Here is a 57,671-nt window from a genome sequence, read left to right on the forward strand (position 1 = left end):
CCGAGGTGGGCACGCTGTCCGAACTCCTGACCGTCGGCCGCGAGATCCACGAGCGCGAGCGGGCCGGGGGTCATGTCGCCCTGCTCGGCCAGCTGCTGGCCGGCGCCCCGACCCACCCCGGCCTGGGCCCGGCCACCGCCGCCGGGCTCGACCTGTGGATCACCGAGATCGAGCAGGCCCTGCGCCGCGTCCTGGCGGCGACACCGTTCGGCGAGTTCACCGATCCGGCGGGGCTGGCGCGCGCGGTCGCCGCGTCCTTCGTCGGGATCGAGCTGTACGAAGGGGTGGACGAGGCCGGGGCCGGGGCGGCGCTGGACGCGCTGGAGCAGCTGGGGGCCCTGGTCGCCGCGGTGGAGTCCCTGGGCCCGGTCGCCCAGCGCGCCGTACGGCACCGGCTGCGGCGGCGGACCCAGTAGCCGGGGGCGGCGGGTGCCGGTGTGGCATGACGGTTGCCCGCGCCCCTTCCGTCCGGGGGCCGTCACCCTCCCGACGCCAGCGCCACCCCCAGCGGCGTCCGCTCGTACAGCACCTGGTGGCCGTAGCGGCGGGAGGTCGGCAGGCCCGCGTCGCGCAGGATCGTCAGGTGGGACGACACCGAGGACGGCGCGAGGCCCAGCCGGTGGGCGAGGGCACCGGTGGTCGCGGGTTCCGCCAGCGCTACGAGGACGGCGGCGCGGTTGCGGCCCAGCAGCCGTACCAGCGCCTCGGCGTCCCGGGCGCCCGGCTCCGTCCACAGGCCCCCCGGACCGCGGGCCGGATAGACCAGCGTGGGCTGCCACGGGGCCTCGAAATCCGTGACCACGTCCGGCCAGGAGAAGACGCTCGGCATCAGCACCAGACCCCGCCCGCCGAGGTCGCGGGCGTACTCGAGGTGCGGCGCGAGGGCCAGCGTCCGGCCGTTCCAGGACAGCCGGGGGTCCAGCTCCGGCAGCAGCCTGCCGAGCCCCACCTCGGCCGGCCGCCGCGAGTGGAAGACCACGTCCGCCTCCAGCAGGGCCCGCAGCCGCGGCCGGTCCGGCTCCACCAGCACCCGCCACGCCCGCTCCAGGACGTCCGCCAGCTCCCGGACCATCCGCGCCGGATCCGCCAGCCAGGCCCGGCCGTGCCCCGACTCCAGGGCGCCCGGGGTGCAGGCCGGCGACCGGGCGGTGTCCTCGCGGGCCGCCTCGGGATCGGACGCCCGGACGGCCGCGATCTCCTCCTCGAACGTCGCGGCCGGGCCGAGCGGCGGCGGCCCGAGCCGGTCCGGCGCGTGCCCCCACCGGGGCATCGGCAGCCACAGCGGTCTCGCCCTGCGTCCCGGGCTCGCCGGCTCCCTGCTGCTCCTGCTGCTGTCCGGGGCCGGATCGGCGTACACCCTCGGGCTGGACCAGTGGTTCGTGCGGGTGGTGCCCGAGGAACTGCGCGGTCGGGCCATGACCGTGCTGAGCGCCGGGCTGATGACGTTCCAGGGCGCGGGCATGGCGCTGGCCGGGCCGGCCGCGCAGGCGGTGGGGGTGCGGGCCGCCGTCACGGGCGCCGGCGCGCTCGGCACCCTGTGCTGCCGCGTGCTCGCCCTGCGCGCCCGGCGGGAACGGCCGGTGACCGAAAGCCGAGACAGGGCTGACCGGCATATGACCGGCCGGTAGGGTCTGATGACGTGCCCAAGCCTCTCAGCCTTCCGTTCGACCCCATCGCCCGCGCCGACGAGCTGTGGAAGCAGCGATGGGGAAACGTGCCCTCCATGGCCGCGATCACCTCCATCATGCGGGCCCAGCAGATCCTGCTCGCGGAGGTCGACGCGGTGGTCAAGCCGTACGGGCTGACGTTCGCCCGCTACGAGGCGCTCGTCCTGCTCACCTTCTCCAAGGCCGGTGAGCTGCCGATGTCCAAGATCGGTGAGCGGCTGATGGTGCATCCCACGTCCGTGACGAACACCGTGGACCGGCTGGTGAGGTCCGGGCTGGTGGCCAAGCGTCCCAACCCCAACGACGGCCGGGGCACCCTCGCCGTCATCACCGACAAGGGCCGCGAGGTGGTCGACGCGGCCACCCGCGACCTGATGGCCATGGACTTCGGGCTCGGCGTGTACGACGCGGAGGAGTGCCGCGAGATCTTCGCGATGTTCCGCCCGCTGCGGATCGCGGCACACGACTTCACGGAGGAGTGACCCGGGACAAGATCTCCCGGAACGGGTGGTTACGCTCGACTCCATGAAAAAGAGCGTGCTGACCCGCTACCGCGTCCTGGCCTACACCACCGGTGTCCTGCTGGTGCTGCTGTGCCTGAGCATGATCGCGAAGTACGGGCTGGACATGAACGGCGCCGCCGACTTCACGCGGGTCGTCGCCATCGCCCACGGCTGGCTGTACGTGGTCTACCTGATCTTCGCCTTCGACCTGGGTTCCAAGGCGAAGTGGCCGGTCGGCAAGCAGCTGTGGGTGCTGATCGCGGGCACGATCCCCACGGCCGCGTTCTTCGTCGAGCGCAAGATCAGCCGCGAGCTCGAGGCCAAGGCCGCCGGGCAGACCCCGGCCGTCGCCGAGGCGTAGCGACACCGCCGTACGGATACCGTGCGGCGGTCTGCCATCGACATTTACTAGGACGTCCAAGTAAATTCGAGGGTATGGACGCTCACGCCATCGAGGAGGGCCGCCGCCGCTGGCAGGCCCGTTACGACGCCGCGCGCAAGCGGGACGCGGACTTCACCACACTCTCCGGTGACCCCGTGGAACCGGTGTACGGGCCCCGGCCGGGTGACACGTACGAGGGATTCGAGCGGATCGGCTGGCCCGGGGAGTACCCCTTCACGCGCGGGCTCCATCCGACCGGCTACCGGGGGCGCACCTGGACCATCCGCCAGTTCGCCGGCTTCGGCAACGCCGAGCAGACCAACGAGCGGTACAAGATGATCCTCGCGGCGGGCGGCGGAGGGCTGTCCGTCGCCTTCGACATGCCGACGCTCATGGGGCGCGACTCCGACGACCCGCGCTCGCTCGGCGAGGTCGGGCACTGCGGGGTCGCCATCGACTCGGCCGCCGACATGGAGGTGCTGTTCAAGGACATCCCGCTGGGGGATGTGACGACCTCCATGACCATCAGCGGTCCGGCCGTGCCCGTCTTCTGCATGTACCTGGTCGCCGCCGAGCGGCAGGGCGTCGATCCGCGGGTGCTCAACGGGACCCTGCAGACGGACATCTTCAAGGAGTACATCGCGCAGAAGGAGTGGCTGTTCCAGCCGGAGCCCCATCTGCGGCTGATCGGCGACCTGATGGAGTACTGCGCGGCGGGCATCCCCGCGTACAAGCCGCTCTCGGTCTCCGGCTACCACATCCGGGAGGCCGGGGCCACGGCCGCGCAGGAACTGGCGTACACCCTGGCCGACGGGTTCGGGTACGTCGAGCTGGGGCTCAGCCGCGGCCTGGACGTGGACGTCTTCGCGCCGGGGCTGTCCTTCTTCTTCGACGCGCACGTGGACTTCTTCGAGGAGATCGCCAAGTTCCGCGCGGCCCGGCGCATCTGGGCGCGGTGGATGCGGGACGTGTACGGGGCGAAGAGCGACAAGGCGCAGTGGCTCCGGTTCCACACCCAGACGGCCGGTGTGTCGCTGACCGCGCAGCAGCCGTACAACAACGTGGTGCGTACGGCCGTGGAGGCGCTGGCCGCCGTGCTCGGCGGGACGAACTCGCTGCACACCAACGCCCTGGACGAGACCCTCGCGCTGCCCAGTGAGCAGGCGGCGGAGATCGCGCTGCGCACCCAGCAGGTGCTGATGGAGGAGACCGGGGTCGCCAATGTGGCCGACCCGCTGGGCGGTTCCTGGTACGTCGAGCAGCTGACGGACCGGATCGAGGCGGACGCGGAGAAGATATTCGAGCAGATCAAGGAGCGGGGCCTCAGGGCTCACCCGGACGGGCGTCACCCGATCGGGCCCATCACCTCCGGGATTCTGCGCGGTATAGAGGACGGCTGGTTCACCGGCGAGATAGCCGAGTCCGCCTTCCGCTACCAGCAGGCCCTGGAGAAGGGCGACAAGAAGGTGGTGGGCGTCAACGTCCACACCGGGTCGGTGACCGGGGACCTGGAGATCCTGCGGGTCAGCCACGAGGTGGAGCGCGAGCAGGTCCGGGTCCTCGCCGAGCGCAAGGCGGCCCGCGACGAGGCGGCCGTGCGCGCCGCCCTCGACGGCATGCTGGCGGCGGCCCGTTCCGGGGCCAACATGATCGAGCCGATGCTGGACGCCGTACGCGCCGAGGCCACCCTGGGCGAGATCTGCGGGGTGCTGCGGGACGAGTGGGGGGTCTACACCGAGCCGGCCGGCTTCTGACCGGAACCGCCGATGTGCCGCCCGCCGGGAAACGTCCCCGCGGGCGGCACGTCCGTGCGGGCTCCCTAGGGGGTGCGGGCCGCTCCCGCGAGGCCCAGCAGGAGGATCCGGATGAAGCTGTGGACCCATTCCTCGTCGGCCGGTTTGCCGCTGACCAGGGTGCGGTGGACCACCGCGCCCGCGACCATGTCGAAGATCAGGCCGACCGTGCGGGCCGCCTGCTCGGGGTCCGGCTCCGGGGGGAGTTCGCCGCGGTGCTGGGCGCGGGCGCGGCCCTGGAGGACCAGGCGCATCTGCCGGTCCACGATCGAGGCGCGGATGCGTTCGCGCAGCGCGTCGTCGCGGGTGGACTCGGCGACCACCGCCATCAGCCCGCTGCGGGCCTCCGGGCGCGCGAGGATGGCCGCGAACTGCAGGACCACGCCCTCGATGTCGGCGGCGAGGCTGCCGAGGTCGGGGAGTTCCAGCTCGTCGAAGAGTTCCGCGACGGCGTCCACGACCAGTTCGTTCTTGCCTGCCCAGCGGCGGTACAGGGTCGTCTTGGCAACCCCGGCGCGCGTCGCGACGTCCGACAGGGTGAGCTTGGACCAGCCCAGCTCGACCAGAGCCTCCCGGGTCGCGGCCAGGATCGCGGTGTCCGCGGCGGCGCTGCGCGGGCGTCCGGTACGGCTGACGGGGGTGCGGCTCTGCATTCCCCGACCATAACCGGCGGGTCCCGGGGGGCCGTGAGGGAGATCACCGGGGTGCGGTGTCGCGCGATGCCCTCGTGGCATTACGCTACGACTCGTAGCGAAAGCTCGTGAGGGACGTACACGGGCGATGGCCACAAGGCGCGGGTGGGGACCCGGCGCCACACAATGCTTTTTCGTTCAGGCGCCGGCTCGGGGGAGGATAGACGCATGCAGCCACGGAACATGTCCATGAGCGGTGTCGTCGACCTCGCCGCGGTGAAGGCGGCCCAGGAGGCCAAGGCCAAGGCCGAGCAGGCACGCGCCGAAGCCGCCCGCCAGGGCGGGACGGGGGCCGTCTCCCCGGCCGATCTCGTCATCGACGTCGATGAGGCAGGATTCGAGCGGGACGTCCTGCAGCGCTCCGCCGAAGTCCCCGTCGTCATCGACTTCTGGGCCGAGTGGTGTCAGCCCTGCAAGCAGCTGAGCCCGGTCCTGGAGCGGCTGGCCGTCGAGTACAACGGGCGCTTCCTCCTCGCCAAGATCGACGTCGACGCCAACCAGATGCTGATGCAGCAGTTCGGGATCCAGGGCATCCCGGCCGTCTTCGCCGTCGTCGCGGGCCAGGCCCTCCCGCTGTTCCAGGGCGCGGCCGGCGAGGAGCAGATCCGGCAGACCCTGGACCAGCTGGTGGCGGTGGCCGAGCAGCGCTTCGGCCTGACCGGCCTGACCGTCGACCCGGAGGCCGAGCCGGGCGGCGCGCCGGTGGCCGCGCCGGCCGAGGGCCCGTACGACGCGGCGCTGAACGCCGCCGCGCAGGCGCTGGACGCGGGCGACCTGGACGGCGCCGTGCGGGCGTACCAGAACGTGCTGGCCGACGATCCGGCCCACCCGGAGGCCAAGCTGGGCCTGGCGCAGGCCGAGTTGCTCCGGCGCGTGCAGGGCATGGACCCGCAGAAGGTGCGTCAGGAAGCCGCCGACAAGCCCAAGGACGCCGAGGCGCAGATCGCCGCCGCCGACCTGGATCTGGTGGGCGGTCACGTCGAGGACGCGTTCGGCCGGCTGATCGAGACCGTGCAGCGTACGGCGGGTGACGACCGGGACGCCGTACGGCGCCGGCTGCTGGAGCTGTTCGAGGTCGTGGGCCAGGAGGACCCGCGGGTCGTGGCGGCTCGCAGGGCCCTCGCGCGCGCCCTTTTCTGAGGGGCGGTACCCGGCCACGGCTTGTGATGCCGTGGTGAAAGATTCTCCGCCAGGGCGCCACGGCGGTCGCGCTTTACCAAATCTTGGGAAACGCGGCCGCTGTTACTCCGAGTAAATCGAGGCCGTTGGTCTGTCTGGATTCGTCCAGGGATCAACGGCTTTGCTCTGCCCAGCGGTGCGACCGTACGTCGCGCTCCGAGACCGGTAGGTCGTCCTCCGGTTATCTCGCCGTTACTAGCCAGTAACGAACCCCCTTGTGTCCAGGCCGAGAATGCACCACGATCGGCGACGCTCGGTCCATTCCCGTACCCCGGCAGCCGGCCGGGTCACGGGGCAATCTGGGTCCCCACCGAGCGGGGCCGGCGGCAGTGGCGCCGGGTCCAGGGCAGGGGGGTCTTCGCCACCCCGGCGAAGCCTGTCCAGCAAGGTTGTGCGTGATGTGTGTCAGGCGCGACCCAGTGGTTGTCGCTCGGGGGTGATCGCCGGTGATTCGGGCGCGCAGTGCGCCGCCGAGTGCGGGCGCTCTCCTTTCCGAGGACGTAGCACTTCTCCCATCCCTGCCCGGCTGAGCCGCCGAACCGAGGGCGAGCCGGGCCAGGAGATGTACGTCCGAGAAGGAGGAAATATGGAGTCCCAGGTGCGTGGCGGGACCAGATGGAAGCGGTTCGCTGTGGTCATGGTGCCCAGCGTGGCCGCTACAGCCGCGATAGGTGTCGCCCTCGCGCAGGGCGCTCTCGCGGCTTCGTTCAGTGTGTCGGGGCAGGAGTTCAAGGTCCGCGCCGGTCTGCTCGAAGGCACGGGCTTCACCCAGTACGGCGCGATCGACACGGGCAAGTCCCTCGACGGCAAAGAGGACCAGGCGCATCCGGTGGCGATCTCGGCGTTCAAATCGGCCGAGATCACCGACATGTGCCAGTCCGTGGTCACTCCCATTCCGTTGCTGGGCAAGAAGGTCACCCTCAAGCTGACCGCGGGTGACCAGGGCAAGAAGGTCCATGCGGAGCAGCTCTACATCGACGTCGCCAACCTCAAGGCCGAAGAGGCTCTGTTCGGGGAGATGGACATCGGTGTCGCGGCCGGCAGCGCCACCAAGGGCCCCAAGCCCAACCCCGAGGAGTACGCCCAGCAGAAGGCCAGCCCCTTCGGGTTCGCGCAGCAGGCCAAGACGGCCACGCTGACCAACGTGGAGCAGACGGCGTGGGCGACGACCGCCGGCTCGTTCAAGCTGTCCAACCTGCACATGGGTCTGAGCTGGGGCAGCGGCAAGGGAATCGAGTGCTACTAGGCACACGATGACGGGCGGGGGAGCCACCGGTTTCCCCGCCCTCCCCTCACCCCTTGGCCTTCCCAGCCAGTACCACATCACCAGAGCAACGCCGCACCAGGGAGCTGTTGTCCATGAGCGCCGAGACTTCTGCCGCCGCACCCGGTCAGTTCACCCGCCGGAGGCTGCAGTTCCGCGCCTGGCGGGGCCGCCGCCCGTTCTGGGCGGGACTGTACGTCATGCTCGGCGGCTTTCCGATCATGTACTTCCCGTACGCGCACATCAAGTTCGGTCAGCTCACGGTGGCGATGGCGACCACCGCGGGAGCGGGGTCCCTGATCATCGGTGTGCTCCTCGTCGTCCTGGGCCTGACCCTGTGGTTCCAGCAGCACGTGCGGGTCTTCGCCGGCGTCGCCGCGATCCTGCTGGCGCTGGTGTCCCTCCCGGTCTCCAACTTCGGTGGCTTCATCGTCGGGTTCCTGCTCTCGCTGTTCGGCGGTGCCATGGCGGTGGCCTGGGCGCCGGACAAGTCGGCGGGGCGGGCAGCGGCGGCCCCGGCCGGCGACGACGGTGCTCCCGGGGACGCGGGGTCCGGGACGGCCCACGGGGTGCAGGGATCCAACGACCTGTCAGGAACGATCCCGGCCAACGGGGCGAACGGGAGGCACAGTGCCGGCTGACGAGGTGACCCGCGGGAGTGACGTGGACGGGTCCCGCGGGAGAACCGGGCCCCGCCACGCGGCCCCCAGGAAGTCACTGTTCACCAGGTTCCACATGCCGGCCGGCAAGGCCATAGCCTCCGTGGCGATGCCCACGGCCGTGCTCATGGGCATGGGCCTCACGTCCACGCTGGCCCTCGCCGACAACAACGGCAACTCCTCTTCCCCGTCCCCGCACCCGTCCGCGTCCACCTCCGCGTCGGCCAAGGACCTGACGCGTGAGGAGTACGAGGCCTGCGTCAAGGCGCTGGACGAGGAGAAAGGCAAGGACAAGGACCCTTCCCGGTCACCGTCGCCGTCCGCCTCCGAGAACCCGTCGGACGCGCCGTCGAAGGAGACCACTGCGAGCGGCAAGGAGAGCGCGAGCGAGAAGACGCGGGAGAAGGGTGGTGCCTCTTCGCCGGATTCAGGTTCCGACGACAAGGCCACGCCCGCCCCGACCGCGACTTCGGACTCCGCTTCCGCCGGGCCGGACGCGGGCAACTCCGGCTCGTCCGGCACGAGTTCGGACCGCTCCGGACCGGACTCCGGTGCGGCCGACCCGGGTTCGGGCTCCGGCGGTGACACGGACGCGCCGACGCAGACCCGGGACGGGAACCTCCTGGACACCATCGGCGACGCGGTCGGTGACCTCCTCACCGGCGGCCGGGACGACGACACCGGTACCTCCACGGAGGCTTCGGACCCGGCCCCTACGGCGTCCCGGTCGCCGAAGACCGAGGACACCACCGAGCCGGCCGGGGACACGGTCAAGGCGGCCGACGACACCACCGGCACCGGCACGAAGTCCGGCGGGAAGGACACCACCGAGCCGGCCGGGGACGCGACCCCGACCCCGACCCCGACCCCGTCGACCAGTCCTCCGTCCACCCCGTCGTCCACCCCTTCGGACGCCCCGTCGTCCAGCCCTTCGGGCACGCCGAGCCCGTCCGGGAGCGAGTCCGCCGCCCCGGAGGACTGCCCGGTGGCCACGGACGAAGAGGGCGGCGTCGACAACACCGTGGCGGTGGCGGACGACCCCTGGTACCTGGACGCCAGCTCCCTGTACCTCAAGGGCGCCGACTACCAGGGCATCGTGGAGGTGAGGAGGGCGAACGGCACCACGAAGAAGGTGCTGAAGTACGTCATCTCGGGCGGCACCGAGATCGGTGACCTGCACCAGACGGTCAAGGACAAGCAGGCGAACAAGACCTACCACGTCCAGGCCGCCAAGGACTCGACGTCCACCATCACCGGCGGCGACACGGTGATGTACACCGAGAGCATCTCCGGGAACCTCTTCGGGCTGCTCCCGGTGACCTTCAGCCCCGACAGCCCGCCCCCGCTGAACATCCCGCTGATCTACTTCACCCACGTCAAGGTGGTCCAGGCGGCCCAGTTCGGCGGCAACCTGCACATTCCGGGTATGCACATGTACACGACCGACTGAGCGGTCGCACAAGCCGGTCCGGGAGCCGCACAAGGCCGAGGGCGCCCCCTGTCGCAGGGGGCGCCCTCGGTGTGTCACGGGACCGGCCGGGTCAGCTGCTCTGGTTGCCCAGGTGGTGGACGCGGAGCATGTTGGTGGTGCCGGGGACGCCGGGGGGCGAGCCGGCGGTGATGATCACGGTGTCGCCCGCGTCGAACCGGCTCAGCTTGGCGACCTCCTGGTCCACCAGGTCGACCATCTCGTCCGTGGTGTTCACGAACGGCACGACGTAGGACTCGACGCCCCAGCTCAGGGTGAGCTGGTTGCGGGTCGACTCGTCCGTGGTGAAGGCGATGATCGGCTGGGTGGCCCGGTAGCGGGACAGCCGGCGCGCGGTGTCACCGGACTTGGTGAACGCGATCAGGCCCTTGCCGCCGAGGAAGTCGGCGATCTCGCAGGCCGCGCGGGCCACCGAACCGCCCTGGGTGCGCGGCTTCTTGCCCGGCACCAGCGGCTGCAGACCCTTGGACAGCAGCTCCTGCTCGGCCGCGGTGACGATCTTCGACATGGTCTTGACCGTCTCGACCGGGTACGCGCCCACCGAGGACTCGGCCGACAGCATGACCGCGTCGGCGCCGTCCAGGATCGCGTTGGCCACGTCCGAGGCCTCGGCGCGGGTCGGCCGGGAGTTGGTGATCATCGACTCCATCATCTGGGTCGCGACGATCACGGGCTTGGCGTTGCGCCGGCACAGCTCGATCAGGCGCTTCTGCACCATGGGGACCTTTTCGAGCGGGTACTCGACGGCGAGGTCACCACGGGCGACCATCACCGCGTCGAACGCCGCGACGACGTCCTCCATGTTCTCCACCGCCTGCGGCTTCTCCACCTTGGCGATGACGGGGACGCGGCGGCCCTCCTCGTCCATGACGCGGTGCACGTCCTGGATGTCCTTGGCGTCCCGGACGAAGGACAGCGCGACCATGTCGCAGCCCATGCGGAGGGCGAAGCGCAGGTCCTCGACGTCCTTCTCGCTCAGCGCGGGCACGTTCACGGCCGCGCCGGGCAGGTTGATGCCCTTGTGGTCGGAGACGACACCGCCCTCGATGACGATCGTCCGCACCCGCGGGCCCTCGACGTCCAGGACCTTCAGCTCGACGTTGCCGTCGTTGATCAGGACCTGGTCGCCGCGCGAGACATCGCCCGGCAGCCCCTTGTACGTCGTACCGCAGATGTGCTTGTCGCCCGGCACGTCCTCGGTCGTGATGACGAACTCGTCACCGCGCTCCAGCTCGACCGGACCCTCGGCGAAGGTCTCCAGACGGATCTTCGGGCCCTGGAGGTCGGCGAGGACGCCGATGGGGCGGCCGGTCTCCTTGGACGCGGCCCGGACGCGGTCGTACCGCGCCTGGTGCTCGGCGTGGGTGCCGTGGCTGAAGTTGAAGCGGGCTACGTTCATGCCCGCCTCGATCATGGCGACGAGCATCTCGTGGGAGTCGACCGCGGGGCCGAGAGTACAGACGATTTTCGAACGGCGCATGGGGCGATCCTATCGGTTTGTTTCGCTACGGAATATTCCGTCTGGCGGAAGATACAAATGAGTGCCACACCGCTCAGGTGCTATTCAGTTGTTCTTTCCGACCAGTGCGTAGGTCTGCGTCGCGATCTCCAGTTCTTCATCCGTCGGCACCACGGCGACCGCCACCCGGGCGGTGTCCGGCGAAATCAGCCGCGCCCCGCCGCCGCGCACGGCGTTGCGCTCGGGGTCGACGGCCAGGCCCAGGCTCTCCAGGCCCGCGATCGCCGCCTCCCGCACCGGTGCCGCGTTCTCCCCGACCCCGGCCGTGAAGGCCACCGCGTCCACGGTGCCGAGCACCGCGTAATAGGCGCCGATGTACTTCCTGATCCGGTGAATGTAAATGTCGAAGGCGAGCGCGGCCTCTTCGTCGCCCTCGTCGATCCGGCGGCGGATCTCCCGCATGTCGTTGTCCCCGCACAGACCGAACAGGCCGCTCCTCTTGTTGAGAAGAGTGTCGATCTCGTCCATGGACATATCGCCAACCCGGGCCAAATGGAAGATGACGGCCGGATCCAGATCACCGGACCGCGTACCCATCACCAGCCCCTCCAAGGGGGTCAGTCCCATGGAGGTGTCCACACAGCGGCCCTTTTCCACCGCGGAGGCGGAGGCGCCGTTGCCCAGGTGCAGCACGATCACGTTGACCTCGGACGGGTCCTTGCCCAGCAGCCGCGCGGTCTCGCGGGAGACGTAGGCGTGCGAGGTGCCGTGGAAGCCGTAGCGGCGGATCCGGTGGCGGTCGGCGATCTTCGGGTCGATGGCGTAGCGCGCCGCGGACTCCGGCATCGTCGTGTGGAACGCGGTGTCGAAGACGGCGACCTGGGGCAGGTCCGGGCGCAGCGCCTGGGCGGTGCGGATGCCGGTGAGGTTGGCCGGGTTGTGCAGCGGGGCGACCGGGATCAGCCGCTCGATCTCGGTGAGCACCTCGTCGTCGATGACGGTGGGCTCGGTGAAGAACATCCCGCCGTGCACCACCCGGTGCCCGATGGCGGCCAGTTCGGGGGAGTCAAGGCCGAGGCCGTCGCGGCTCAGCTCCTCCCCGACCGCCTTGAGGGCGGCCTCGTGGTCGGCGATGGGGCCGGTGTGCTCGCGGGTGCCGCCGCCGGTGAGGCAGGTGTGCTCGATCCGGGAGGTCTGCTCGCCGATCCGCTCGACCAGGCCCACCGCGAGGCGGCTGCTGTCCCGCATGTCCAGCAGCTGGTACTTCAGCGACGAGGAGCCGGAGTTGAGGACGAGGACACGGGTGGGGGAGGTCACTGCTGGGACGCCTTCTCGGTGGGGGTGGGGGTCTGGGCCTGGATCGCCGTGATGGCGACCGTGTTGACGATGTCCTGGACGAGGGCGCCGCGGGACAGGTCGTTGACCGGCTTGCGCAGGCCCTGCAGGACCGGGCCGACGGCGATCGCGCCGGCCGAGCGCTGCACGGCCTTGTAGGTGTTGTTGCCCGTATTGAGGTCCGGGAAGATCAGAACCGTCGCCTGCCCGGCCACATCCGAGTCGGGCAGCTTGGTCGCCGCGACGGACGGCTCCACGGCCGCGTCGTACTGGATCGGGCCCTCGATCTTCAGGTCCGGCCGGCGCGAGCGGGCCAGCTCGGTGGCCTCGCGCACCTTGTCCACGTCGGCGCCCGAGCCGGAGGTGCCGGTGGAGTACGACAGCATCGCGATCCGCGGCTCCACACCGAACCGGGCCGCGGTGGCCGCCGACTGGATGGCGATGTCCGCGAGCTGCTCGGCGTTCGGGTCCGGGTTGACCGCGCAGTCACCGTAGACCAGCACCTTGTCGGCCAGGCACATGAAGAACACCGACGAGACGATGGAGGCGTCCGGCCGGGTCTTGATGATCTCGAAGGCGGGCCGGATGGTGGCGGCCGTGGAGTGCACCGAGCCGGAGACCATGCCGTCGGCCAGGCCCTCCTGGACCATCAGGGTGCCGAAGTAGTTCACGTCGGAGACGACGTCGTAGGCCAGCTCCACCGTGACGCCCTTGTGGGCGCGCAGGGCCGCGTACTTCTCGGCGAAGGCGTCGCGCAGCCCGGAGGTGGCCGGGTCGATCAGCTGGGTGTCGCCGAGGTCGATGCCGAGGTCCGCGGCCTTCTTGCGGATCCGGTCCTCGGGGCCGAGCAGGGTCAGGTCGCACACGCCCCGGCGCAGCAGCACCTCGGCCGCGTGCAGCACCCGCTCCTCGGTGCCCTCCGGGAGCACCACGCGGCGCTTGTCGGAGCGGGCCTGCTCCAGCAGCTTGTGCTCGAACATCATCGGGGTGACCCGGTCGCTGCTCGGCGCCGAGACCCGGCGGGCCAGCTCGGCGGTGTCGACGTGGCGCTCGAACAGGCCGAGCGCGGTCTCCGCCTTGCGCGGGGTGGCCGCGTTCAGCTTGCCCTCCAGGGAGAACAGCTGCTCGGCGGTGGGGAAGCTGTTGCCGGACACCGACAGCACCGGGGTGCCCGGGGCGAGCCGGGCGGCCAGGGTGAGGATCTCGTCGCGCGGCACCTCGTTGAGCGTCAGCAGCACACCGGCGATCGGCGGGGTGCCGGCGCTGTGCGCGGCCAGCGAGCCCACGACCAGGTCGGCCCGGTCGCCCGGGGTGACCACCAGGCAGCCCGGGGTCAGGGCGCCCAGCAGGTTGGGCAACATGGCGCCGCCGAAGACGAAGTTCATCGCGTCCCGGGCGAGGCCGGAGTCGTCGCCGAGCAGCACCCTGGCGTCCAGGGTCTGGGCGATCTGGGCGACCGTCGGCGCGGAGAGGGCGGGCTCGTCCGGGACCACGTAGCAGGGCACCGGCAGCCGGTCGGCCAGCCGCTCGGCGATCTTGTCGCGGTCCTCTCGGGCCACCCGGTTGGTGACCATGGCCAGCACGTCGCAGCCGAGCCCGTCGTAGGCGCGGTAGGCGTTGCGGGTCTCGGCCAGCACCGCCTCGGCGGTCTGCTTGCGGCCGCCCACCACGGGGATGACCGAGGCGCCGAACTCGTTGGCGAGCCGGGCGTTCAGGGACAGCTCGTCCGGCAGCTGGGTGTCGGCGAAGTCGGTGCCGAGGACCAGGACCACGTCGTAGTCCCGGGCCACCAGGTGGAAGCGGTCGACGAGGGCGGAGACCAGCTCGTCCGTGCCCTGCTCGGCCTGGAGCGCGGACGCCTCCCGGTAGTCCATGCCGTAGACCGTCGCCGGGTCCTGCGCGAGGCGGTACCGGGCCCGCAGCAGCTCGAACAGCCGATCGGGCCCGTCGTGGACGAGCGGACGGAACACGCCCACCCGGTCGACCTGCCGGGTGAGGAGTTCCATGACCCCCAGCTCCACGACCTGGCGGCCGTCACCGCGGTCGATCCCGGTCACGTACACGCTGCGCGTCACGTGTCCACTCCGTTCCTCATGTCGCTTCTGTCGCCTCTTCGGCATAAAAATCGCCCACCGAGGTGAGCCGAACCCTCTTGACAATACCCCTGCTGACGGATAAGGCGCCCGTCAGGACTTCACCGCATCGGCGGACGTGAAAGAATCGGCACTGGCTCACCGGCACACGACAGCGAGCAGGAGACACAGCACGATGCGCATCGGAGTTCTCACCGCAGGCGGCGACTGCCCCGGCCTGAACGCCGTGATCCGCTCGGTCGTGCACCGGGCGGTCGCCCAGTACGGGGACGAGGTCATCGGCTTCGAGGACGGCTACCGCGGCCTGCTCGACCGCCACTACCGGCCCCTCGACCTGGACGCGGTCAGCGGCATCCTGGCCCGCGGCGGCACCATCCTCGGCTCCTCCCGCCTGGAGCGCGACCGGCTGCGCGAGGCCTGCGAGGGCGCGGCGGACATGGTCGAGGAGTTCGGCATCGACGCGCTGATCCCGATCGGCGGCGAGGGCACCCTCACCGCGGCCCGCATGCTCTCCGACGCGGGCCTGCCGGTCGTCGGCGTACCGAAGACCATCGACAACGACATCTCCTCCACCGACCGCACCTTCGGCTTCGACACGGCCGTGGGCGTGGCAACCGAGGCGATGGACCGCCTGAAGACCACCGCCGAGTCCCACCAGCGGGTGATGGTCGTCGAGGTCATGGGCCGGCACGCCGGCTGGATCGCCCTGGAGTCCGGCATGGCCGCCGGCGCCCACGGCATCTGCCTGCCCGAGCGGCCCTTCGACCCCGCCGACCTGGTCAAGATGGTCGAGGAGCGGTTCGCCCGCGGCAAGAAGTTCGCGGTCATCTGCGTCGCCGAGGGCGCCCACCCCGCCGAGGGCACCATGGACTACGGCAAGGGCGAGATCGACCAGTACGGCCATGAGCGCTTCCAGGGCATCGGCACCGCCCTCGCCTACGAGCTGGAGCGGCGCCTCGGCAAGGAGGCCAAGCCGGTCATCCTCGGCCACGTCCAGCGCGGCGGCGTCCCCACCGCCTACGACCGCGTCCTCGCCACCCGCTTCGGCTGGCACGCCGTCGAGGCCGCGCACCGCGGCGAGTTCGGCAGGATGACCGCGCTGCGCGGCACCGACATCGTGATGGTGCCGCTCGCGGAGGCCGTCACCGAGCTGAAGACGGTGCCGAAGGACCGCATGGACGAGGCCGAGTCGGTCTTCTAGGACAACCGGTCGCGGCCGGTCGGGAACCGGCCGCGAGCGCCGTCCGTCAGGCGGTCCGGTCCGTCACGGACCGCCAGAAGGCCTCCACGATGGCGTCCAGGAACCGCTGCCCCGGTTCGCCGGCGCTCCGGCTGCCGCCGCCCCAGCCGAGGGTGGCGGCCATGTGCCCCTGGTAGTCCTGGTGCAGCTCCTGAAGGACCGGCTCCAGGACGTCCCGGTCCAGGGGGACGAGCTTCAGCAGCGGCCGCACATACGCCTGCCAGCGGGTCGTCACCGCGCTGCGCAGCAGCTCCGCCAGCTTCGCCTCGCGGCCGGTGACGGCGACGAAGTCGGGCAGCGCCAGCCGGAGGATCCGTGCGAGCGCGGCCGACTGGCGCTCGTTGCCCCGCCACACCCCGCTCTCCTCCGCCCTCAGGTACGCGCGCAGGTCCATGCCGACGGCATGGGCGACGTCCTCGGGCGCCACGGACCGGGCGACGCGATGCTCGCGCAGGGTCCGCGGCCGGCTGATCAGCTCACCCGGCGAACACCACAACACGCCCGCCAGCGCGGTGAGTTCGGGGTTGCCGGGCGAGACCGTGCCGCGCTCCCAGGCGATCACGAGATCGGCGGTGACGTACGGCAGCCCGTACGAGACGCGCATTCCGTGGGCGACGTGCTCGGGCCCCATGCCGAGGGCGGCGCGGAGCCTGCGGGCGGCCGGGGCGTCGAACGGGAGAGCCGGGGGGTTCGGTTGGGCTGAGGGTGGGCGCACCTCGCACAACGTAGGGGCGCGGAGGGGTCCTGACCACGGTCGGTTCCGCCGAGATCACGGATCGTAGGAACGTACGGGGTGATCGCCGGGCATACCCCGGCACCCGGTGTCACCCCCCGTCGCGGCATCACCCCTTCACCGCCCCGCCCAGCGCGAACCCACCGCCCAGCCGCCGGGCCACCAGCACGTACAGCAGGATCACGGGCGTCGAGTAGAGCACGGAGAACGCGGCGAGCTGGCCGTAGGCCACCATGCCCCGGTTGCCGAAGAAGTCGTTGACGCTCACCGAGGCCGGCATCCGGTCGGGGGTGAGCAGCAGCATGAACGGGACGAAGAAGTTCCCCCACATCATCACGAACGAGAACACCGTCACCACGGCCAGCCCGGGCCCCATCAGCGGCAGCACGATCCGCACCAGCGACTGCGCCGCCGAGGCCCCGTCCGTCCAGGCCGCCTCCTCCAGCTCCCTCGGCACACTGTCCATGAAATTCTTCATCAGCCAGATGGCGAAGGGGAGTTGGGAGGCGGCGAAGAAGAAGACGGTGCCCTGGAGGGTGTCGATCAGGTTCACCCGGACGAACAGGGCGTACACCGGCACCATGATCGCCGTGATGGGCAGGCTGGTCGCGAACAGGATGGTCAGCAGGAACGGCCGGTTCAGCCGGGAGGGGAACCGGGACAGCGGGTACGCGGCGAGGGCCGCGCAGCCGACGGTCAGCGCCGTGCCGCCCCCGCACAGCAGCAGGCTGTTGAGCAGCGGCGTGTAGGTGATGTCGGGGGTGAGGACCGCGCGGAAGTTGTCCAGGGTGAGCCCGTCCGGGACCCGTACCCGCAGGCCGGCGCCCGGGTCCACGGCGGACAGCAGCACCCAGGCCAGCGGCAGCGCGAAGGCGGCGGCCATGGCGAGCAGCGCGAGGTCGGCGGCGAGCCGCCGGGTGGCGCGCCGGCGGAACGGGCCCCGGCGGGAGGCGCGTGGGCGTGGGGCGCGTCGGCGGGGCATCAGACCTCCGTCCGCAGCAGCCGCAGATAGACCACGGAGAACAGGGAGCCGACCAGCAGCAGGAGCAGCGCGACCGCCGTGCCGTACCCGATCATGCTGTTCTGGAACGCCTGTTCGTACATGAACAGCGGCAGGGTCTGGCTGCGGTCGCCGGGCCCGCCCCGCGTCATCACCCAGATCAGCCCGAACACCGAGAGCGTCTGGAGGGTGTTGAGCATCAGGTTGGTGCCGATGGAGCGGCGGATCATCGGCAGCGTGATGTGCCACAGCCGCCGCCATCCGCCGGCCCCGTCCACCTCGGCGGCCTCGGTGATCTCGGCGGGGATCTCGTCCAGCGCGGCGGAGTACACCAGCATCGAGAACGCCGTCCCGCGCCAGACGTTGGCGAAGGACACGGCGAGGATGGGCAGCGTGAACAGCCAGTTCTGCCGGGGCAGCCCCAGCCAGTCCAGGACGGCGTTCAGCGTGCCCTCGCGGCGGAAGAACGCGTACAGCAGGAACCCGGCCACCACCTCCGGCAGCACCCACGCGGTGATCACCACCCCGCCGGTGAGGGTGCGGACGGGTTTCGAGGCGCGCTTCATCAGCGCGGCCAGCGCGAGCCCGAGGGTGTTCTGCCCGACGAGCGAGGACAGCACCGTGAACACCAGGGTCAGCCGTACGGCGTTCACGAACGCGTCGTCCCTCAAGGCCCGGCGGAAGTTGGCGAGGCCGGTGAAGGAGGAGTGGGCCTGGCCGGTGAGCTGGAGGTCGGTGAAGGCGATCCAGACGCAGTAGGCGATCGGCCCGGCGAGGAAGAGCAGCAGCAGGACCAGCGCGGGAAGGAGCGGGAGGGCCCGGACGGCCGGGTGCCCGCGCCTCACCTGCGGACCACTCGGCCGCCGGTGACGTCCTTGACGGTGGCGTCGTAGCCGCTCGCCGCCTCCGCCACCGACAGGTCACCGGTCGTGACGCCCTCCATGGCCTCCTGGATGGCGGTCGACACCTTCGGGTACGCCGGGTACGCGGGCCGGTAGTGCGTGTGGGCCACCAGGCCGGTGAAGAACCGCAGGCCGGGCTGGGCGCCGGTGTACGCGGGGTCGGCGGCGACGTCCTCGCGTACGGCGATGCCGGAGTTGGCGATGTACCACTTGCGGGCGTTGTCCTTCGTCTGGAGCGTCTTGACGAAGTCGAAGGCGAGGCCGGGGTTGGCCGCCTTCGCCGGGATGGCCCAGGTCCAGCCGCCGGACATGCTCACCTTGCCGGGCGCCTGGCCGTGCTGGGTGGGCATGGCGGCGAGCCCCAGCCGCCGGGACCAGTCGGGCCACTCGTGCCCGGAACCCGGCAGCCAGGCCAGCGGCAGCCAGGAGCCGTCGAGGGCGATGCCGAGCTTCCCCTGGGGGAGCAGTTCGCCGTTGACGGTGGTGTTGAAGTTCGGGTCGAGGGCGTCGGAGACGTCGGGGCCGAGTTTCTCCCGGTAGACGGTCTCCACGAACGTCAGCGCGTCCTTGAAGCCCCGGGACCCGACGACCCACTTGCCGGCGGTGTCGTCGTACAGCGGGTCCGAGGAGCCGTCGCCCGTGCCGTACAGGAGCATCTGGAAGCCCTGCATCGTGGCCCGTTCACCCGCCGGTTTGCCGGTGTAGACGTTGAGCGGGACGACGCCGGGGACCTTCCGCTTGATGGTGCGGGCGGCGGTCAGGACGTCCGCCCAGGTCCGCGGCCGCCAGTCCGCCGGCAGGCCCGCCTTCGCGAACACCCGCCTGTCGTACCAGAGTCCGCGGGTGTCCGTGCCGTCCGGCACCCCGTACGTCTTCCCGTCCCGGCCCTTCGCCGCCGCCTTCGCGCTGCCGATGAACTGCTTCCAGTCCGGCCACTTGGCCAGATAGGCGTCGAGCGGTCTCAAGTACCCGCTGGTGATGTCGGAGTTGATGAGGAAGGTGTCCTCGTAGACCAGGTCCGGGGCGGTGCGCGGGGAGCGCAGCATCTGCTGGAGCTTGGTGTAGTACTCCGCGTCCGGTGCCTTGATCGGCACGAACTCCACCTTCTTGCCGGGGTGTTCGCGCTCGAACTGCTTCCTGACATCGGTCAGGTAGGTGTCCGCCACCTTGACGGAGTTGTCGGTGGACTGCTTGTACGACACCTTGACCGTGTCCGGGTCGCGACCGGAACCGCTGCCGCAGGCGGCGAGCGCGGTGACGGAGACGGCGGCGGCGAGGAGGGTGGAGAGGGCGGCGGTGGGGCGCACGGGCATGACCTCCTGAGCGCACGTGGGGGTGGCGCGGAGATGACTGCCGTGTGAAGGTAAGAGCGCTGCTCCGGTCAGGTCAATGCGTCTGCGGGGTGATAGCGCGCGCCGGCCGGGCCGCCCCGGGCACCGCCCGGTCCGCCGTACCCGGGCGGGGGCGGCCGGGGTACGCCCCCGCGCCGTGGCCTTCACCGCCCCTGCGGCACCCACCGGTACACCAGCTCCGGCCGGCCCACCTGCCCGTACAGCGGGCTCCGGGCGGCGCGGCCCGTGTCCACCAGGTGTTCCAGGTAGCGGCGGGCCGTGATGCGGGAGATGCCCACCGCCTCGGCCAGCCCGGTCGCCGTGAGCCCGTCCGGCGCCTCCCGCAGCGCGCCCGTCACCCGTTGCAGCGTCGGTGCGCTCAGGCCCTTCGGCAGGGCCGCCGGCGTGGGGGCGCGCAGGGCCGCCAGGGCCCGGTCGACCTCGTCCTGGCCGCTCGCCTCGCCCGCCGCCGCGTGGAACTCGGCGTAGCGCATCAGCCGGTCCCGGAGCGTCGCGAAGGTGAACGGTTTCAGGACGTACTGGACGACGCCCAGCGAGACGCCCTCCCGCACCACCGCCAGGTCCCGCGCCGAGGTCACCGCGATCACGTCCGCGTGGTGCCCGCCCGCGCGCAGCGACCTGGCCAGCTGCAAGCCGTGCACGTCGGGCAGGTGCAGGTCCAGCAGGAGCAGGTCCACCGGGGTGCGGTCCAGGATCCGCCGGGCCTCCGCGCCCGTGTGCGCCTTCCCGACCGCGACGAACCCCGGCACCCGGCCGACGTACATCACGTGCGCGTCGGCGGCCACCGGGTCGTCCTCGACGACGAGGACGCGGATGGGCTGCCGTTCGTCCGTCATCCGCCGCCGCCCAGGGGTGCGCTTGCGCCGCTGCCCGTGGTCGCGGCTCCGTCGCCCCGGGGCGCGTAGCCGCCGCTGCCCGGAGTCGCGGATCCACCGGCGGGAGACGGATGTCCGCCGCCACCCAGGGACGCGGGTCCGTCGCCCGCGGACGTGCATGCGCCGCCTGGTGACGCGCAGCCGTCGCTGCCCGTGGTCGCCGGTCCGTCGCCTGGGGGCGCGTATCCGCCACCGCGCGCGGACGCGTGCCCGTCGCCTGGGAGTCCGTGTCCGCCACCGCGCGCGGACGCGTACCCGTCGCCTGGGAGCCCGTGTCCACCACCGCCCGAGGGCGCGGCCCCGTTGCCCGTCGACGTGCATGCGCCGCCTGGTGACGCGTACGCGTCGTCGCCTGTAGTCGCGGATCCGCCGCCCGGTGACGCGCCTGCGCCACCGTCCAGGGACGTGCGCAACGGCAACCGCACCTCGAACACCGCTCCGCCCTCGCCGTCCTCGCCGGACCCCGTCACCGTCAGCGTGCCCTCGTGGCGGGTCACCGCCTGCCGGGCCAGGGCCAGCCCGAGTCCCCGCCCGCCCGGCCCGGCCGGCTTGGTGGAGAACCCCCGCTGGAACACCAGGCCGGCGTGCGCCGGGTCGACGCCGGGGCCGGTGTCCGAGACCCGCAGCACCAGCTCGGCGCCCGAAGCGTACGCCGTCACCGTCACCCGCGCCCGGACGCTGCCCTGGGCCGCGTCCACCGCGTTGTCGATCAGGTTGCCGAGGATCGTGACCAGGTCCCGGGCCGGCAGCTCGGCCGGCAGCAGGCCGTCGTCCAGGCGGCTGTCCGGGGAGACCACCAGCTCCACGCCCCGCTCGTGCGCCTGGGCGGTCTTGCCCAGCAGCAGCGCGGCCAGCACCGGCTCGCCGACCGCCGCCACCACCTGGTCGGTGAGGGCCTGGGCCAGCTCCAGCTCGGCCGTGGCGAACTCGACCGCCTCCTCGGCCCGGCCCAGTTCGATCAGCGAGACGACCGTGTGCAGCCGGTTCGCGGCCTCGTGCGCCTGCGAGCGCAGCGCCTGCGTGAAGCCGCGCTCGGAGTCCAGTTCGCCCATCAGGGACTGGAGTTCGGTGACGTCCCGGAGCGTGACGACCGTGCCCCGGCGCTCGCCCCCGGACACCGGGGAGGTGTTCACCACCAGCACCCGGGACGCGGTCAGGTGCACCTCGTCCACCCGGGGCTCGGAGGACAGCAGGGCACCGGTCAGCGGGGCCGGCAGGCCGAGCCCGGCGACCGAGCGGCCGATCAGTTCCGCGTCCGGGGTGCCGCCGAGCCCCAGCAGCTCCCGGCCGCCGTCGTTGACCAGGGCGACGCGGTACTGGCCGTCGAGCATGAGCAGCCCTTCCCGGACCGCGTGCAGCGCCGCCTGGTGGTAGTCGTGCATCCGGCTCAGCTCGGTGGCGTTCATGTTGTGGGTGTGGCGGCGCAGCCGGGCGTTGATCACGTAGGTGCCGACCGCGCCCAGTACCAGCGCCCCGCCGGCCACCCCGAGCAGCGCGGTGACCTGGTCCTGGATCCGGGCGCTGATCGTCTCGACCTTGATGCCGGCGCTCACCAGCCCGGTGATCCGGCCGCCGTCCGTGACCGGGGTCACCGCGCGGACGGACGGGCCGAGCGTGCCGGTGTAGGTCTCGGTGAAGGTACGGCCGTGCCGGGCGGGTTCGATGCTGCCGAGGAAGCGTCTGCCGATCTGCGCGCGGTCCGGGTGGGTCCAGCGGATGCCGGACGGGTCCATGATCGTCACGAAGTCGACGTTGGCGTCCCGGGTGACCTGGAGGGCGTACGGCTCCAGCCGGGCCGTGGGGTCGGGGCCGCGGATCGCCGCGCGGACCGAGGGGGCGTCGGCGACCGACCGGGCCACCGCCGTGGCCTGCCGGGCGGCGGCCTCCTCGGCCTGCCGCCGGTCGCTGACGTAGGTGAAGAGCGCGTACCCGGCCACGACCACCGCGATCAGCACGGCCTGCATGGCGAACAGCTGGCCGGCCAGGCTGCGGGGTCGGGGGAGGGCGGGCAGACGCATGTCAGCAGTGTGCCTCTCCGTCCGATCGTGAACTAAATGAACGGAAGGGTGACCGCCCTCACAGGCCGGGAGATAGTCACGGCGTTCCCAACAACGCCCGGACGTGAGCCGCACGCCGGTTGTTCGCCGACGAAGACGTCAAGGAGGGCAGTCGTGGCCGCCAGCCCCGCCGATACGGCATCTGCCGCACCCCGCGCCCAGCGGGACCGGACCCATTACCTGTACATCGCCGTCATCGCGGCGGTCGCGCTCGGCATCGCCGTGGGCCTGATCTGGCCCGACGCGGCGGTGGAGCTGAAGCCGCTGGGCACCGGCTTTGTGAACCTGATCAAGATGATGATCTCGCCGATCATCTTCTGCACGATCGTGCTCGGTATCGGTTCGGTACGGAAAGCCGCGAAGGTCGGGGCCGTCGGCGGTATCGCCCTCGGCTACTTCCTGGTGATGTCGCTCGTCGCGCTCGCCATCGGTCTCGTGGTCGGCAATGTGCTGCACCCGGGCGACGGGCTGCACCTGACCGACGCGCTCCGCAAGAGCGGGCACGCCCAGGTGGAGAGCGACGCGCTGCCGCCGGTGGACTTCGTGCTGTCGATCATCCCGAACACGTTCGTGTCCGCGTTCACCCAGGGCCAGGTGCTCCAGACGCTGCTGGTGGCGCTGCTCGCCGGGTTCGCTCTCCAGGCCATGGGCCCGGCCGGGCAGCCGGTGCTGCGCGGGATCGAGCACCTCCAGCGGCTCGTCTTCCGCATCCTGTCGATGGTGATGTGGGCGGCGCCGGTCGGCGCGTTCGGCGCGATCGCGGCCGTGGTCGGCTCCGCCGGCGTCGACGCGCTCAAGAGCCTCGCCGTGCTGATGCTCGGCTTCTACGTCACCTGCTTCCTGTTCGTCTTCCTGGTGCTGGGCGCGCTGCTGCGGATCGTCGCGGGGCTGAACGTCTTCTCGCTGTTCAAGTACCTCGCCCGCGAGTTCCTGCTGATCCTGTCCACGTCGTCGTCGGAGTCCGCGCTGCCCCGGCTGATCGCGAAGATGGAGCACCTGGGCGTCAGCCGGCCGGTGGTCGGCATCACCGTGCCGACGGGCTACTCGTTCAACCTCGACGGCACGATGATCTACATGACCATGGCGTCGCTGTACATCGCGGACGCGCTGGGGACGCCGATGTCGGTGGGCGAGCAGATCCCGCTGCTGCTGTTCCTGCTGCTGGCGTCCAAGGGCGCGGCCGGCGTCAGCGGCGCGGGCCTCGCCACGCTGGCCGGCGGCCTGCAGTCGCACAAGCCGGCCCTGGTCGACGGCGTCGGGCTGATCGTCGGCATCGACCGCTTCATGAGCGAGGCGCGGGCCCTGACGAACTTCGCGGGCAACGCGGTGGCGACGGTCCTGGTCGGGACGTGGACCAAGGAGATCGACAAGGACCGGGTGCGCCGGGTGCTGGCCGGCGAGGTGCCGTTCGACGAGACCACGCTGCTGGACGAGGGGCGGTCCTCGGTGAGCGAGACCCCGTCGGCCCGGGAGGAGGGGCTGGTCAAGGCCTGAGCGCCCGCCGCCGTTCTCCGGCCGTCCGGCCCCGCCTGAACCGGGGCCGGACGGCCGGTTTTTCATCGGTCCACGGCATTTCCGCGCCCTTTCCACGAAGCTTCCGAGCCGCTTCTACGCCACCTCGGCCACCAGTTCCATGGCCCGGGAGGCGGGCACGCCCGCCGCGGTCAGGACGGCGACCGTGGCCGAGCGGCCCGCCTGCGCCGCTGCCAGGAGGCCGTCGTTCACCGCCTCCATCAGGGCGAACAGCATCTGCTCGTGGACGTACGCCAGCGCCGGGGCGGGCAGCGGCGACTGGAACACGCCCGTGTCCAGCCCGCGCTGGAGCAGCCGCACCTTCGCCTCGCGCAGGGGGGCGAGGCGGTCGCGGATGCCCTGGACGGTAACCGTCCGCTGGGCCAGCGCGATCAGCAGCCGGTAGCGGTCGGCGGTCTGCCAGACCGCGAGCACCGACCGGGCCACCGCCTCCGCCGGGTCCGTCACCCCCGCCCGGCCCGCCGCGTCGGCGTCCGCCAGCGCCTGCACCGCCTCGTCCACGAGCGTGCTGATCAGCGCCTCGCGGCTCGGGAAGTGGCCGTACACCGTCCGTCGTACGACGCCTGCCGCGCGGGCGATCTGGTCCATGGACGCGTCGGGATCGCGCAGCAGCTCCGCGAGGGCGACGTCGAGGATGCGGCGCCGGTTTGCGTCGGCGCGGCTGGTGTTACCCGTGGTCATGGCGGTCATTGTGCCTTCCCGACCCCCTTCGGACTGGACTTGCACAGTCCTGTGCAACGTCGTACATTGCACATAGTTGTGCAATTGCACGTTACTGTGCAAGTCCGTCGCGTACCCGAGGAAGGCGACCCCTGCCATGCGACTCGTCATGACCGAACCGGTCGAGAGGATGGAGCGCCCCTACGCCCGGCGATGGTGGGCGCTGCTGGTGCTCTGCCTCAGCCTGCTGATCATCGTGATGGCGAACACCGCCCTCACGGTCGCCGCGCCCGACATGACGAAGGACCTCGGGCTCTCCAGCGCCGACCTGCAGTGGGTGATCGACGGCTACACCGTGCCGTACGCGGCGCTGATGCTGCTGCTCGGCGCGATCGGCGACAAGTACAGCCGGCGCGGAGCGCTCGTCCTCGGCCTGGTGGTGTTCGGCGGCGGAGCCGTCTTCGGCTACCTCGCCGACAGCGCGGCGACCGTCATCGCGGCCCGCGCCGTGATGGGCGTCGGCGCGGCGCTGATCATGCCGGCCACGCTGTCACTGCTCGCCGCGACCTTCCCGCGCGCCGAGCGGGCCAAGGCCATCACCCTGTGGACCGCCACCGCCGGGCTCGCCATCGCCGCCGGACCGGTGGTGGCCGGCGCCCTGCTGCGCGACCACGGCTGGTCCTCCACCTTCCTGATCAACGTGCCCGTCGCGGCCGTCGCGCTGATCGCCGCCTTCGTCCTCGTCCCGCCGTCCAAGGCGGGCCATCACGACCGCATCGACTACGTCGGCGGCGTGCTGTCGGTGATCTGGACCGCCGCGCTCGTCTACATGATCATCGAGGGTCCGCACTTCGGCTGGGGCGCCAAGGCCGTCGGCGCGGCCGTCGTCGCCGGCGTGGGCCTGGTCGCCTTCGTGCTGTGGGAGCTGCGCCACCCGCGCCCGATCCTGGACGTGCGCCGCTTCACCGCCCGCCGGTTCGCGGGCTCCAACCTCGCCGTCGCCCTGTTCTTCCTGGCCGTCTTCGGCGCCTTCTACTACCTGACCCAGCACCTGCAGTTCGTCCTCGGCTACGACGCCCTGCAGACCGGTGTGCGCATGCTGCCGCTGGCCGGCGCGGTCTTCGTCGGCTCGGCCCTGACCGCCCTGCTCACCCCGCGCGTCGGCATGAAGTGGACCGTCGGCGCGGGCATGGCCGGCGGCACGATCGCCCTCGCGCTGCTCACCCGGGTCGACGCGGGCTCCACGTACGGCGACTTCGTGGCGCCCCTGATCATCCTGGGCCTTGCGATAGGCCTGGCGCTCTCGCCCTGCACCGACGCCATCATGGGCGCGTTCCCCGAGTCGGAGCTGGGCGTCGGCGGCGCCGTCAACGACACCTCGCTGGAGCTGGGCGGCTCGCTCGGCATCGCCATCCTCGGCTCCCTGCTGGCCACCTCCTACAGCGACCACCTGTCCGACGCCACGAAGGGCAGCAAGCTCCCGGCGAGCGCCCTGGACACCGCGCAGGACTCCGTCGGCGCCGGGTACGCCGTCGCGCAGGGCATCGGCGAGAAGGCGCACCAGGCCGCCGCGCGGGCCCAGCAGGCGACCGACCCGCAGCAGGCCGCGCAGCTCAAGCAGCAGGCCGGCGAGCTGGCCTCCGGCGCCCGGCAGATGGCCGACGCGGTCGGCTCCGCCTTCTCCGACGCGGTCGCCCACACCAGCCTGGTCGGCGCGGTGATCCTGGGCGTCGGCACGGTCCTGGTGGCCGTCCTGCTGCCGCGCCGGGAAGCCGCGACCGCGGAGAAGCAGGACGCGGAGAAGGAGCTGGCGGACAGCAAGACCGCCTGACCCTCCGAGGGGGAGCGCGAGACCGGCCGGGACCGACGTCCCGGCCGGTCTTGCGTTGACGCCGACGTCAACCCGTACCGTCGGGGCATGCGAATCGGCGAGCTGGCCGCACGGGCCGGAACCACGACCCGCACCCTGCGCTACTACGAGTCCCGCGGGCTGCTGCCGGCCCGGCGCGACGCCCAGGGACACCGGACGTACGACGAGGGCGATCTGCGGCTGCTGGCCCAGATCCGCACCCTGCGGGACTTCGGCTTCGACCTGGAGGAGACCCGGCCGTTCGTGGAGTGTCTGCGGGCCGGGCACCCGGAGGGCGATGCCTGCCCGGCCTCGCTGGTGGTCTACCGGCACAAGCTGGCCGAGCTGGACGCGCTCATCGGACAGCTGAGCGCCGTACGGGAGACGGTCGCGGGGCAGCTGGCGCGGGCCGAGCGGGCGCGCGACGAGCTGGCCGCCGAGGCGCTGGTTCCGGGTGGTCCGGAACCGCGGTGCGAACTGGGAGGGCGGCAGTGATGGGCAAAGCGGCGGGTGTGGCGGAAGTGGGGGACGCGGACTTCGCGACCGAGGTCCTGGAAGCGGAACTGCCGGTGCTGGTGGAGTTCACGGCCGACTGGTGCCCGCCGTGCCGGCAGATGGCGCCGGTGCTCAGCCGGCTCGCGGCCGAGGAGGGGGAGCGGCTCAAGGTCGTCCAGCTGGACGTGGACCACAACCCGGACACCACGAACACCTACAAGGTGCTGTCGATGCCGACGTTCATGGTGTTCCGGGGCGGTGAGCCGGTGAAGGCGATGGTGGGCGCGCGCCCCCAGCGGCGGCTGCTGGAGGAGCTGGCCGACGTGCTGTGAAACGCCGCGGCCGGACACCGAAAATCCCCCGGGCAATTGCGTCCGGGGGATTTCTCTGCGTATATTCAGTGGTTCGCGACTTCCAATCGAGAGGCCGCGAAGAAGTTCAGTGACCACAGTATATGCGGGCGGGAGCAGAATTGTCAAACGCGGATCTGTCGAACAGCGAATTTCCCGACGATGAATTGCGCGGCGAGCAGGAATTCATCGACGGACTGTACGCGCGCGTGGACGTCCTGCGCGGCGAGACCGAGACCTCGGTCGCGGACGCGCTCGCCCAGGGCGACAAGCCCATGCAGGCCCGGCTGGAGCGGGACATCCTGGTCGCCGAGCGCTCGGGGCTGCTCGCCGCGCTGAACGCCGTGGACGGCTCGCTGTGCTTCGGCCGGATCGACCTGGCCGACGGCACGACACACCACATCGGCCGGATCGGGCTGCGCGAGGACGACGCCGAGCGCACCCCCGTGCTGATCGACTGGCGGGCCGACGTCGCCCGCCCCTTCTACCTGGCCACCGGCCACACCCCGATGGGCCTGCGGCGCCGCCGGCACATCACCACCGAGGACCGGACGGTCACCTCCCTGCACGACGAGATCCTGGACCTCGGCGACGCCACCCGCACCGGCCACGAGGACCACAACGGCGACGCCGTTCTGCTGGCCGCGCTGAACTCGGCGCGCACCGGACGGATGAGCGACATCGTGCAGACCATCCAGGCCGAGCAGGACCGGATCATCCGGGCGCCGCACCGCGGGGTGCTGGTCGTGGAGGGCGGCCCCGGCACCGGCAAGACCGCGGTGGCCCTGCACCGGGCGGCGTACCTGCTCTACGAGCACCGGGAGCTGCTGGCCCGCCGCGCGGTCCTCATCGTCGGCCCCAACCCCGCCTTCCTCGGCTACATCGGCGAGGTGCTGCCCTCCCTCGGCGAGACCGGGGTGCTGCTGGCCACGGTCGGCGAACTGTTCCCCGGGGTGAAGGCCACCGCGGCCGACACCCCCGAGGCCGCCGCGGTCAAGGGCCGCGCCGACATGGCCGAGGTGCTGGCCGCCGTCGTCCGCGACCGGCAGGCGCTGCCGGACCCGGTGATCGCGATCGAGCACGACCGGGAGGTGCTGATGCTGGACGACGGCCTGGTGAACGTCGCCCGCGAACGCACCCGCGCCGCCAAGCTGCCGCACAACGCGGCCCGCGAGCACTTCGAGGGCTACATCCTCAACACGCTCACCGAGCTGTACGCCGAGCGCGTGGGCACCGACCCCTACGACGGCAGCAGCCTGCTCGACGCCTCCGACATCACCCAGATCCGCGACGAACTCGCCGAGAACCCCGAGGTCTGGGACGCCGTCGACCGGCTGTGGCCGCGGATCACCCCGCAGCGGCTGGTCGCCGACTTTCTCGCCGAGCCCGACGGCTATCTGCCGAAGGAGGACGCCGACGCGATCCGCCGCCCGGTGACCCGCGCCTGGACCGTCGCCGACGTGCCGCTGCTGGACGAGGCGGCCGAACTCCTCGGCGAGGACGACCGGCTGGCCCGCGCCCGCGCCGAACGCGAACGCGAGACCCAGGTGGCCTACGCGCAGGGCGTGCTCGACGTGTCGTACGCCTCCCGGACCTACGAGTTCGAGGACAAGGACGACGAGGAGTCGGAGGTGCTGTCCGCGCACGACATCATCGACGCCGAGCGGTTCGCCGAACGGCACGAGGAGGCCGACCACCGCAGCGCCGCCGAACGGGCCGCCGCCGACCGCACCTGGGCCTTCGGGCACATCATCGTGGACGAGGCACAGGAACTGTCGCCGATGGCCTGGCGGCTGCTGATGCGGCGCAGCCCGACCCGCTCGATGACCCTGGTCGGCGACCCCGCCCAGACCGCCGAGGCGGCCGGCGTCGGCTCCTGGGCGGACATCCTCGCCCCCTACGTCGAGGACCGCTGGGAGCACACCCGGCTGGGCGTCAACTACCGCACCCCGGCCGAGATCATGGACCTGGCGGCGGCCGTGGTCCGCGCCGAGCACCCGGACTTCGAGCCGCCCAGCTCGGTCCGCGCCACCGGCGTACGGCCCTGGGTGCGGCAGGCATCCGGCGACCTGCCCGGCGCGGTCGCCGAGGCGGTCGCCGAACTCACCCCCGAGGAGGGCCGGCTGGCCGTGATCGCCCCCCGCGGGCTGCACCGCGCCCTGGCCGCGCGCCTGGACGGGGTCACGGCCGGCGCGGAACCCGACCTGACCCGCACGGTGGTCCTGCTCGACCCCCGCCAGGCCAAGGGCCTGGAGTTCGACTCGGTCCTGGTGGTGGAACCCGCCGCCTACGGCACGAGCGACCTGTACGTGTCCCTGACCCGCGCCACCCAGCGCCTGGGCGTACTGCACACCGGGTCGCTCCCGGCCGGGCTCACGCCGGCCGCAGCCACACCGTAGCCAGTGGAGGGAGGGTCAGGCGGAGGCTTGCGGGGCGGCCGTGGGCGCCCTGGGGGTCCGGCTTGAGGGGGTCCGGGTGGGTGACGCCGCTGCCGCCGTACCGGGTGGCGTCGGTGTTCAGGACCTCCACCCAGGCCGGGACGTCCTCCGGCACCCCGACGCGGTAGTCGGGGCGGACCACCGGTGCCAGGTGGGAGACCGCGAGCAGCGGGGTGCCGTCGGCGGCGCGGCGCAGGAACGCGAAGACGTTGTCGTCCGCCGCGTCCCCGGCGATCCACTCGAACCCCGCCGGATCGGTGTCCCGCTGCCACAGCGCCGGGGCCGCCCGGTACACCGCGTTCAGGTCCCGGACGAGATCCCGCACGCCCCGGTGGTCCGCCGCCGCGCCGTACTCCGGGTCCAGCAGCCACCAGTCCGGGCCGTGCGCCTCCGACCATTCGGCGCCCTGCGCGAACTCCTGCCCCATGTACAGCAGTTGCTTGCCGGGGTGGGCCCACATGAAGCCCAGGTACGCCCGGTGGTTGGCGCGCCGCTGCCACCAGTCGCCCGGCATCTTCGACACCAGGGACCCCTTGCCGTGCACCACCTCGTCGTGGGAGATCGGCAGGACGTAGTTCTCGCTGTAGGCGTACACCATCGAGAACGTCATCTCGTGGTGGTGGTGCTTGCGGTGCACGGGGTCGTGGCTCATGTACTGGAGCGAGTCGTGCATCCAGCCCATGTTCCACTTCAGGCCGAAGCCGAGCCCGCCGAAGCCGCTCGGGCCCCGGTGGTGGGTGGGGCGGGTGACGCCGTCCCAGGCGGTGGACTCCTCGGCGATGGTCACCACGCCCGGGCAGCGCCGGTAGACGGTGGCGTTCATCTCCTGGAGGAAGGCGACCGCGTCCAGGTTCTCCCGGCCGCCGTGCTGGTTGGGCGTCCACTGCCCGGAGTCGCGTGAGTAGTCCAGGTAGAGCATGGAGGCGACGGCGTCCACCCGCAGCCCGTCGATGTGGAACTCCTCGCACCAGTACACGGCGTTCGCCACCAGGAAGTTGCGCACCTCCCGCCGGCCGAGGTCGAACTCCAGCGTGCCCCAGTCCGGATGGGCGGCCCGCGCCGGGTCCTGGGGCTCGTACAGCGGGCGCCCGTCGAAGGCGGCCAGCGCCCACTCGTCGCGCGGGAAGTGCGCCGGCACCCAGTCCATCAGCACCCCGATGCCGGCCTGGTGCAGCCGGTCCACCAGGTACTTGAAGTCGTCGGGGGTGCCGAGGCGGGCCGTCGGGGCGTAGTACCCGGTGACCTGGTAGCCCCACGAGCCGCCGAAGGGGTGCTCGGCGACCGGCATCAGCTCCACGTGCGTGAAGCCCATCTCCCGTACGTACGCGGGGAGTTCCCCCGCCAGTTCGCGGTACGTCAGTCCCGGCCGCCAGGAGGGCAGGTGGACCTCGTAGACGGAGAAGGGGGCCTCGTGCACCGGTGTGTCCGCGCGGTGCGCCAGCCACTCGGCGTCGCCCCACTCGTGGTGCGAGACGTCCACGACGGACGACGTCGCGGGCGGGACCTCGGTGCGGCGGGCCATCGGGTCGGCGCGCACGGTGCGCGAGCCGTCCGGGCGGGTGATCTCGAACTTGTACAGCTCCCCCTCGCCGACCCCCGGTACGAACAGCTCCCAGACCCCGGTGCCGCCCAGCGAGCGCATCGGGAAGCCCGAACCGTCCCAGAAGTTGAAGCCGCCGCAGACCCGGACGCCCCGCGCGTTCGGCGCCCACACCGCGAACCGGGTGCCGGTGACGCCCTGGTGGGTGAGGACGTGGGCACCGAGCGCCCGCCACAGCTGCTCGTGCCGGCCCTCGCCGATCAGGTGCAGGTCCAGCTCGCCCAGGGTGGGCAGGAAGCGGTACGGGTCCTCGGTCTCCAGGTCCGTGCCGTCGTACGTCACGAGCAGCCGGTAGGCGGGGACCGAGGCGAGCGGGAGCAGGCCGGAGAAGAAGCCGTCGCCGTCGTCGTGCAGCCGTGCGCGCAGCTCGCCGCAGTCCACGGTGACGGCCCGCGCGTACGGGCGGAAGACGCGGAAGGCGACCCCGCCGGGGACCGGGTGGGCGCCGAGGACGGTGTGCGGATCGTGGTGGGTGCCGTGCAGCAGCCGCTCGCGGTCCCCGGGGTCCACGGCGGCGGGGACCGCGGAGACCACGGGGGCGGGCGCGGCCTCCGGCCCGGACGGCGCGGACTGCGCGGGCACCCGGGCGGACCGCGTCCGTGCGGCGTCGGTCCGCGCGGCTCGGGATTGTCCGCCGGTGTTCCCGGCGGCTGGCTTCTTGGACGTCACGAGTGAGTCTCCCGGACGAGGAACGGGTCGGTCAGATCGGGTCGGACGTGGCGAGGCGGCGGATCGCGGACATCGGTACGGGGAGCCAGTCGGGCCGGTGCCGGGCCTCGTAGACGACCTCGTAGACCGCCTTGTCGGTCTCGTAGGCCCGCAGCAGCACCGGATCGGTGCGCGGATCGCGGCCGGAGGCCTCCGCGTACCCGGAGCAGTAGGCGGCCCGGCAGGTGTGCGCCCAGTCCGGGGCGGGCGGGCGGACCGAGTGGGCCGCGTAGTCGAAGGAACGGAGCATTCCCGCGATGTCCCGCACCGTCGGCTGCGGCATGCGCCGTTCCGCCAGCGGCCGGGCCGGCTCCCCCTCGAAGTCGATCAGCGACCAGCCGCCGGCCGGCGCCCGCAGGCACTGCCCCAGGTGCAGATCGCCGTGCACCCGCTGGGCGGTCCAGGTGCGGCCCTCGGCGGCGAGCCCGGCCAGCGCGGTGTAGGCCGAGCGCAGCCCGGGTTCGTACGGCGTCAGGGCCGGCACCGCCCGCACGGCCGCCGCCAGCCGCTCGGTCATGCCGTCCACCAGCAGCTCCAGCTGGGGGCGGCCGAGGGTGACGGTGGGCAGGGCACGGGCGAGCGCGGTGTGCACCTCGGCGGTGGCCCGGCCCAGGGCGTGCGCCTCCGCCGCGAAGTCCTCGCCCTTGGCCAGCTCGCGCAGCGCCAGCTCCCAGCCGTCGCTCGCCCCGCTGACATAGGGCTGGAGCACGGCGAGCACATACGGCTCCCCGCCCGGCTCGGCCCGCAGCCAGCCCGTCGGCGCGGGCACCCGGGGGCAGCCCTCCCGGGCCAGGGCGAGCGGCAGCTCCAGATCGGGGTTGACGCCGGGCACCACTCGGCGCAGCACCTTGAGAATAAACGTATCTCCATAAACGACGGACGAGTTGGACTGCTCGGCGGTCATCAGCCGGGCCACGAGGTTCGGCCGTATCTCCTGGCGTTCGTCGCGGTCGAAGCGCAGCACGCCGACCCGGGTCCGGCCGCGCAGGGCCTCCAGCAGCAGTTCGGCGGGCCGGGGGTCGTACAGCGCGTCGTACACCGTGGACCCGGCGAGCGGACCCTCGGTGACGTGTCCGATCAGCGCGGGCGCCAGCCGGGGCGGCAGCGCCTCGCGCACGCCGACGAGGAGCTGGTAGCAGTCGCCGGGGTGTGTCTCCCCGCCCGGCGCGGACGGCTGATGGACCCGCAGCAGCAGGTGGTACAGGCCCAGCCGGCCGCCGGACGGCAGCAGTTCGGTGACGGTCACCGGGGTGAAGCCGGTGACCGGGCGCCCCTTGCCCGCGAACCAGCGCTGCCGGGGCAGCCAGGTGCGCAGCAGGGGGTCGAGCGAGGCGAGGAGTGAACCTGTGGTGCCGGAGGGGGTGACCGTTTCCGCCATGGCGTCACGTCCTTTCCCCGGGGAGTAGTCGGGGTGTTACTGAGGGGTGCCCCGGGTGGGACGGCGGAAACCGCCCCACCGGGCGCCGGGTTACGCGGCTTCGCGGCGCAGCCGGAACCAGTAGAAGCCGTGTCCCGCGAGGGTGAGCAGGTACGGCAGTTCGCCGATGGCGGGGAACCGCACCCCGCCGAACAGCTCGACGGGATGCCGCCCGCCGAACCGGCTGAGGTCCAGCTCCGTGGGCTGGGCGAAGCGGGAGAAGTTGTGCACGCACAGCACGAGGTCGTCCTCGTACTCCCGCAGGAAGGCGAGCACCGCCGGGTTGGACGACGGCAGTTCGGTGTAGGAGCCGAGTCCGAAGGCGGGGTTCTGTTTGCGGATCTCGATCATCCGGCGGGTCCAGTGCAGCAGCGACGAGGGGGAGGACATGGACGCCTCGACGTTGGTGACCTGGTAGCCGTAGACCGGGTCCATGATCGTGGGCAGGAACAGCCGTCCCGGGTCGCAGGACGAGAAGCCGGCGTTGCGGTCGGGGGTCCACTGCATGGGGGTGCGCACGGCGTCGCGGTCGCCGAGCCAGATGTTGTCGCCCATGCCGATCTCGTCGCCGTAGTAGAGGATCGGCGAGCCGGGCAGGGACAGCAGCAGGGCGGTGAACAGCTCGATCTGGTTGCGGTCGTTGTCGAGCAGGGGGGCGAGGCGGCGGCGGATGCCGATGTTGGCGCGCATGCGGGGGTCTTTGGCGTACTCGGCCCACATGTAGTCGCGTTCCTCGTCGGTGACCATCTCCAGGGTCAGCTCGTCGTGGTTGCGCAGGAAGATGCCCCACTGGCAGCCGGAGGGGATGGCGGGGGTCTTGGCGAGGATCTCGGAGACCGGGTAGCGGGACTCGCGTCGCACGGCCATGAAGATGCGGGGCATGACGGGGAAGTGGAAGGCCATGTGGCACTCGTCGCCGCCGGCGGAGTAGTCGCCGAAGTAGTCGACCACGTCCTCCGGCCACTGATTGGCCTCCGCCAGCAGCACCTTGTCCGGGTACTGGGCGTCGATCTCCCGGCGCACCCGCTTCAGGAAGTCGTGCGTGGCGGGCAGGTTCTCGCAGTTGGTGCCCTCCCGCTGGTACAGGTACGGCACCGCGTCCAGCCGGAACCCGTCGATGCCGAGGTCCAGCCAGAACCGCAGCGCGGAGAGGATCTCCTCCTGGACGGCCGGGTTCTCGTAGTTGAGGTCCGGCTGGTGCGAGAAGAAGCGGTGCCAGTAGTACTGCTTGCGCACCGGGTCGTACGTCCAGTTGGAGACCTCGGTGTCGACGAAGATGATCCGCGCGTCCTGGTACTGCTTGTCGTCGTCGGCCCAGACGTAGTACTCCCCGTACGGCCCGTGCGGATCCCGCCTCGACTCCTGGAACCACGGGTGCTGGTCGCTGGTGTGGTTCATGACGAAGTCGATGATCACCCGCATGCCGCGCTGGTGGGCGGCGTCCACGAACTCCACGAAGTCGGCGAGGTCACCGAACTCCGGCAGCACGGCGGTGTAGTCGGAGACGTCGTAACCGCCGTCCCTGAGGGGTGACTTGAAGAAGGGCGGCAGCCACAGGCAGTCCACGCCGAGCCACTGGAGGTAGTCCAGTTTGGCGGTCAGGCCCTTCAGGTCGCCGACGCCGTCGCCGTTGCTGTCCTGGAAGGAGCGGACCAGGACCTCGTAGAAGACGGCGCGTTTGAACCACTCCGGGTCCCGGTCCTTGGCGGGCGTGTCCTCGAAGGTGTCCGGTACGGGCTCGTTGACGGTCATATCGTGGGTGACCCTCCGATCTGCGGGTTGGACGGTCGCAGGACGGTGAAGACATGCGCGGGCCTGTGACCCGGTTCGAGACGCACGTAGTTGGCCCTGCCCCAGTGGTAGGTCTCGCCGGTGAGCTCGTCGCGCACCGGCACGGACTCGTGCCAGTCCAGCCCGAGTCGCGGCATGTCCAACGAGACCGTGGCCTCCTGGGTGTGGTGCGGGTCGAGGTTGACGACCACGACGACCGTGTCCGTCCCCGTGCGCTTCGAGTAGACGAGCACCGCGTCCTGATCCGCGTCGTGGAAGTGGAGGTTGCGCAGCCGCTGGAGTGCGGGATGGCGGCGGCGGATGGTGTTCAGGCGGGTGATGAGCGGGGCGATGGTCCGGCCCTCGCGTTCGGCGGCCTCCCAGTCGCGGGGCCTGAGCTGGTACTTCTCCGAGTCCAGGTATTCCTCGGCGCCCTCCCGCAGCGGGGTGTTCTCGCACAGTTCGTAGCCGGAGTAGATGCCCCAGGCGGGGGAGAGGGTGGCGGCCAGTACGGCCCGCACCTCGAACGCGGGCCGCCCGCCGTGCTGGAGGTAGGCGTGCAGGATGTCGGGGGTGTTGGCGAAGAGGTTCGGCCGCATGTAGGCCGCCGCCTCACCGGTCAGCTCGCTCAGGTACTCCGTCAGCTCCTGCTTGGTGTTGCGCCAGGTGAAGTACGTGTACGACTGCTGGAAGCCGATCTGGGCCAGGGTGTGCATCATCGCCGGGCGGGTGAACGCCTCCGCCAGGAAGATCACGTCCGGGTCGGTGCGGTTGATCCCGGCGATGACCCGCTCCCAGAAGACGACGGGTTTGGTGTGGGGGTTGTCGACGCGGAAGATGCGCACGCCGTGGGCCATCCAGTGCCGCAGGATCCGCAGGGTCTCGGCGACCAGGCCGTCCATGTCGGCGTCGAAGGCGAGGGGGTAGATGTCCTGGTACTTCTTCGGGGGGTTCTCCGCGTAGGCGATCGAGCCGTCGGGGCGGTGGTGGAACCACTCGGGGTGCTTCTCCACCCAGGGGTGGTCCGGGGAGCACTGGAGGGCGAGGTCGAGGGCGACCTCCAGGCCGAGCCGGCCGGCCTCGGCGACGAAGTGGTCGAAGTCCTCCAGGGTGCCCAGGGCGGGGTGGACGGCGTCGTGGCCGCCCTCGGGGGAGCCGATGGCCCAGGGCACGCCGACGTCGTCGGGGCCGGCGGTCAGGGAGTTGTTGGGGCCTTTGCGGTGGGTGGTGCCGATGGGGTGGATCGGGGGCAGGTAGACGACGTCGAAGCCCATGTCCGCGATCGCCTTCAGCCGGCGCGCGGCGGTCCGGAAGGTGCCGTGAGGCTGTTCGGCGGTGCCCTCGGAGCGGGGGAAGAACTCGTACCAGGAGCCGTACAGGGCGCGCTCGCGCTCCACCAGCAACGGCATCGCGTCGGAAGCGGTGACCAACTCCCGCAGCGGATACCGGTGCAGTACCTGTGTCACCTCCGGGGCCAGCGCCGACGCCAGCCGCCAGGCGGCCGGGCGGTCGCGGTCCCGCAGGGCCGCCACCGCGTCCAGGACGGGCCCGCGCTCCGCCTCCGGCACCCCGGCGGCGGCCCGCTCGTACAACTGCGCGCCCTCCGTCAGGACCAGTTCGGTGTCGATGCCGGCCGGGATCTTGATCCGGGCGTGCTCGCGCCAGGTGGTGAGCGGGTCCGACCACGCCTCCACCGTGTAGGTCCACTGGCCCGTACCGCCCGCCGTGACGGTGGCACCCCAGCGGTCGGTGCCCGGGGCGAGCTCCCGCATCGGCGTCCAGGGCCCGGGCCGGCCCGCCGGGTCCCGCAGCACGACGTTCGCGCCCACGGCGTCGTGGCCCTCCCGGAACACGGTCGCCGTGACCTCGAAGGACTCCCCGGTCACGGCCTTGACCGGCCTGCGACCGTGCTGCACCACGGGGCGTACGTCGAGGATGGGGATACGGCCCAGGGCGGTGCCGGGCCGTTCTCCCGTGGCGGACGGTTCCCCGGTGGCGGGCGCTTCCGCGGTGGCGGGCGTGGTCACCGGGGTGGTTCGTTTCTCGGGGGTGGGCGCATGGGCAGGCGTACCGCCCCTCCCGCCCGTCGGCTTCCTTCCTGCTGCCTTGGCCTTGCTGTTGGTCGGGGGTGGTGACGAGTGGTGCCTGGCGGGCATGACCGCTCCTGTCCGCTGCAACGTGGGTATGGGCGGATGGACGTGGGGAGGTGGGTCCTGCGGTGTGCTGTGGTACGCCTGTGGGGTGGATACCGAAGAGCCTTCCCCCTGGGTTCGGGTGGGCAATCCGGCACTGTGTTAACTACTCATGCGTACGTCCGCACACAAGACCGGTTCCCCTTGTTTCCGGGTGCCCGGTGACCGGCGCCTGACGCACCGACACCCCCGGCCGGTACGTCCCCACCGACCGCGCGGTAACCACTACCGTCGAAGGAGACGACGAGACGCACGGCTGACGTGCGGCTCACCCCGCGACGCGTCCCGAGGTGGAATGTGAAGGCGATCCGTCGGTTCACCGTCCGTCCCGTTCTCCCCGACCCCCTGCGGCCACTGAGCGACCTCGCGCGCAATCTGCGCTGGTCCTGGCATGCGGAGACGCGCGACCTGTTCCAGTCCGCCGACCCCGAGGCATGGGCCGCGGCCGGTGGCGACCCGGTGCGGCTGCTGGGCCGGGTACGCCCGGCCCGGCTGGCCGAACTGGCCGGTGACCGGCGGTTCCTGCGCCGCCTGACCGCCGTCGCCGACGACCTCGACGACTATCTGACCGGTGAACGCTGGTACCAGACACAGGCGGACGGCCTGCCCGCCGCCATCGCGTACTTCTCCCCGGAGTTCGGCATCACGGCCGCCCTCCCGCAGTACTCCGGCGGCCTCGGCATCCTGGCCGGCGACCATCTGAAGGCGGCCAGCGACCTCGGCGTCCCCCTGATCGGGGTCGGACTCCTCTACCGGCACGGCTACTTCCGCCAGACCCTCTCCCGGGACGGCTGGCAGCAGGAGCACTACCCGGTGCTCGACCCCAACGAACTGCCGCTCACCCAGCTGAAGGAGACCGACGGCACCCCCGCGCACGTCCGTCTCGCCCTGCCCGGCGGCAAGGAGCTGCGCGCCCGGATCTGGCTGGCACAGGTCGGCCGGGTGCCGCTGCTGCTGCTCGACTCGGACGTGGAGGAGAACGACCTCGGCGAACGCGGGGTCACCGACCGGCTCTACGGCGGCGGCAGCGAACACCGGCTGCTCCAGGAGATGCTGCTCGGGATAGGAGGGGTGCGGGCGGTGCGGACGTACTGCCGGCTCACCGGGCACCCGGTACCGGAGGTGTTCCACACCAACGAGGGGCACGCCGGATTCCTCGGCCTGGAGCGGATCGCCGAACTGTGCGCGGGCGGGCTGGACTTCGACGCCGCCCTGGAGGCGGTGCGGGCCGGCACGGTGTTCACCACGCACACCCCGGTCCCGGCCGGCATCGACCGCTTCGACCGGGACCTGGTCGGCCGGCACTTCGGCCCCGACGCCGAACTGCCCGGCATCGACGTGCGGCGGGTGCTGGAGCTGGGCCGGGAGACCTACCCGGGAGGCGAGCCGAACCTGTTCAACATGGCGGTGATGGGGCTGCGGCTGGCCCAGCGCGCCAACGGGGTGTCGTTGCTGCACGGCCAGGTCAGCCGGGAGATGTTCGCGGGCCTGTGGCCGGGATTCGACGCCGAGGAGGTGCCGATCACCTCGGTGACCAACGGGGTGCACGCCCCGACCTGGGTGGCGCCGGAGGTGCTGCGCATGGCCACCCGGCAGGTCGGCGCCCAGCGGGCCGAGGACGCGCTGAGCGTCGGCGGCTCCGAACGCTGGGACTCGGTCGAGGACATCCCGGACCAGGACATCTGGGAACTGCGCCGCACCCTGCGGGAACGGCTGGTGCTGGAGGTGCGGGAGCGACTGCGCACGTCCTGGCGGCAACGTGGCGCCGGGGACGCCGAGTTGGGCTGGATCGACGGCGTCCTGGACCCGGACGTGCTCACGATCGGCTTCGCGCGCCGGGTCCCGTCGTACAAGCGGCTGACGCTGATGCTCAGGGACCGCGACCGCCTGACGGAGCTGCTTCTGCACCCCGACCGTCCGGTGCAGATCGTGGTCGCGGGCAAGGCGCACCCGGCGGACGACGGCGGCAAGCGGCTGGTGCAGGAACTGGTCCGGTTCGCCGACGACCCACGGGTGCGCCACCGCATCGTCTTCCTCCCCGATTACGGCATGGCGATGGCGCAGCGGCTCTACCCGGGCTGCGACGTCTGGCTGAACAACCCGCTGCGCCCGCTGGAGGCGTGCGGTACGTCGGGCATGAAGGCGGCCCTGAACGGCTGCCTGAACCTCTCGGTGCTGGACGGCTGGTGGGACGAGTGGTTCCAGCCGGACTTCGGCTGGGCCATCCCGACGGCGGACGGCGCGGGCACCGACCCGGACCACCGTGACGACGTCGAAGCGGCCGCCCTGTACGACCTCCTGGAACAGCGGATCACGCCCCGCTTCTACGAACGCGGACGCGCGGGCCTGCCCGACCGCTGGATCCAGATGGTCCGCCGGACCCTCTCCCTGCTCGGCCCGAAGGTGCTGGCCGGCCGGATGGTCCGCGAGTACGTGGACCGCCTCTACGCCCCCGCCGCCCGGGCCCACCGCGCGCTGACCCCGGACACCGCCCGGGACCTGGCCGGCTGGAAGGCCCGGGTGCGGGCCGCCTGGCCCGGGGTGAGCGTGGACCACGTGGAGACGACGGCGACGACACCCACGGCGGAACTGGGGGCGACGGTGGGCCTGCGGGTCCGGGTGGCCCTCGGCGAGCTGACCCCCGAGGACGTGGAGGTCCAGGCGGTCTCCGGGCGGGTGGACGAACAGGACCGCATCACGGACGCCACGGTCGTCCCGCTGAAGCCGGCCGGCACCGCCGACCTGGAGGGCCGCGTGCTCTACGAGGGCCCCCTGTCCCTGGACCGCACCGGCCCCTACGGCTACACGATCCGCATCCTCCCCGCCCATCCCCTCCTGGCCTCCCCCGCGGAACTGGGCCTGATGACGATCCCGTCGGAGGAGGTGGTGGAGGGGGCGGGGGTGGTGTTGCGGTGAGGTGAGGCGGGGGCGCGCGGCCGCTGGACCGGTGGGGACCCTCGACTCACGCCGTCAGCGGCCGGGTCACGGCTCCGGCTGGTCTTCGCACAGGCGTTTGAGGACTGTTCCGCAGCGGCGGGCGTAGGCGTGCTGGAAGCCTCTGGTGGCCGGGCCGCCCGCCTTCGCGTACCACTTGGCCGGCTTGCTGAAGGCGGACACCGTGAGCCAGACCGTGCCGTCGCCGGTGCGGTCGACGACGAAGGCCTCCTCGCCGCACTCGGGGTGGCCTTCGAGGGTGCCGTAGGCCCAGCCGGCGCGGCGGGTCTCCTCGGTGGTCCATATGATCCGGCAGGGTGCCTTGACGACACCGGCCAGGGTGACCGTGACATCGACGCCGGGGGCCGCGCGGTCGGCGGTGGCGTCGATGCCGACGCCCATCGCGCGGTGCATCTCCCAGGTCAGGACCGCCTCGGCGGCCCGCCGGAACACCGCGTGGCCCTCCCCGAGACGGGTGCGCACGAGCAGGGGACGGAAGCCGGGCGGGCAGAAGGAGGGGTCGTCGCGGGTCGCGCCGACCGGCTCGTAGGTGAAGGGCGCCGAGGACATGGGTCACAAGAGTAGGGCGGCACCCGGGACGCGCTGGTCCCGGGTGCCGCCCTGCTGTGCCGGTCCGGCAGGTGCTAGTTGACGTTGACGGCGGACCAGGCCGCCGCGACCGCCTTGTACTCGGTGCTGGTGGAGCCGTACAGCGCGGACGCCGCGTTCAGGGTCGCCGTGCGGGCGGCCTTGTAGTTGGTCGTCGACGTCATGTACGTGGTCAGCGCCTTGTACCAGATCTGCAGCGCCTTGGCGCGGCCGATGCCGGTGACGGCGGAGCCGTTGTAGGTCGGCGAGTTGTAGGTGACGCCGTTGATCGTCTTCGAACCGCTGCCCTCCGCGAGGAGGTAGAAGAAGTGGTTCGCGACGCCGGACGAGTAGTGGACGTCCTTGTTGCCGACCGTGGAGGACCAGTAGTCCGCCGAGCCGCCGTCCTTGCTGGGCTTGTCCATGTAGCGCAGCGGGGTGCCGTCGCCGTTGATGTCGATCTTCTCGCCGATGAGGTAGTCACCGGGGTCGGACGCGTTGTTGGCGAAGAACTCCACGCCCGTGCCGAAGATGTCACTGGTGGCCTCGTTCAGGCCGCCGGACTCGCCGGAGTAGTTGAGGCCCGCGGTGTTCGAGGTGACGCCGTGGCTCATCTCGTGGCCGGCCACGTCCAGCGAGGTCAGCGGGTCGGCGTTGCCGGAGCCGTCGCCGTAGGTCATGCAGAAGCAGCTGTCGTCCCAGAACGCGTTGACGTACGCGTTGCCGTAGTGCACGCGGGAGTAGGCGCCGACACCGTTGTTCTTGATGCCGTTGCGGCCGAAGGTGCTCTTGTAGAAGTCCCAGGTCACGCCCGCGCCGTAGGCGGCGTCGGCGGCCGCCGTCTGGTCCGAGGAGGAGGTGGAGGCGGTGCCGGTGCCGAAGACGTTGGTCGAGTTGGCGACCAGCGTGCCGGTGCCGGACGTCTTGCGGGCCAGGTTGTAGGTCTTGTGGTTGCCCCGCGCGCTGTCGGTGAGCTGGTACGTCGAGCCCGACTGCACGGAGTTCAGGGTGACCGTGCCGGAGTACAGCGTCTTGCCGGTCGCGTTCTCGATGCCCTGGTACTCGAAGAGCTTCTTGCCGGTGGCCGCGTCGGTGATGACGTGCAGCTGGTTCGGGGTGCCGTCGTCCTGGAAGCCGCCGACGACCGTCTCGTAGGCGAGGACGGGCTTGCCGGAGCCGGCCCAGATCACCTTGCGGGCGCCGTCCGCGGTGGTCTTGGCGGAGCCGAGCGTCTTGGCGGTGGACACCGCCTGCTGCTCGGCCTTGGCGGCGGTGATCTGGGGCGTGAGCGTGGCCGGCTTCAGGGCCGCCGGGTTGGCCTTGGTGACGCCCTGGGTCTTGCCGGACGCGGCCGTGTGGACGATCAGGTCGCCGCCGAGCACCGGCAAGCCCGCGTAGGTGCGCTCGTAGCGGGTGTGCAGGGTGCCGTCGGCGTCCTTGACGACGTCCTTGGCGACCAGCTTCTCCTGGGCGCCGAGGCCTATGTGCCGCGCGGTCTCGGTCGCGTCGGTCTGGGCCTGCTGGATCAGGGAGGTGCGGGCCGCGGCGGACAGCGCGGTCGGGGCGGCGGCCAGGGGCTTGGCGGCGGCTCCGGTCGGGGTCTGCGCGTTCGCACTGGTGGTCAGACCGGTGGAGAGCAGGGCTCCGGCGGCGACAGCGGTGGCGATGGCCAGGGTGGTGCGCTTGTGACGCGCGTAGAGGGGGCTCACGAAAGCTCCTTCTCGTGGGGGAGTCCGGGCAGTGTGGGGTTACTGGCCGGCATGTGTGGCGTTGTGAAGTTGCTGTGCTGCTGCGGCGGGTGGAGAGAGAGTGACATCAAGGGCGCGTACATGTCAGGACCCTGAAGTGATGTTGGCCGAAAATCGACCAACCGATGAACGTTTCGGGGGTGTTAACCGGCGCCGCCCGAGGGGGTCCGACCCCCGGGCAGCGCCGTCAACTCGGGCCTTGAGCCCTACGGTTTACGGGAAGGTCAGCTTCCAGCCGTTGATCGTTCCCGTGTCGTAGGTGGCTTGATCCTGTACCCGCAGCTTCCAGGTGCCGTTGGCCGATTCCGCCGCCGCGTTGACCGTGTAGGTCTCGTTGACGCCGTCCCCCGAGTCCGAGGAACTGTAGTTCTTCAGCCGGTAGGCGGTGCCCGACGGGCCGACGAGGTCGATCACCAGGTCACCCCGCCAGGTGTGCGAGATGTCCACGCTCACCTGGAGGTTGCCCGGCGCGTTCCCGGTCCGGCCGGAGACGGTGATGTCCGACGTGACGGCCGGCCCGTTGTCCGGGATGGCCACCGGCGTGCTGCTCTCGTACGAGGTGCCGCCCCCGCCGCCGCCGTCACCGGAGCGGGCCCCGACCCCGACGCCCGCCCAGGCGTCCTGCACCGCCTTGTACTCGGCGCTGGTGGTTCCGTACAGCTCGCCGGCCGCCGCGAGGGTGCCGGTGCGGGCGCCCGCGTAGTTGGTGGTGGACGTCCACTTGGTGGTCAGCGCCCGGTACCAGATCTGCAGCGCCTTGTCCCGGCCGATGCCGGTGACCGGAAGGCCGTCCGCCGTGGGCGAGTTGTAGCTGACGCCGTTGACGACCTTGGCGCCGCTGCCCTCGCTCAGCAGGTAGAAGAAGTGGTTCGCCGGGCCGGACGAGTAGTGCACGTCCACGCCGCCGATGCCCGAGTACCAGTTGTCCTTGGACGCGCCGTCCTTGCTCGGCTTGTCCATGTAGCGCAGCGGGGTGCCGTTGCCGTTGATGTCGATCTTCTCGCCGACCAGGTAGTCCCCGACGTCGGTCGCGTTGTTCGCGTAGAACTCCACGCCCGCGGCCATGATGTCGCTGGTGGCCTCGTTCAGACCGCCGGACTCACCGCTGTAGTTGAGGTTCGCGGTGGCCGAGGTGACGCCGTGGCTCATCTCGTGGCCGGCGACGTCGATCGAGGTCAGCGGCTTGGCGTTGCCGGAGCCGTCGCCGTAGGTCATGCAGAAGCAGCTGTCGGTCCAGAACGCGTTGACGTACGCGTTGCCGTAGTGGACGCGGGAGTAGGCCCCGACGCCGTTGTTCTTGATGCCCGTACGGCCGAAGGCGGTCTTGTAGAAGTCCCAGGTGAGCGCGGCGCCGTAGTGGGCGTCCGCGCCCGCGGTGGCCGCGTTGGAACTGGTGCCGTTGCCCCAGGTGTCCGAGGACTGCGAGAACAGCGTGCCGGTGCCGGAGGTGCCCCGGTTGAGGTTGTACGTCTTGTGGCCGCCGCGCGCCCCGTCGGTGAGGGTGTACGTGGAGCCCGACTGGGTCGTGGTCAGCGTGACCTGCCCGCTGTACTGGGTGTTGCCCACGCCGTTCTTGACGCCCTGGTACTCGTAGAGCTTCTCGCCGGTGGCCGCGTCGGTGATGACGTGCAGTTCGTTCGGGGTGCCGTCCTCCTGGAGCCCGCCGACCACCGTCTCGTACGCCAGCACCGGCTTGCCGGTCGCGGCCCAGATCACCCGGCGGACGCTGTCCGCGGCCGACTCGGTCCCGCCGAGCGCCTTCGCCCGCCCCACGGCCTGCCGCTCGGCGGCCGCCTTCGACACCGCGGGGGTGAGGCCGGCGACCTTCAGCGTGGCGTTGGTGGCCCGCACGACCTCCATGGTCTTGCCGGCGGAGTCCGTCGCCACGACCAGGTCGCCGCCGAGCACCGGCAGGCCCGCGTAGGTGCGCTCGTAGCGGGTGTGCAGGGTGCCGTCGGCGTCCTTGACCACGTCCTTGACGACCAGCTTCTCCTGGTCGCCCAGGCCGAGCCGGCGGGCGGTGGCGGCCCGGTCCGCGTCGGCGTCGCGGATCAGTTCGGCGCGCTGCGAGGGGGTCAGCTTGACCGCCGTGTGCGCCGGGTTCGGCTGGCCCGGCCGCGGCGCCTGCGGTGCCGCGGTGGCGGCGCCGGCCTGGACGGCGGCGGCGATGAGGGCGGCGACGCCGGCGAGGGCGACGGTTGCGGTGCGGCCGTGCGCCGAGCGGCGCCGTGCTGTGTGGGAGGTGCGTCCGCGAGAGGAACTGCTTCTCAACACTGACTCCTTCTGCGAGACCGCGGGTCGCGCGGCCGGGGGAGACCGGACGGTGGGTTGGGGCGTCCGGGCAGAACAGGGCGTTACGCGGAACCAGGTGCGGGTGCTCGGCCGGCCCACGCGCGTACGGGAGGGCTGTGGGGTCGCTGTGAGTCGGCCTGGGAAGAGTGGCAGGAGATCTCACCGCCTGTCAGGAGCGCATCACAAACTTGGCCGGAAATGGTTCGTTGACCGGTTGTTCATGTTCGGTATGCGAACTGTTGGGGTGCGGTGTTCCGGGGGCGACGCCCTTCTCCGCCCCCGGCCCCAGGGCCGATGTCGCGGTGCGGTACGGCCAAAACTCGATGGGCCTCGGCGGTGGCGGTCCGTACGCTCGCGATGATGCCCATGACACGTACCACCGCCGACCGTTCCGCCGTACGCACCCTGCTGCGCCTGTGGCCGTACGTCCGCCCCGTGCGGGCCCGGCTGTTCACCGCGGCGGCCGTCGCGGTCGTCGCCTCCTGCATCGGGCTGGTGATCCCGCTCGTACTGAAGTGGCTGGTGGACGGGCCGGTCGCCGGCCACGACCCGGCCGGCGTCTGGCTCGGCGCGCTCTGCCTGCTGCTGCTCGGCATCGCCGAGGCGGTCCTGTTCGGCATCCGCCGCTGGCTGGTGGCCCGGCCGCTGTCCCACGTCGAGGCGGAGATGCGGGCGGGCCTGTACCGCCGGCTGCAACGCCTGCCGGTGGCCTTCCACGACCGCTGGGCGTCCGGCCAGCTGCTCTCGCGCGGCACCACCGACCTGATGCTGCTGCGCATGTTCCTCGCCTTTCCGCTGACCTTCCTGCTGGTCAACGGCGTGACGATCCTGGTTGGCGTGATCATCATGCTGGTGCAGGACTGGAGACTGGGCCTGGTCATCCTCGGCCCGGCCGTCCCCGTGATGTGGACCTGCGCGGTCTTCGAACGGCGGTACGCCCAGGTGGCCCGGCGCGCCCAGGACCAGGTCGGGGACCTGACCACGGTGGTCGAGGAGAGCGTGCTCGGCATCCGCGTCGTCAAGGGCTTCGGCCGGCACCGCAGCCAGGCGCGCGCCTTCCGGGAACTCGCCGGCCGGCTGCGGGGCACGGAACTGCGCAAGGCGCGGCTGCTCGCCACCATCTGGGGCGTCATCGTGGCGCTGCCCGAGCTGGCCATCGGGGCGGCCCTGGTCCTCGGCACGGTCCGCGTCGCCGACGGCGAACTGTCCGCGGGCACACTGGTCGCCTTCCTCAGCACGGCGCTCGCGCTGCGCTGGCCCGTCGACTCCATCGGCTTCCTGCTGGCCATGACCCAGGAGGCGGCGACGGCCACGGAACGCTACTTCGAGGTGATGGACGAGGCACCGGAGGACGCGGGGGAGGAGAGCGGCGAGGGCACGGCACCGGGGGCGGGGGTCGTAGGGGCGAGCGGGGCCCATCCCGAGTCCGGAGGCCGTCCCACGCCTGTGCCCGGTTCCGGCCCTGCGGCTGGAGGCCGTCCCGCGCCCGGGTCCCGCCCGGCGGCTGGAGCTCGTCCCGCGCCCGCGCCCGGTTCTCGTCCGGTGGCTGGAGCCCGACCCGCGCCGGTCCTCGGCTCCGGGCCGGTGGCCGGAGCCCGTCCCGTGCCCGTCCCCGAATCCGGGCCGGTGGCCGGAGCCCGTCCCGTGCCCGTCCCCGGATCCCTCCCGGCGCCCCGGGCCGAGGTGTGTGCCGGGGACGGGATCCGGTTCGAGGGGGTGCGGTTCCGGTATCCCGACGCGGCCCCCGGCTCCCCGCCCCTCCTCGACGGCGTCGACCTGCACATACGGGCCGGGGAGTCCATGGCCCTGGTCGGCGCCACCGGCAGCGGGAAGACCACGCTCACCGCCCTCGTCCCACGCCTGTACGAGGTCACCTCCGGCCGGATCACGCTGAACGGCGTGGACATCACCGGGATCCCCCGCGAGGAGCTGCGCTCCAGGGTCGCCGTGGCCTTCGAGGAACCCACCCTGTTCTCGGCGACCGTCGGCGAGAACGTGCTGATGGGCGCCCCGGACGGGGCCGGGAAACCCGAACTGGACCGGGCCCTCGCCATCGCCCGCGCCGACTTCGCGCACGCCCTGCCGCAGGGCACCGACACCCGCGTGGGCGAGCAGGGACTCAGCCTGTCCGGTGGCCAGCGCCAGCGTCTCGCGCTGGCCCGCGCGGTGGTCGGCCGGCCTGAGTTCCTGGTGCTGGACGACCCGCTGTCCGCCCTGGACGTGCACACCGAGGCCGCCGTGGAGGCCGCGCTGCGCCAGGTCCTCGCCGACACCACCGCGCTGATCGTCGCCCACCGCCCGTCCACGGTGCTGCTCGCCGACCGCGTCGCCCTGCTCTCGGGCGGCCGGATCGCGGCCGTCGGCACCCACCGGCAACTGCTGCGCGACAACGCCGAGTATGCCCATCTGATGTCCGGGGAACGGGAGGAGTCCCGATGACCACCACGTCCGCCTCCACCCCCGCCGTCGCCGACGACGACCCCGGCCGCTCCCGGGACCCGGACGGAAGCGGCGGGGCGGGCGGCAAGGACGACGCCTTCGACCGGGACGTCCTGCCCACCCCGCCCGGCGCCACCACCGCGCTGCTGCGCTCGCTGCTCGCGCCCATGAAGGCCCGGGTCGCGGTCACCGCGCTCCTGCTGCTGCTCCAGCAGGCCGCGGTGCAGGCCGGCCCGCTGCTGGTGGCGTACGCCATCGACACCGCCGTACCGGCGTTCCGGCACGACAGCGACGGCCCGCTGGTCGCGGTCGCCGCCGGCTGTCTGCTGTGCGCCCTCGCCTCGGGGGCTTTGCAGTTCGCGTTCATCGAGGTCTCCGCGCGGGTCAGCCAGGACGTGCTGCTGGACCTCAGGGGCCGGATCTTCCGGCACGCGCAGGCGCTCGGCATCGACTTCCACGAGCGGTACACCTCGGGCCGGCTGATCTCCCGGGCCACCACGGACGTCGAGTCGCTGCGCGAACTCCTCGACGAGGGGCTCCAGGAACTGGTGACCATCATCCTGTCCTTCATCTCCGTCGCGGCCCTGCTGCTCTGGCTGGACCTCGGCCTCGGCGCGGTCGCGGTGGCGTCCTTCGGGCCGCTGTACCTGCTCGTCCGGCTCTACCGGCGGCGCGCCGGGCGGGTGTACGGCGCCAAGTCCACGGCGATGGCGGCGGTGATCGTGAAGTTCACGGAGACGATGAACGGCATCCGCCCGGTGCGCGCCTTCCGCCGGGAGGACGCGAACGACGCCGAGTTCGCGATCCTGAACGCCCGGCACGAGCGCACGAACGGGGACGCGCTGCTGGAGATGGCCCGCTATGTGGTCGGCTCCCGGCTGGTGGCCAACACGGCGGTCGCGGCGATCGTGCTGTGGGGCGCCCACCGGGTGGCCTCCGGCTCGCTGGAGCTGGGTGTGCTGGCGGCGGCGGTGCTGTATCTGCGCCGCCTGTACGACCCGATCGACCGGCTCGGCATGTTCCTGAACTCCTACCAGTCGGCCGCCGCCTCCCTGGAGAAGATCGCCGGGCTGCTGGCCCAGGAACCGACCGTGCCGGAACCTGACGAGCCACGCCAACTCCCATCTATTAAGAGCGACTTCCCGGGACGTGAGGTGGTGTTCGACGGGGCCCGGTTCGGCTACCGCGCCGGCGGCGAGGTGCTGCCCCGCTTCGACCTCACCCTGCCCGCCGGACAGACGGTCGCCGTCGTCGGCTCCACCGGCGCGGGCAAGTCCACGCTGGCCAAGCTGCTCGCCCGGTTCTACGACCCCTCCGACGGGCGGGTGCTGCTGGACGGGGTGGACCTGCGCGAGCTGTCCACGGCCGAACTGCGGCGCGGGGTGGTCATGGTGACCCAGGAGGCGTTCCTGTTCTCCGGCACGGTCGCGGACAACATCGCCCTCGGCCGGCCCGACGCCGGCCGGGAGGAGATCGAGCGCGCGGCGAAGGCCATCGGCGCGCACGAGTTCATCAGCGCGCTGCCCGACGGCTACGACACCGACGTCCGCAAGCGCGGCGGCCGCATCTCCGCCGGACAGCGCCAACTGGTCGCGTTCGCCCGGGCGTTGCTCGCCGATCCGGCAGTGCTGATCCTGGACGAGGCGACCAGTTCGCTGGACGTGCCGGGGGAGCGGGCGGTGCAGCGGGCGATGGCGACGGTGCTGCGGGGCCGCACCGCCGTGGTCATCGCCCACCGGCTGTCCACCGTGGAGATCGCGGACCGGGTCCTGGTGATGGAGGGCGGCCGGATCGTCGAGGACGGCACCCCGGACGAACTCGTCGCGGGCACGGGCCGGTTCGCGGACCTCCACCGGGCGTGGCGGGACAGCCTGGCCTGACCGGCAGGCACCGGGAGGCGGGCCTTTCGTGAGCGACGGCCCGCTTCGAATGTCCGCTCACGGTGCGACAAAGCGCGGAGGCATTGAGTGCCCCGATTCGCTACACGCTTCCCCATTCACTACAGGAATGGCAAACCGGGCACAGGGGTCATTAGTTCGCCGAGCCGATTTCGCAAGGTGATGTACGTCACATGCTTTCTGGGTGCATCGATCTTGAAGATCGACTTCGTTTCATGGTCGCCTAATGCTGGCTGACGGAGTGCCGATACCCGGTCACTTGCAGTTAGCCGTCCCAGAGCTGGTCGACCGGCGGAAATGCCGTCGGTCATTTCTGCGAAAGGGAGAGGTTCATGTCCGACAACACCGCTGCGGTTCTGTCCGCCATCGACAGCGACAAGGCCCTGCGCTCGGCTGTCATCCGGCACCTCGCCACGACCCACGCCAACGAGTTCGTCAGCCCGCTGCGCGCCGAGTTCCGCGGGAACGACGACATCGCCCTGGCGTCGGTCAACTCCAACAAGGAGTGGCAGGAGTAACACCAGGTCCGGCCGGGTCCCGACCGGGGTCCGGCCGGTTGCTCCGTAGGACACCCTCGACCGAACGGCGGTAACTCCTTGCGCACCCTTTCCCCCGGCGTGACGCAGAGACTCCTGTTGCGCGACGACAGAGAAGCCCGCACAGAGTTGCTGCTCCGCCTGCTGTACTCGAAAAGCTCCGCGGACTTGGTCGCCGACGCCCTGAAGGACCCTTCCGGGAAAGTGTGCGAAACGACGCTGTCCGTTCTCGCGACCGTGGATTTCCACGCCCTCTCGGTGGAGCGAGCGGCCCGTCTGCGTAATTTGAACCGCCATCTGCAACGCACCTGCCCTCCTCTGTGGGAGTGCCTCGACAAGGAGACCATCACTCCGCTCGTCGATGCCTACGCGGATTCCGATGCGTTCTGGCAGAGCGCCGGCCGCACCCTTTTCGAGAACTTCTGTCTGTTCGCCCACGAGGCGGTGGCGGAACGGTCCCGGCTGCTCGCCGACGTCTTCCATCTGTTCGGCCTCGTGAGCCGCTTCTCCGCCCCCGAACTGATCGCGCCCCCCGAGGACGTCTGCGCCTGCACCACCGGCATCCCCGGCGAGGGCATGGACCTGACGAAGGCCGCCTTCTCGCCCTGGGACGACGGCGGCCTGGTCCCCCCGGACGTCCCGGGCGCCCTCCAGGCCGAGTCGTTCCCCTCGGCATGGCGTCTGGTGGACGACCGCGGAAGGCTGCCGCGATCCCTGGAACCCGACGCCCTCGGCGAACCCGGCGCGTATCAGATCGTGGTCGCCGCCTTCCCCGGCCGCAAGGTTTCCGCCGCGGCCCTTCCGCTCTGAAGCAGGTGCGCATGACGAACGAGAAGACGAACTCCGTGGGCAGGCTCGGCTTCGGACTCGACTGGCAGTACCGGGACAGCTACCCGCAGAAGATGCCCGACCTGTGCGCCAGGTACGCCGGCCGGCTCAGCCATCTGTCCTGTGTCTCCCTGCCCAGCGCCGCCGACGCGCGGACCTTCATGGACGAGTGCGCCGGGGACCTGCCCGTGGTGCACCACCTGCCGGGAGTGGCCCCCGCCGCGCCCGGCGGCCCGAACCTGGAGCTGTTCACCCGCCTCGAAGCGGTGAGCGACGTCCTGGGCGCCGTCTGGACGTGCGAGGACATCGGCCTGTGGTCGATCGGCCCGTACCCGCTGCCGTACTTCACCCCTCCGCTCTTCGAGCGCGAGGTCGCCGACCACGTCGTCGACGGCATACGCCGCATGCGCGAGGTGAGCCGCTACCCGTTCGTGCCGGAGATCCCCTCCTGCACCCTCGCGGCCGGCCGCATGAGCCTCGGCGAGTTCTTCCACCGCGTCACCGACGGCGCCGACTGCGACCTGCTGCTGGACGTCGCCCACGTCTTCTCGTACGCCGTCGCCGTACGGCGGTCCTACGAGGACGTCCTGCGGTCGCTGCCCCTGGAGAGGGTGGTGGAGATCCATGTGGCGGGCGGCTACATCGACCCGACCTTCGACAACCGGTATCTGGACACCCACAGCCACGCCGTGACGCCCGCCGTCATCGACCTGCTCCAGGAAGCGGTCGCGAACGCGCCCCGGCTGCGCGCCGTCACCTACGAGATCGGGGTGGGCCTGGGCGCCGAGGAACTGGACAGCGACTTCGAGCGCATCGAGGGCCTGCTGGCCGAGGCCGACTGGACGCCGACCATCGCCCGCCCCTCCGGCCTGGCCACGGCAGGTACCGCATGACGGACGCGAACCGGCCCGCGACGCCGCCGTGGAACGCGCTGACCCCGGAAGCGGACCGCACCGCCGGACTCGGGGCGGGCGTACGGATACTGGTCGTGTCCGACGGCACCCCCGCGCCCGGTGACGCCCCGGCCGACCCGCACACCGAACGGGTCGCCGAGCTGTGCCGGCAGCTGGCCGGCCGGGCGGAGCTGGGCTACGCCACGGCCGCGCACCTGAAGTCCCGTACCCTCGCCGCCGATCTGCGCGCCATGGTCACGGCGGACGGCGGCTGGGACATCGTGGCCATGCCGTGGTCGTCACCGGAGTCCGACGCCGAACGGCTCGGGGTCCGGCGCGCCTTCGAGGAGGTGGCCCGGGACCCGGCCATGCCGCTGTTCATCGCGGCCGCCGGGCACGACGGGCCGGGACGGCTCAGATTCCCGGCCTCCTGCCCCTCGGTGCTGGCCGTCGGCGTCGGCTCCGGCGACGGCGGACCGGCGGCGTACTGCGGCACCGACGGCGTGGGCCGCAAGCCGCAGCTGCTGGTCCCCGACACCCTGTACGCCACCCGCTCCTCGGCCGGGCCCGACCCGATGCGCGGCACCTCGGCCGCCGTCGGCGTCGTCGCCGGTCTCGCCGCCGGGCTGGCCGGCCTGCTGGGCCGTGACGGGCGCGCTGTCCCCTCGGCGGCGCTGCGCGCCGCGCTGCTGGCCTCCGCCGGACCGGGCGGAACGGTGGCGGACGCGCCGCTGACGCGGCAGCTGACCGCCGGCGGGCCCGGACCGTCCTGCCTTCCCCTGTCCCGGGCGGTCACGCGGCTGCGGGCCCACACCGATGGCACCGCCGTGCGGATCGCGGTCGTCACCGCCGGGGCGGAGGAGACCGTCAGCGGGGACGGCGCGCCGCTGTGGCTGCCGCGTGCCGCCGAAGTGTCGGTGTCCGTGGCGGGCGCCGGCACCAGCCGGCGGGCCACCGGCACCGGATGGCTGGTGCTCGACGTCCCGCCCGGAGCGGAGGGCGAGATGGTGATCACCGTCGAATGCCCCGAAGCGGCCACCGCCTTCGTGTCCGTCGGCGGCGCCGACACCGTCGAGGAGATCGAGGAGTGTGCCGGCGCGGTCGAGGAGACCGAGGGGCGTGCCGACGCCGTCGAGGAGACCGAGGAGCGTGCCGACGAGCCCGCCGGCACCGCCCCGGCGGCCCGGCGCGCCGGGCGGACCCGCACGGGCCGTCCCGTCATCCTCGGCCTGTCGGCCAGCCACGACGCCTCCGCCTGCCTCCTGCGCGACGGCACCCCCCAGGTCGCCGTGCAACAGGAGCGGGTCACCCGCCGCAAACACGACGGCGCCGGCCACCTCGCCTCCCGGGCGGCGGCCGACTACTGCCTCACCTCGGCCGGCCTGCGCGCCGACGACGTGGACGTGTTCGCCTTCAACGCGCAGCCGCTGCTGCCGGGCTACGTGGGACTCTCGGTGCCGTCCGCCGCGCGGACGTTCGACCTCTTCGACCCGTTCGACGAGCGCGCCGTCTACGTCTCGCACCACCTCGCCCACGCCTTCTCCGCGTTCTGGGGCTCGCCGTTCGAGGAGGCGGTGGTCGCCGTCTGCGACGGCTCCGGCGGCTCCGTGCTCGGCGCCGACGACCTCCTGGTCGACGGCCCCGGACTGCGGGCGTACCTGGACCGGAAGACCGAGGACCGGCTGCCCCGCGTCCACGTCTTCTCCGTCTACCACTTCGACCGCGACGGCTACCGGCTGCTGTTCCGCGAGTACGCCGACTCCTTCAACGTCCGCGTCGGCTCCTCCTCGATCGGCGAGACCTACGCGGCCGTCAGCCAGTACGTCTTCGGCGACTGGCAGGAGGGCAGCGGCAAGCTGATGGGCCTCGCGCCCTGGGGCAAACCCGGCAACGCGGGGCCGAGCTTCCTGGAGCCGGGTCCCGACGGCCTGCCCCGCTTCCGCGACGACTGGAAGGACGCCTACCGCGCCCCCGGCTCCGGCCGCCCGCTGGACCACGCCGACCTCGCGGCCCGGATCCAGGCCGACCTCGAGGAGGCACTGGTGGCCCGCATGCGGTACGCCATGTCGCTGGTGCCCGGCTGCGGCAACCTCGCCTACGCGGGAGGCATCGCGCTCAACTCCGTGGCCAACGACCGCATCGCCCGCGAGAGCGGTGCCGACCACCTCTTCGTGTTCCCGGCGGCGAGCGACGCCGGGGTATCGCTGGGCGCCGCGGCCGCCGCGCACTTCCGGCTCACCGGCTCCACCCGGCGTGAACGAGGCGAGTTCAACGACTACCTGGGCCATCCCTACACCCAGGACGACCACGACGCGGCCATCCGGCTGGTCGGTGACCGGGTGGTCGTGGAACCGCTGTCGGCGCAGGCCGTCGCGGACCGGATCGCCGCGGGCGAGGTCATCGGCTGGTTCCAGGGCGGCTCGGAGTTCGGGCCCCGCGCGCTGGGGCACCGGTCGGTCCTCGCCGACGCCAGGAGCCGGGACACCTGGGACTTCATCAACGCCCACATCAAGTTCCGGGAGGACTTCCGCCCGCTGGCGCCCATCGTGCCCGAGGAGGTCGCCGCCGAGTACTTCGACCTCGACGAGCCGTCGCCGCACATGCTGCGGGTGGTCCCGGTCCGGGAGAAGTACCGGGAGTCGCTCGCGGCCGTCACCCACGTCGACGGCACGGCCCGTGTGCAGACGGTCTCGCGGGCGGCCAACCCGCGCATCCACGAGCTGCTGCACCTCGTCGGCGAACGCACCGGCTTCCCCGTCCTCGTGAACACCTCGCTGAACCGCCGCGGCGAGCCCATGATCGAGACACCCGGCCAGGCCCTCGACATGCTGCTGGGCACCCGGCTGAGCGCCATGGTGCTCGGCGACCGGCTGGTCCGCCGCGCCCCCGAGCACGAGGCGCCGCTCTCCCTGCGCTCCCGGATCGTCCTCGCCCCCGGCGTACGGCTGTGGTGGGAGCAGGACGCCGAGGGCAGCCGGCTGCGGATCACCGGCGGCGCCGAACCGGGCGGCCTCGAACTGCCGATGTGGGCCTTCACCGCCTTGTCCCAGGCCGGGCCCGGCCGGCCCCTCGGCGCCTACCTGCCGCACTGCCTCGGCGGCACGCAGACCAGCACCGACACGGCGCTGGCGTTCCTGACCGCGCTCCGCGCCCGCTGCCTGCTGGTGGTCACCCGGGAGACACCGCATGACTGACCTGGACAACGGCCCCGCCGCGCACGCCCTGGCGTGGCTGGAGACCCTGACCGACGACCCCGCCATGCTGCCGTGCGGCACCTCCCACCGGTCGGTGCCGGCCGCCGAGGCCATCGCCCGCGTCTGGCCGCTGCGCCACCGGCTCGGCATCAGCCGGGTCGCGGACCTCACCCCGCTCGACGTCGTCGGCATCCCCGTCTTCAGCGTCACCCGGCCGAACGCCCGCACCGGCCAGATCACCCTCTGCCAGGGCAAGGGCAACGCGCCCGACGAGGCCCTCGCCTCGGCACTGTTCGAGGCGCTGGAACGGCACTGCGGCTCCCTCGCCCGGCCCGTCCTGACGGCCGCCCCCGCCGAGCTGCGGGCCAGGGGCCGGTCCCACCTGGGCGCCGACGACCTGGGCCTCGCCGAGCTGCCCGACGACCAGCCGCTGGAGTGGATCCAGGGCCGGGACAGCGGGGACGGCAGTGCCGTGCTGGTGCCCGCCGCCGAGGTGATCTTCCCGTACACCGCACCGCCCGGCTGCCTGCGGCCGGTGCGCCCGAGCACCACGGGCCTGGCGTCCGGCGCCACCCTGAGCGAGGCGGTGCTGCACGCCCTCTACGAAGTCGTGGAGCGGGACGCCACCTCCCGCTACCTCCACGGCGGGCCGGGCCGGCTGGTCCCCCTCGACACGATCACCGGTCCCGCCGAGTCGGAGCTGCTGCTCAAGTACGCCAAGGCCGAGATCGACACCGTCGTGGTCGACCTGACCCACACCACCGTGCTGCCCACCTTCGCGGTGTTCCTCTCCGACCCGGGCGCCCACCAGGCCCACCTGGCGGTCTCCGGATTCGGTGCCCACCCCAACGCGGGCGTCGCCCTGCGCCGGGCCCTGACCGAGGCCGCCCAGGCCCGTGCCACCGCGATCCAGGGCAGCCGGGAGGACCTCGACCGGGTCGCCGACGTCTACCGCGCGGACCCCGCCGCCCAGCGGTCGGCGTTCCTGCACCGCGCCCTACGGGCCAGGGCGGAGGGCGTCACGGACTTCCGTACGCTGCCCGACCCGCCGCCGCGGTCGACGCGCGCCGCGCTGCGGCACGTGGCCGCCGCGCTGGAGGCCGGCGGCTACGACCGGGTCGTGCACACCGACTTGACCATCGCGGAACTCGGCCTGCCCGTCGCCCATGTGGTGGTGCCCGGCATGGTCGACTCCGTCGTAGAACCCCTCAGGAGCCATCGTGTGGCCCATCAGCCCGTCCAGGCCTAGGCCCGTCGTCTTCGGCGCGGCGTCGGTACGTTCGCTGGACCCCGCCCTGCTGGCAGCGGTGGACCTGCGGCCCCCCGTCCGCCGCGGCGACCTGCTGCCGCTGCTCGACGAGAAGCCCGGCACCGTCGTCCTCGTCGACGGCCTGTTCGGCGGGACGATGGCCGTGACGCCGACCGAGTGCCGGCAGCTGATGGACGCCGGCTGGACCCTGGTGGGCTGTTCCAGCATGGGAGCCCTGCGGGCGGCGGACCTGTGGCCGCTCGGCGCGATAGGCATCGGAGACATCTTCACCCTGTACCGGCTGGGCACCCTGACGTCCGACGCCGATGTCGCCGTCGCCCTCGATCCCGACGACGGCCACCGCGAACTGACCGTGTCCACGGTCCACGTGCGGGCCGTGCTGGCGGCGGCCGTCGAGGCGGGCCTGCTCGCCCCCGCCCGGCGGACCGAGCTGGCCCGTGCCGCCGAGGACATCCACTGGACCGAGCGGTCCTGGGCAGCGTGCCGGGCGGCGTGGAGCGACCTGGGGATCACGCCCACGGTGCTCTCCGCCATCCTCCGGCTCGGCCGGGAACCCCGGCTGCATCCCAAGGTGCGCGACGCCGACGCTGCCCTGCGCGCGGTGCTGGCGCGTGACTGGCTCGGCGACGAGGCCGTGGAGGGCCGCCGCTGCCCGGCCTGTCAGGAACCTCTCGCCGCGGGCGTGCTGTTCTGCCCCACCTGTGTCTCCGAGGCACACGAAACCTGCCTGTGAGGGCCGGCCCGCCCCGCGGCGGGCCGGCCCCGGGGGCCACGAAGGGAACCACCAGGGATGCTGACGACCATGGCCCGCCGGCTCGGGATCCGCACCACCGGGCCGGCCGAGCGGAGGCTGCTGACCACCGTCGCGATCGACGCGACCGGCGGGGGCCTGTTCCTGGCCGGTGCGACGCTGTTCTACTCGCGGGTGGCCGGGCTGTCCGCCGGGCAGATCGGCATCGGGCTCTCCGTGCTGGGGATCGTCGCGCTGGCCGCGACCCTTCCCAACGGCCTCCTGGTCGACCGGATCGGCCCGCGGCACGCCCTGATCGTGCTGCATGTGTGGCGCGGGGTGTGGTGCTGTGCGCTGGCCTTCGTGCACTCCTTCTGGCAGTTCCTCGCCGTGCTGGTGCTGCTGGGGCTCGCGGAGCACGCCGGCATGCCGGCCCTCCAGGCGTACGTGGGGTCCGCGTTCGGCGACACCGAGCGCGTCGGCGTCATGGCCCGGGTGCAGGTGCTGAAGAACACCGGGTTCCTGGTGGGCGCCCTGCTGGCGGCGGTGGCCGTGGGCAGCGGGACGGACGCGGGCTACCGGATGCTGCTGCTGGGCGACGGGCTGTCGTTCTTCGTCGCCGCCGTGCTGATGAC

At 72.0% G+C, this 57,671-nt stretch carries 42 protein-coding genes and 2 pseudogenes (2 of these 44 only partly in view); 25 read left to right on the forward strand and 19 right to left on the reverse strand.

Features of this window, described 5'->3' with window-relative positions; translation table 11 throughout:
- A protein-coding gene (locus tag HB370_RS27230; protein ID WP_030790136.1) for a TetR/AcrR family transcriptional regulator crosses the window boundary here: on the forward strand, nucleotides 1–416 show its 3' portion. Its footprint begins 232 nt before the window's first position; 416 of the gene's 648 nt are visible here — the last part of the coding sequence; its start codon lies beyond the left edge, outside the window; it ends in the stop codon at nucleotides 414–416.
- A 62-nt stretch (nucleotides 417–478) separates the two neighbouring features.
- Here the strand turns inward: HB370_RS27230 and HB370_RS27235 are convergent.
- Nucleotides 479–1,285: pseudogene (locus HB370_RS27235) on the reverse strand (DUF5937 family protein); the annotation flags it as partial.
- Nucleotides 1,286–1,289: 4 nt separating this feature from the next.
- Here HB370_RS27235 and HB370_RS27240 point away from each other — a divergent pair.
- The 4 genes and pseudogenes from HB370_RS27240 to HB370_RS27255 all read left to right on the forward strand — a co-directional run.
- Nucleotides 1,290–1,628: pseudogene (locus HB370_RS27240) on the forward strand (MFS transporter); the annotation flags it as partial.
- Between the two features lie 11 nt (nucleotides 1,629–1,639).
- Entirely contained in the window at nucleotides 1,640–2,149 is a 510-nt protein-coding gene (locus tag HB370_RS27245; protein ID WP_030790145.1) for a MarR family transcriptional regulator, read from the forward strand.
- Between the two features lie 43 nt (nucleotides 2,150–2,192).
- Nucleotides 2,193–2,531: a DUF3817 domain-containing protein gene (locus tag HB370_RS27250; RefSeq protein WP_030790148.1), complete on the forward strand. Its 339-nt coding sequence runs from the start codon at nucleotides 2,193–2,195 to the stop codon at nucleotides 2,529–2,531.
- A 74-nt stretch (nucleotides 2,532–2,605) separates the two neighbouring features.
- Entirely contained in the window at nucleotides 2,606–4,306 is a 1,701-nt protein-coding gene (locus tag HB370_RS27255) for a methylmalonyl-CoA mutase family protein (protein WP_030790151.1), read from the forward strand.
- A gap of 65 nt (nucleotides 4,307–4,371) precedes the next feature.
- On the opposite strand, the gene HB370_RS27260 is transcribed toward HB370_RS27255, so the two are convergent.
- Complete coding sequence (locus HB370_RS27260) at nucleotides 4,372–4,998, reverse strand: TetR/AcrR family transcriptional regulator (protein WP_030790154.1); 627 nt, start codon at nucleotides 4,996–4,998, stop codon at nucleotides 4,372–4,374.
- Between the two features lie 207 nt (nucleotides 4,999–5,205).
- On the opposite strand from HB370_RS27260, the gene HB370_RS27265 reads away from it, so the two are divergent.
- The 4 genes from HB370_RS27265 to HB370_RS27280 all read left to right on the forward strand — a co-directional run bounded on the left by HB370_RS27265 (nucleotide 5,206) and on the right by HB370_RS27280 (nucleotide 9,589).
- Nucleotides 5,206–6,177, forward strand: coding sequence for a tetratricopeptide repeat protein (locus tag HB370_RS27265; protein ID WP_030790157.1), 972 nt, complete (start codon nucleotides 5,206–5,208; stop codon nucleotides 6,175–6,177).
- A gap of 625 nt (nucleotides 6,178–6,802) precedes the next feature.
- Nucleotides 6,803–7,462, forward strand: a complete 660-nt coding sequence (locus HB370_RS27270; RefSeq protein WP_030790160.1) for a DUF6230 family protein — start codon at nucleotides 6,803–6,805, stop codon at nucleotides 7,460–7,462.
- Between the two features lie 113 nt (nucleotides 7,463–7,575).
- Nucleotides 7,576–8,121 (forward strand): DUF6114 domain-containing protein, encoded by a 546-nt coding sequence (locus HB370_RS27275; protein WP_030790163.1) that lies wholly within the window; start codon nucleotides 7,576–7,578, stop codon nucleotides 8,119–8,121.
- Nucleotides 8,111–9,589 (forward strand): hypothetical protein, encoded by a 1,479-nt coding sequence (locus tag HB370_RS27280; RefSeq protein ID WP_030790165.1) that lies wholly within the window; start codon nucleotides 8,111–8,113, stop codon nucleotides 9,587–9,589. The genes HB370_RS27275 and HB370_RS27280 overlap by 11 nt, the downstream gene beginning before the upstream one ends.
- Nucleotides 9,590–9,680: 91 nt before the next feature.
- Here the strand turns inward: HB370_RS27280 and pyk are convergent, their stop codons facing one another.
- The 3 genes from pyk to pta form a co-directional block, all read right to left on the reverse strand.
- Nucleotides 9,681–11,108: a pyruvate kinase gene (pyk, locus tag HB370_RS27285; RefSeq protein ID WP_030790167.1), complete on the reverse strand. Its 1,428-nt coding sequence runs from the start codon at nucleotides 11,106–11,108 to the stop codon at nucleotides 9,681–9,683.
- A gap of 84 nt (nucleotides 11,109–11,192) precedes the next feature.
- Nucleotides 11,193–12,404 (reverse strand): acetate kinase, encoded by a 1,212-nt coding sequence (locus HB370_RS27290; RefSeq protein WP_030790169.1) that lies wholly within the window; start codon nucleotides 12,402–12,404, stop codon nucleotides 11,193–11,195.
- Nucleotides 12,401–14,497 carry a phosphate acetyltransferase gene (pta, locus tag HB370_RS27295; RefSeq protein WP_030790172.1) on the reverse strand — a complete coding sequence of 699 codons (2,097 nt, stop codon included), beginning with the start codon at nucleotides 14,495–14,497 and terminating at the stop codon, nucleotides 12,401–12,403. The genes HB370_RS27290 and pta overlap by 4 nt, the downstream gene beginning before the upstream one ends.
- A gap of 193 nt (nucleotides 14,498–14,690) precedes the next feature.
- On the opposite strand from pta, the gene HB370_RS27300 reads away from it, so the two are divergent.
- Nucleotides 14,691–15,716 carry an ATP-dependent 6-phosphofructokinase gene (locus HB370_RS27300; RefSeq protein ID WP_030790176.1) on the forward strand — a complete coding sequence of 342 codons (1,026 nt, stop codon included), beginning with the start codon at nucleotides 14,691–14,693 and terminating at the stop codon, nucleotides 15,714–15,716.
- Between the two features lie 46 nt (nucleotides 15,717–15,762).
- Here HB370_RS27300 and HB370_RS27305 read toward each other — a convergent pair whose 3' ends face one another.
- The 6 genes from HB370_RS27305 to HB370_RS27330 form a co-directional block, all read right to left on the reverse strand.
- On the reverse strand, nucleotides 15,763–16,470 hold the full coding sequence (locus HB370_RS27305; RefSeq protein ID WP_030790180.1) for a transcriptional regulator: 708 nt from the start codon (nucleotides 16,468–16,470) through the stop codon (nucleotides 15,763–15,765).
- A gap of 127 nt (nucleotides 16,471–16,597) precedes the next feature.
- Nucleotides 16,598–17,470: a carbohydrate ABC transporter permease gene (locus HB370_RS27310; protein WP_030790183.1), complete on the reverse strand. Its 873-nt coding sequence runs from the start codon at nucleotides 17,468–17,470 to the stop codon at nucleotides 16,598–16,600.
- Complete coding sequence (locus tag HB370_RS27315) at nucleotides 17,470–18,333, reverse strand: sugar ABC transporter permease (protein WP_030790186.1); 864 nt, start codon at nucleotides 18,331–18,333, stop codon at nucleotides 17,470–17,472. Before HB370_RS27315 ends, HB370_RS27310 begins: the two co-directional genes overlap by 1 nt.
- On the reverse strand, nucleotides 18,330–19,703 hold the full coding sequence (locus HB370_RS27320; RefSeq protein ID WP_030790189.1) for an extracellular solute-binding protein: 1,374 nt from the start codon (nucleotides 19,701–19,703) through the stop codon (nucleotides 18,330–18,332). Before HB370_RS27320 ends, HB370_RS27315 begins: the two co-directional genes overlap by 4 nt.
- A 182-nt stretch (nucleotides 19,704–19,885) precedes the next feature.
- The gene (locus HB370_RS27325) at nucleotides 19,886–20,578 is read right to left on the reverse strand and encodes a response regulator (RefSeq protein ID WP_030790192.1); all 693 of its coding nucleotides are present in this window, start codon (nucleotides 20,576–20,578) and stop codon (nucleotides 19,886–19,888) included.
- Nucleotides 20,575–22,635, reverse strand: coding sequence for a sensor histidine kinase (locus HB370_RS27330; RefSeq protein ID WP_244405649.1), 2,061 nt, complete (start codon nucleotides 22,633–22,635; stop codon nucleotides 20,575–20,577). The genes HB370_RS27325 and HB370_RS27330 overlap by 4 nt, the downstream gene beginning before the upstream one ends.
- A 153-nt stretch (nucleotides 22,636–22,788) precedes the next feature.
- On the opposite strand from HB370_RS27330, the gene HB370_RS27335 reads away from it, so the two are divergent.
- Nucleotides 22,789–24,168, forward strand: coding sequence for a cation:dicarboxylase symporter family transporter (locus tag HB370_RS27335; RefSeq protein WP_030790198.1), 1,380 nt, complete (start codon nucleotides 22,789–22,791; stop codon nucleotides 24,166–24,168).
- Between the two features lie 114 nt (nucleotides 24,169–24,282).
- On the opposite strand, the gene HB370_RS27340 is transcribed toward HB370_RS27335, so the two are convergent.
- Nucleotides 24,283–24,897, reverse strand: a complete 615-nt coding sequence (locus HB370_RS27340; protein ID WP_030790202.1) for a TetR/AcrR family transcriptional regulator — start codon at nucleotides 24,895–24,897, stop codon at nucleotides 24,283–24,285.
- Between the two features lie 127 nt (nucleotides 24,898–25,024).
- Here HB370_RS27340 and HB370_RS27345 point away from each other — a divergent pair, with 127 nt between their 5' ends.
- The 4 genes from HB370_RS27345 (at nucleotide 25,025) to HB370_RS27360 (ending at nucleotide 29,960) form a co-directional block, all read left to right on the forward strand.
- Nucleotides 25,025–26,698, forward strand: a complete 1,674-nt coding sequence (locus tag HB370_RS27345) for an MFS transporter (RefSeq protein WP_030790205.1) — start codon at nucleotides 25,025–25,027, stop codon at nucleotides 26,696–26,698.
- An 87-nt stretch (nucleotides 26,699–26,785) separates the two neighbouring features.
- Complete coding sequence (locus tag HB370_RS27350; RefSeq protein WP_030790208.1) at nucleotides 26,786–27,211, forward strand: MerR family transcriptional regulator; 426 nt, start codon at nucleotides 26,786–26,788, stop codon at nucleotides 27,209–27,211.
- On the forward strand, nucleotides 27,211–27,543 hold the full coding sequence (locus HB370_RS27355; RefSeq protein ID WP_030790211.1) for a thioredoxin domain-containing protein: 333 nt from the start codon (nucleotides 27,211–27,213) through the stop codon (nucleotides 27,541–27,543). Before HB370_RS27350 ends, HB370_RS27355 begins: the two co-directional genes overlap by 1 nt.
- A gap of 122 nt (nucleotides 27,544–27,665) precedes the next feature.
- Nucleotides 27,666–29,960, forward strand: coding sequence for a UvrD-helicase domain-containing protein (locus HB370_RS27360; protein ID WP_030790214.1), 2,295 nt, complete (start codon nucleotides 27,666–27,668; stop codon nucleotides 29,958–29,960).
- On the opposite strand, the gene glgB is transcribed toward HB370_RS27360, so the two are convergent.
- From glgB to HB370_RS27380, 4 genes are all read right to left on the reverse strand, one after another.
- Nucleotides 29,935–32,268 carry a 1,4-alpha-glucan branching enzyme gene (gene glgB, locus HB370_RS27365; protein WP_078637724.1) on the reverse strand — a complete coding sequence of 778 codons (2,334 nt, stop codon included), beginning with the start codon at nucleotides 32,266–32,268 and terminating at the stop codon, nucleotides 29,935–29,937. The two genes, HB370_RS27360 and glgB, sit on opposite strands and share 26 nt — an antisense overlap.
- Before the next feature lie 31 nt (nucleotides 32,269–32,299).
- The gene (locus tag HB370_RS27370) at nucleotides 32,300–33,685 is read right to left on the reverse strand and encodes a phosphotransferase (RefSeq protein ID WP_030790220.1); all 1,386 of its coding nucleotides are present in this window, start codon (nucleotides 33,683–33,685) and stop codon (nucleotides 32,300–32,302) included.
- Nucleotides 33,686–33,775: 90 nt separating this feature from the next.
- Nucleotides 33,776–35,476 carry a maltose alpha-D-glucosyltransferase gene (gene treS / locus HB370_RS27375; RefSeq protein WP_167513035.1) on the reverse strand — a complete coding sequence of 567 codons (1,701 nt, stop codon included), beginning with the start codon at nucleotides 35,474–35,476 and terminating at the stop codon, nucleotides 33,776–33,778.
- On the reverse strand, nucleotides 35,473–37,650 hold the full coding sequence (locus HB370_RS27380; RefSeq protein ID WP_167513036.1) for an alpha-1,4-glucan--maltose-1-phosphate maltosyltransferase: 2,178 nt from the start codon (nucleotides 37,648–37,650) through the stop codon (nucleotides 35,473–35,475). Before HB370_RS27380 ends, treS begins: the two co-directional genes overlap by 4 nt.
- A gap of 333 nt (nucleotides 37,651–37,983) precedes the next feature.
- Between HB370_RS27380 and HB370_RS27385 the strand changes: the two genes are divergently transcribed.
- Nucleotides 37,984–40,602, forward strand: a complete 2,619-nt coding sequence (locus HB370_RS27385) for a glycosyltransferase family 1 protein (RefSeq protein ID WP_030791650.1) — start codon at nucleotides 37,984–37,986, stop codon at nucleotides 40,600–40,602.
- Nucleotides 40,603–40,668: 66 nt separating this feature from the next.
- On the opposite strand, the gene HB370_RS27390 is transcribed toward HB370_RS27385, so the two are convergent.
- The 3 genes from HB370_RS27390 to HB370_RS27400 form a co-directional block, all read right to left on the reverse strand.
- The gene (locus HB370_RS27390; RefSeq protein WP_030791652.1) at nucleotides 40,669–41,190 is read right to left on the reverse strand and encodes a DUF1990 domain-containing protein; all 522 of its coding nucleotides are present in this window, start codon (nucleotides 41,188–41,190) and stop codon (nucleotides 40,669–40,671) included.
- Nucleotides 41,191–41,264: 74 nt separating this feature from the next.
- Nucleotides 41,265–42,917, reverse strand: a complete 1,653-nt coding sequence (locus HB370_RS27395; RefSeq protein ID WP_030791655.1) for a M4 family metallopeptidase — start codon at nucleotides 42,915–42,917, stop codon at nucleotides 41,265–41,267.
- A gap of 252 nt (nucleotides 42,918–43,169) precedes the next feature.
- The gene (locus HB370_RS27400; RefSeq protein WP_030791658.1) at nucleotides 43,170–45,227 is read right to left on the reverse strand and encodes a M4 family metallopeptidase; all 2,058 of its coding nucleotides are present in this window, start codon (nucleotides 45,225–45,227) and stop codon (nucleotides 43,170–43,172) included.
- Between the two features lie 387 nt (nucleotides 45,228–45,614).
- On the opposite strand from HB370_RS27400, the gene HB370_RS27405 reads away from it, so the two are divergent.
- The 9 genes from HB370_RS27405 to HB370_RS27445 form a co-directional block, all read left to right on the forward strand.
- Nucleotides 45,615–47,687, forward strand: coding sequence for an ABC transporter ATP-binding protein (locus HB370_RS27405; protein WP_244405651.1), 2,073 nt, complete (start codon nucleotides 45,615–45,617; stop codon nucleotides 47,685–47,687).
- Complete coding sequence (locus HB370_RS27410; protein WP_030791663.1) at nucleotides 47,684–49,567, forward strand: ABC transporter ATP-binding protein; 1,884 nt, start codon at nucleotides 47,684–47,686, stop codon at nucleotides 49,565–49,567. The genes HB370_RS27405 and HB370_RS27410 overlap by 4 nt, the downstream gene beginning before the upstream one ends.
- Nucleotides 49,568–49,917: 350 nt before the next feature.
- On the forward strand, nucleotides 49,918–50,103 hold the full coding sequence (locus tag HB370_RS27415; protein WP_030791666.1) for a hypothetical protein: 186 nt from the start codon (nucleotides 49,918–49,920) through the stop codon (nucleotides 50,101–50,103).
- A gap of 99 nt (nucleotides 50,104–50,202) precedes the next feature.
- On the forward strand, nucleotides 50,203–50,931 hold the full coding sequence (locus tag HB370_RS27420) for a hypothetical protein (RefSeq protein WP_157855646.1): 729 nt from the start codon (nucleotides 50,203–50,205) through the stop codon (nucleotides 50,929–50,931).
- 11 nt (nucleotides 50,932–50,942) lie between these two features.
- Complete coding sequence (locus HB370_RS27425; protein WP_030791673.1) at nucleotides 50,943–51,842, forward strand: DUF692 family multinuclear iron-containing protein; 900 nt, start codon at nucleotides 50,943–50,945, stop codon at nucleotides 51,840–51,842.
- Nucleotides 51,839–55,036, forward strand: coding sequence for a carbamoyltransferase C-terminal domain-containing protein (locus tag HB370_RS27430; protein WP_030791676.1), 3,198 nt, complete (start codon nucleotides 51,839–51,841; stop codon nucleotides 55,034–55,036). Before HB370_RS27425 ends, HB370_RS27430 begins: the two co-directional genes overlap by 4 nt.
- Nucleotides 55,029–56,285, forward strand: coding sequence for a YcaO-like family protein (locus tag HB370_RS27435; protein WP_051816122.1), 1,257 nt, complete (start codon nucleotides 55,029–55,031; stop codon nucleotides 56,283–56,285). Before HB370_RS27430 ends, HB370_RS27435 begins: the two co-directional genes overlap by 8 nt.
- Complete coding sequence (locus HB370_RS27440; RefSeq protein WP_051816123.1) at nucleotides 56,257–57,039, forward strand: TfuA-like protein; 783 nt, start codon at nucleotides 56,257–56,259, stop codon at nucleotides 57,037–57,039. Before HB370_RS27435 ends, HB370_RS27440 begins: the two co-directional genes overlap by 29 nt.
- Before the next feature lie 57 nt (nucleotides 57,040–57,096).
- Nucleotides 57,097–57,671, forward strand: partial view of an MFS transporter gene (locus HB370_RS27445; protein ID WP_030791684.1) — the beginning only. Its footprint extends 718 nt past the window's final position; the window shows 575 of its 1,293 coding nt (coding positions 1–575); the start codon lies at nucleotides 57,097–57,099; the stop codon falls past the right edge of the window.

Source organism: Streptomyces sp. DSM 40868, assembly GCF_011820545.1.
GTDB lineage: Bacteria > Actinomycetota > Actinomycetes > Streptomycetales > Streptomycetaceae > Streptomyces > Streptomyces eurythermus.

Excerpts from the sequence above, each read along its gene's own strand:
- HB370_RS27255 (WP_030790151.1), top strand. The coding sequence starts at position 2,606 with ATGGACGCTCACGCCATCGAGGAGGGCCGCCGCCGCTGGCAGGCCCGT.
- HB370_RS27425 (WP_030791673.1), top strand. The coding sequence starts at position 50,943 with ATGACGAACGAGAAGACGAACTCCGTGGGCAGGCTCGGCTTCGGACTC.
- HB370_RS27325 (WP_030790192.1), bottom strand. The coding sequence starts at position 20,578 with ATGACGGACGAACGGCAGCCCATCCGCGTCCTCGTCGTCGAGGACGAC.
- HB370_RS27355 (WP_030790211.1), top strand. The coding sequence starts at position 27,211 with ATGGGCAAAGCGGCGGGTGTGGCGGAAGTGGGGGACGCGGACTTCGCG.
- treS (WP_167513035.1), bottom strand. The coding sequence starts at position 35,476 with ATGACCGTCAACGAGCCCGTACCGGACACCTTCGAGGACACGCCCGCC.
- HB370_RS27360 (WP_030790214.1), top strand. The coding sequence starts at position 27,666 with ATGCGGGCGGGAGCAGAATTGTCAAACGCGGATCTGTCGAACAGCGAA.
- HB370_RS27300 (WP_030790176.1), top strand. The coding sequence starts at position 14,691 with ATGCGCATCGGAGTTCTCACCGCAGGCGGCGACTGCCCCGGCCTGAAC.
- HB370_RS27260 (WP_030790154.1), bottom strand. The coding sequence starts at position 4,998 with ATGCAGAGCCGCACCCCCGTCAGCCGTACCGGACGCCCGCGCAGCGCC.
- HB370_RS27405 (WP_244405651.1), top strand. The coding sequence starts at position 45,615 with ATGACACGTACCACCGCCGACCGTTCCGCCGTACGCACCCTGCTGCGC.
- HB370_RS27430 (WP_030791676.1), top strand. The coding sequence starts at position 51,839 with ATGACGGACGCGAACCGGCCCGCGACGCCGCCGTGGAACGCGCTGACC.
- HB370_RS27380 (WP_167513036.1), bottom strand. The coding sequence starts at position 37,650 with ATGCCCGCCAGGCACCACTCGTCACCACCCCCGACCAACAGCAAGGCC.
- HB370_RS27390 (WP_030791652.1), bottom strand. The coding sequence starts at position 41,190 with ATGTCCTCGGCGCCCTTCACCTACGAGCCGGTCGGCGCGACCCGCGAC.
- HB370_RS27275 (WP_030790163.1), top strand. The coding sequence starts at position 7,576 with ATGAGCGCCGAGACTTCTGCCGCCGCACCCGGTCAGTTCACCCGCCGG.
- HB370_RS27310 (WP_030790183.1), bottom strand. The coding sequence starts at position 17,470 with ATGCCCCGCCGACGCGCCCCACGCCCACGCGCCTCCCGCCGGGGCCCG.
- HB370_RS27330 (WP_244405649.1), bottom strand. The coding sequence starts at position 22,635 with ATGCGTCTGCCCGCCCTCCCCCGACCCCGCAGCCTGGCCGGCCAGCTG.
- HB370_RS27415 (WP_030791666.1), top strand. The coding sequence starts at position 49,918 with ATGTCCGACAACACCGCTGCGGTTCTGTCCGCCATCGACAGCGACAAG.
- HB370_RS27370 (WP_030790220.1), bottom strand. The coding sequence starts at position 33,685 with ATGGCGGAAACGGTCACCCCCTCCGGCACCACAGGTTCACTCCTCGCC.
- HB370_RS27345 (WP_030790205.1), top strand. The coding sequence starts at position 25,025 with ATGCGACTCGTCATGACCGAACCGGTCGAGAGGATGGAGCGCCCCTAC.
- HB370_RS27340 (WP_030790202.1), bottom strand. The coding sequence starts at position 24,897 with ATGACCGCCATGACCACGGGTAACACCAGCCGCGCCGACGCAAACCGG.
- HB370_RS27265 (WP_030790157.1), top strand. The coding sequence starts at position 5,206 with ATGCAGCCACGGAACATGTCCATGAGCGGTGTCGTCGACCTCGCCGCG.
- HB370_RS27435 (WP_051816122.1), top strand. The coding sequence starts at position 55,029 with ATGACTGACCTGGACAACGGCCCCGCCGCGCACGCCCTGGCGTGGCTG.
- HB370_RS27320 (WP_030790189.1), bottom strand. The coding sequence starts at position 19,703 with ATGCCCGTGCGCCCCACCGCCGCCCTCTCCACCCTCCTCGCCGCCGCC.
- HB370_RS27350 (WP_030790208.1), top strand. The coding sequence starts at position 26,786 with ATGCGAATCGGCGAGCTGGCCGCACGGGCCGGAACCACGACCCGCACC.
- HB370_RS27410 (WP_030791663.1), top strand. The coding sequence starts at position 47,684 with ATGACCACCACGTCCGCCTCCACCCCCGCCGTCGCCGACGACGACCCC.
- pyk (WP_030790167.1), bottom strand. The coding sequence starts at position 11,108 with ATGCGCCGTTCGAAAATCGTCTGTACTCTCGGCCCCGCGGTCGACTCC.
- HB370_RS27250 (WP_030790148.1), top strand. The coding sequence starts at position 2,193 with ATGAAAAAGAGCGTGCTGACCCGCTACCGCGTCCTGGCCTACACCACC.
- HB370_RS27270 (WP_030790160.1), top strand. The coding sequence starts at position 6,803 with ATGGAGTCCCAGGTGCGTGGCGGGACCAGATGGAAGCGGTTCGCTGTG.